The sequence below is a fragment of the Dickeya zeae NCPPB 2538 genome, from assembly GCF_000406165.1.
GTDB lineage: Bacteria > Pseudomonadota > Gammaproteobacteria > Enterobacterales > Enterobacteriaceae > Dickeya > Dickeya zeae.
The window spans coordinates 4,418,845-4,467,233 of record NZ_CM001977.1 but is presented as its reverse complement, the minus strand read 5'-3'; the positions used below and the strand labels follow the sequence as shown (position 1 = coordinate 4,467,233).

The following is a 48,389-nucleotide window of genomic DNA, read 5'->3' as shown; positions in this document are numbered from 1 at the left end:
CAGAGAACCCCCGGTTAGCGCCGGGGGTTTTTTTATGTCTGCAACCCCGGCGGCCGCGTTAATCCTCCAGGTAATCATCTCTGCTACTGCCTCAATTAGTCAGATACCTTTCTTTTGGCGCAGCCAGTCTCTGATAAATACCGCTATCAGCGTTGGCTGGTTCAGATCCAGACAAGGCTTGGGGAGTGTTAACGGTACATCGCTGGCTATTGCCAGTGTGCAGTCATCAATCTCCATCACTTCATTATTTCCAGACTTATGGCGGTAAAGCAGTATTTTTTCGACAGACTCATGCTTGAAGCCTTCCACCAGAATTAAATCCAACTTTGAACTATCCATTCTGCTGGCCAGAAAAAATAAATCGGGTTCTTGTTGTTCTGGTGTCTCGGTCATTAATGCCCAGCGAGTATGACTGGCAACCAGTGTTTGATCGGCACCAGCTTTGCGTAGCTCATAGCTGTCTTTACCTGGTTTATCGATGTCCATATCGTGATGAGTATGTTTGATGATACCCACCCGGATCCCCATGGCGTTAAGCAGGGGGATAAGCTGTTTTAGTAATGTGGTTTTACCCGTACCACTGTGAGCGGCAATAGCCAAAAGCGGAACATCAGTCATGTATATTCCCCTGCCAGTGGGCGAGATCCTCTGGTGTATTGAGATTACGGAATGATAAAGGCTGATCGGCGAAAGAAACGGCTTTTGCCGCTACCTGTTCCAGGAATAGCATTAGTTTTCGGTCGCCGTTCTTCAGATAACGTTCCAGCTTTTCGGTCAGGGATATGTGGATCAACAAAAGTGTTGGGTGCTCGCGTACTCCATCTGTGGCATAGGCGGCACAATGATTGTCACTGGATTGATTGCCACAGGATTGCTGTAAACGTGAGACTAAATCGTAGGGTAATGCCGGTACATCACAGGGGACGAATACCACCCATTCTGTTTCGGCGATACTCAACCCGGTAAATATGCCAGCTAAAGGGCCGGAAAAATCACGATTAATATCGCCGATCACCGGATAACCGCTTTGCTGATAACGAGCCTGATGCCGATTAGCGTTAATGAGCAGGGTATCAACCTGTGGTTTCAGACGAGCCAGAACATGTTGATAGAGCGGCTTACCTTCCAGCTCAATCAATCCTTTATCATTTCCGCCCATGCGGGATGACTGACCCCCAGCCAGAATCACACCTGTTATCATCGTATTGGTATCCATAATGATTTAATGCGTTATTGTCGGAAAACTATGGCGTAAGGCCAAGTCCTTTCCCCATACTAGATAAACAATCATCAATGTTTGAGGTCATGATAATGAAGTGCCATCGTGTAAATGAATTGATTGAGTTGCTGCATCCAGCCTGGCAAAAAGAGCCTGATTTGAATTTGGTGCAATTTTTACAAAAACTTGCACAGGAAGCCGGGTTTGAGGGGGCGCTTAGTGATTTGACTGATGATATCCTTATTTATCATCTAAAGTTACGTGACGCAGATAGCACACAGCCTATTCCCGGCTTGCAGAAGGATTATGAAGAAGATTTCAAAACCGCATTACTGCGTGCCCGCGGCGTTATCAAGGATTAACGGCCAGAACCTGATGCCATGGAGCAGCGCTTACCATGCATGATGCCGTATTCAATTTTCATACACTGTCGCCGGATGTCATCATGGACGCGCTGTGGTCTGTGGGGATCCGCGTTGACTCTGGCCTGACAGCACTTAACAGCTATGAAAATCGGGTTTACCAGTTTAGCGATGAAGATCGCAAGCGTTATGTGGTGAAGTTTTATCGGCCGCAACGGTGGGATGCTGGTCAGATTAATGAAGAGCATCGCTTTGCGGCCGAGTTGTCTGATGATGAAGTGCCGGTGGTCGCCCCGTTGGTCTTACAGGGCAATACGTTGCATGCGCATGATGGTTTCTGGTTTGCCGTGTTCCCAAGCGTTGGTGGGCGTCAGTATGAAATGGACAATGATAACCAGTTGGAGGAAGTCGGGCGCTATCTGGGCCGGATCCATCAGACTGGTAGTCGAAATCTGTTTTCAACGCGCCCTACTATTGGGTTACAGGAATACCTTGATGACCCATTGCTCACATTAACGGATAGTTCTCTAATTGCTGGTGTGCAGAAAGCGCCCTTTCTGGCCGCGACAACCCGGCTTATCGAGGAAGTGAAATTACACTGGCATACCCACTGGCAAGCCAGACGCCTGCATGGTGACTGCCATCCTGGGAATATTCTTTGGCGCGATGGTCCATTGTTTGTTGATCTGGATGATGCGCGTAATGGCCCGGCTGTTCAGGATTTGTGGATGCTGCTGCATGGCGAGCGCCAGGAGCAGCGTATTCAATTGGATATTTTGCTGGATGCCTACAGCGAATTTGCTTCGTTTGATGAGTCAGAATTGGCGCTGATTGAGCCGCTACGTGCCATGCGAATGGTTCATTATCTGGCCTGGGTGACCCGTCGTTGGCATGACCCGGCTTTTCCCCGTAGTTTTCCGTGGATGCAAGACGCTGATTTTTGGGCAAAGCAGACCGCTATTTTTACTGAACAGGTCAGGCTGTTGCAGGAACCACCGTTGCAGCTGGCACCGATGTACTGACAATTATGGAGATAACCTTGATATGAAGAAAATATGGCTTGCGCTGGTTGGTGTGGTGTTGGCGTTCAGTGCGTCAGCTGCTGATTTTTCCGATGGTAAACAGTTCACTACCCTGGATAAACCAGTTCCCCAATCCCCTCAGGTGCTGGAATTCTTCTCGTTCTACTGCCCACACTGCTACCAGTTTGCTCAGGTTTACCACATTCCTGATGCTATCCAGAAAGCATTACCGGCTGACGCTAAGTTGACCAAATATCATGTCGATTTCCTGGGTCCATTGGGTAAAGAGTTGACCCAGGCCTGGGCGGTTGCAATTGCGCTGGGCGTGGAAGATAAAGTCAGTCCGCTGATGTTTGATGCTGTCCAGAAGACTCAGACGGTGAAAACGACAGAAGATATTCGTCAGGTCTTTGTGGCGGCAGGTGTAAAAGCTGAAGACTATGACAGCGCGTTGAATAGCTTCGTGGTGAAATCATTGGTCGCACAACAGGAAAAAAGCGGCTGCCGATTTGCAACTGCGTGGTGTGCCAGCGGTATTCGTGAACGGAAAATACATGGTAAAAAGCGACGGGCTTGATACCAGTTCTATGGACGGCTATGTCAAACAGTATGCTGATGTAGTGAAATTCCTGCTCTCTCAGAAATAATTTTCTGCTTTGTCTATACGCCATATGCCTTAGTGCATATGGCGTTTTTATTTCCTTCTGCTGCTAACGTCTGGACATTTCTGCTTACTGCCCGGCATGGTGATTTCATATCTATCCACATTAATAACAACGTTTTGATATAACTACAATGTCAATGATTTTTTATTAACGCATTGATTGATAATGAAATACATATAACAAACAATTCTGGTGATATCGCTGTTAATTATCTTTCAATTTCTATACACAAAGTTATCCACAGAATTTTTGCGAGACGTTGTGCAAAAAGCGTAATGAACGATCGTTAGTATTCGTCTCTGACTGCCAGCTATGGCATCCTTACCCTCATGGCAGAAAACAACGATCACGAAATATCATGGTTCAAATAGCAGAAAACCCTCTCATTCTGGTTGACGGTTCATCGTACCTTTACCGCGCTTACCACGCCTTCCCTCCCTTGACTAACGCTGCTGGCGAGCCGACCGGGGCGATGTACGGGGTGCTCAATATGCTGCGTAGTTTGTTGCAGCAGTATCATCCCAGCCATGTGGCGGTGGTGTTTGATGCGAAGGGGAAGACATTTCGTGATGACTTGTTTGAACACTACAAATCTCATCGCCCGCCGATGCCGGATGATCTGCGTGCGCAGATTGAACCATTGCACCGTATGGTGAAAGCGATGGGGTTGCCGCTGCTTTCTGTTTCCGGCGTTGAGGCTGACGATGTGATTGGGACACTGGCACAGCAGGCGGAGCGTGCCGGTAAACCTGTGCTGATCAGCACTGGCGATAAAGATATGGCCCAACTGGTGACGCCGCAGATAACCCTGATCAACACCATGAATAACACTATTCTGGGGCCGGATGAGGTGTGTGCCAAATATGGTATTCCTCCCTCTCTGATTATCGATTTTCTGGCGCTGATGGGGGATTCCTCCGACAACATTCCCGGCGTGCCGGGGGTGGGTGAGAAAACTGCGCAAGCACTACTGCAAGGTGTGGGCGGGCTGGATGCGCTCTATGGCAATCTGGATAAGATTGCGACGCTGACCTTCCGTGGTGCTAAAACCATGGCGGCAAAGCTCGAGCAGCATAAAGACGTGGCTTACCTTTCTTATCAGCTGGCGACGATTAAAACCGATGTTGAGCTGGAGCTCGGTTGCGAACAACTGACGGTGAATGAGCTGGATGTAACGGAACTGCGTGAGTTATTCGCCCGTTATGAATTCAAACGCTGGCTGGCAGATGTGGAAGATGGCAAATGGTTGCAGGGCGGCAAAAAGAGTCCAGCTGCGGTACCGTTTGTGAAACCAGACACTGAAGATGCACCTAAAGAGGCGTCCAGCGTATTGTCTCAGGATGGTTATGTGACCATTCTGGATGAGTCTTCCTTGCAGGACTGGATTGCCAGAATTAATGCTGCTGGTCTGTTCTCGTTTGATACCGAAACCGATGGCCTTGATACGCTAACGGCTAATCTGGTGGGGATCTCTCTGGCCATCAAACCCGGTGAAGCCGCTTACCTGCCATTAGGGCATGATTATCTCGATGCGCCGACACAGTTGGATAGAGATACCGTGTTAGCGCGATTAAAGCCACTGCTGGAAAATGAATCCATCGGTAAGATCGGGCAAAACCTGAAGTTCGATAAAGGCGTGATGGCTCGTTACGGTATTGATCTGCGCGGGATTGTGTTTGATACCATGCTGGAATCCTACGTGCTTGATAGTGTGGCGGGTCGGCACGATATGGATAGCCTGTCAGAGCGCTATCTGCAGCATAAGACCATCACCTTTGAAGAGATCGCTGGTAAGGGAAAGAACCAGTTAACCTTCAATCAGATCCCACTGGAGCAGGCGGCGGTTTATGCCGCGGAAGATGCTGACGTGACGTTGCGTTTGCATGAAACGTTATGGGCGAAGCTGGAGCCGCAACAGGATCTGTGCAAGGTATTCAGGAATATCGATATGCCGCTGGTGCCAGTGTTGTCTCGTATGGAACGCACCGGTGTGCTGATTGATACCACGATTCTGGCCGAACACTCGCAGGAGCTGACGCAACGTCTGGCAGAGCTGGAAGTTCAGGCTCATGAGCTAGCGGGTGAGGCTTTCAATTTGGCTTCGCCTAAACAGTTAGGTGCCATTCTGTACGAAAAGCTGCAGTTGCCGGTTATCAAGAAAACGCCGAAAGGCGCGCCTTCTACCAATGAAGAAGTGCTTGCTGAGCTGGCGCTGGATTATCCGCTGCCGAAGTTGATTCTGGAACACCGTGGGCTGGCTAAACTGAAATCGACTTACACGGATAAGTTGCCGCAGATGATTAACCCGTTGACTAAACGGGTGCATACCTCCTATCACCAGGCGGTAACGGCTACGGGGCGTCTGTCCTCCAGTGATCCTAACTTGCAAAACATTCCCGTGCGTAATGAAGAAGGGCGCCGTATTCGTCAGGCGTTCATTGCTCCGCAAGGATATCGAATTCTGGCGGCTGACTACTCGCAGATAGAGTTACGCATCATGGCGCACCTGTCACGGGATGCTGGATTACTGAAGGCGTTTTCGGAAGGTCTGGATATTCACCGTGCTACCGCTGCCGAAGTATTCGGTTTGCCGCTTGATAAAGTGACGACGGAACAGCGTCGCAGTGCTAAAGCCATCAACTTTGGCCTGATTTACGGGATGAGTGCTTTTGGTTTGTCCCGCCAGTTGGGCATTGCGCGTAATGAAGCGCAGAAATACATGAATCTCTATTTTGAGCGCTATCCCGGGGTACAGGAATACATGGATCGCACACGCCAGCAGGCGGCAGATCAAGGGTATGTCTCCACGCTGGATGGTCGCCGCCTCTACCTGCCGGATATTCACTCCCGTAATGCTATGAGCCGTAAAGCCGCAGAGCGTGCTGCTATTAACGCACCGATGCAGGGTACCGCCGCAGACATCATTAAAAAAGCGATGATTGCCATTGATGACTGGTTACAGCAGGAAAAACCATTGGCGACGATGCTGATGCAGGTACACGATGAATTGGTGTTTGAAGTGCATCACTCTGTAATGGATGAGGTCAGTGCGAAGATTCGTAACCTGATGGAAGGCTGCATGCAGTTAGATGTGCCATTACAGGTGGATATCGGTACCGGGAGTAACTGGGACCAGGCCCACTAATGTCTTCGGTGAAAAAATGGGTCTGACGCATTCGTGAGTTATATGGTGTTTGGTTGTAAATGCCGACAGAAATAGCGCTTTTCTTTTTCTGTTGGTTTTTTCAGCCAAAGCATGGGCGTTTTGTAATTAAGCTACATGATTGTGTGACCTGGTTTGGGTTTGTTTAATTCATCGCCATTTTTTATGAAATTAAACAACAAAAAATGCTTTTTTCCAGAAAAGAAATGGGGTAGAGTTAAACACGTAGGGTACAGAGGTAAGATGTTCTATCTTTCAGACCTTTTACTTCACGTAATCGGATTTGGCTGAATGTTAGCCGCCCCGGTCAGGTTTCTGACCGGGGCGTTTTTTATTGTCTGATAATAAATTTCTTGGATAACCAAAACTTATGCTACCGACAAAAAATTTGCCGGTAGGTGCGTGGATAAGGACAGTGTCTCAGAAAGCTCACTTGTCCTTGATGGAGACGTTACTGCTCAGACTCGGGAAGAGAAGACTCATCTGCTGGGGGTAATGTGCTGAACCAGTTATCTAATTTCTGACGTAATTTATCTACACCGGTTTTTTTCAGCGAAGAAAACGTCTCAACCTGAATATCTCCCATTAATGGCAACACGGCTTCCCGCACCATGGTTAGCTGAGATTTCCGGGCTCCCTGAGCCAGTTTGTCTGCTTTGGTCAGTAACACCAGTACCGGCAGCCCGGCATCAACGGCCCATTCCAACATCTGTTGGTCCAGATCTTTGAGCGGGTGACGGATATCCATTAATACCACCAACCCTTTCAGACAGTTACGCTTTTGCAGATACTCGCCAAGCGCCCTCTGCCATTTGCGTTTCATTTCTTCTGGTACTTCGGCATAGCCGTAACCAGGCAAGTCGACCAGACGTACTCCCTCGGCCACTTCAAACAGGTTGATGAGCTGGGTACGCCCCGGCGTTTTACTGATACGGGCCAGGCTCTTTTGGTTGGTCAGCGTGTTGAGGGCGCTGGATTTTCCCGCATTGGAGCGGCCGGCAAAAGCGACTTCAATACCGCTGTCGGCAGGAAGATGACGAATGTCCGGCGCGCTGGTGACGAAATGGGTCACATGATAGTTGTATTGCTGGGTCACGGTGTGCGTCTCTGTCTGGATCACGGTTCTATATAGCTGATTATACCTGTAACCGATGAGAAAGGCGGCGTTTATCTGTTTTGTACGGGGTGTTAGCGCGGTAACAGACTGAAAAAATAAAACCGGCACAGAGCGCCTGGAGCACTTTTTTATTGGTATGCTTTCTGCTAGATTCCGCCGCAATTCTCCCTATATTTGCTCATCCGAACCTGAGATTGACGCTATGAAACAACCATCACAAGGGGCGGGACGCAAAGCTCCTGCTCCAAAGACCAAAAGAAAAAGTCGCGAGCAGTTGGATCTTGAAGCTCGCGATCGCAAACGCCAGAAAAAACACCGTGGTCATGCCGCAGGCAGCCGTGCGCAGCCGTCTGGTGGTCATCAGCACAATGCCTCCTCTGGTCAAGGTAAAGACCCGCGTATTGGCAGTAAAAAGCCGGTAGCGCTGCTGCCGGAAAGCGCCGTTGCGCCAACCAAACCGGTAACTATGCCGAAAGAGAAACCGGTTCGCCTGTCACCACAGGAAGAACTGGAGATGCTGGAAAATGATCCGCGTCTTGATGACCTGCTGGACAGGCTCGAGAAAGGTGAAACGCTGCCGGCTAAAGAACAGTCCTGGCTGGATGAAACGCTGGATCGCATTGATATCCTGATGGAACAGCTGGGGATTAGCCTGGACGATGACGACGAAGATGAACAGCAGGAAGAAGATATGCTGCAACTGCTTCGTCGTGGTAACCCGAAAGACGGTTATTAATGTTAAAAGCGCTGTTTCTGCTCATCACCCTATTAGTTCTGTGTTTTTTGGGTGGCCTGTTGGTTAAACTGTGGTGCCTGTCGAAAAGGAAAGGCAGATTACAGCGTGCCGTATTGTCTGGGCAGCATCGGTTGCCCCGGCGTCGTACGGTGAGGACCGGTTACAGGAAGGAGTGAGCTCTATGTCCGAACAGACTATCGACTGGGATTTATCCCTGATCCAGAAATATAACTATTCGGGGCCGCGTTACACTTCCTACCCTACCGCGCTGGAATTCAGTGACAGCTATGACGACGCGGCGTTTGCCGAGGCGGTGGCCCGTTATCCCCACCGCCCGTTGTCGCTGTATCTGCATATCCCGTTTTGTCACCGCCTGTGCTACTTCTGTGGTTGCAATAAGCTGGTAACCCGGCAACTGCATAAAGCCGATGAATATCTCGATCGGCTGGCGCTGGAAATTCGTCAACGCGCACCGTTATTTGCCAACCGTACGGTCACCCAAATGCATTGGGGCGGCGGCACCCCCACATTTCTGAATAAGGCACAGATTAGTCGGCTGATGTCGCTGCTTCGCCAGCATTTCCATTTTTCTGAGCATGCCGAGATGTCGCTGGAAGTGGATCCGCGGGAAATTGAACTGGATGTGCTCGATCATTTGCGCGCTGAAGGATTCAACCGCCTTAGCATGGGCGTGCAGGATTTCAATAAAGAAGTGCAGCGGCTGGTTAACCGCGAACAGGATGAAGCGTTCATTTTTGCGCTGATTGAGCGGGCCAAGGCGTTAGGGTTTACCTCGACCAATATCGACCTGATTTATGGTTTGCCAAAACAAACGCCGGACAGTTTTGCGTTTACTTTACAACGGGTAGCCGAGTTACGCCCGGATCGCCTGAGCGTATTTAATTATGCCCATTTGCCCAGTTTGTTTGCCGCACAGCGAAAAATTAAAGAAGCGGATCTGCCGGATGCGGAACAAAAACTGGCTATTTTGCAGCAAACCATTCAAAGCCTGACGGCAGCGGGTTATCAGTTCATCGGCATGGATCATTTCGCCCGGCCAGATGATGAGCTGGCGGTAGCGCAGCGCGAAGGAAAATTGCACCGTAATTTCCAAGGGTATACCACACAAGGCGATACCGATTTGCTGGGGTTGGGCGTGTCTGCCATCAGTATGATTGGCGACAGTTATGCGCAGAACCAAAAAGAATTGAAGCTGTATTACGCAGATGTTGAACAACGTGGTCATGCATTGTGGCGCGGTTTGTCCCTGACTCGTGATGATTGTATTCGCCGTGATGTCATTAAAGCGCTGATTTGTCATTTCCAACTGGAGTTTGCGGCGATTGAGCAGGCATATGGTCTGTCATTCGGTGATTACTTCCGTGAGGACCTGGCGTTGCTGGCACCGATGGCACAGGATGGACTGGTGGAGATTCAGGCTGACGGTATTCGGGTGACGGCGAAAGGACGGCTGCTTATTCGTAATATTTGTATGTGTTTTGATGTGTATTTCCGCAACAAAATGCGTGAGCGCCAATTTTCCCGAGTCATTTAATTCCACCGGGTAATTCCTGCGGGAATCGAAAATGTGTTGGCCACCGAATCTGGCATGACCTTGTTATGGTAGATGGGAAGTGGTTAGAGATAAAAGAAAAGAGCCAGTCGTATGACTGGCTCTTTTCTTATTGTGTCAGCGTGTGTTAGCTGAAGAAATTGATCAGTGCTGCGCACAACACGGCTGCAATCGCAGTTTGCGATGATGGACCCATCGCACTACTGATCTCAGCGCCGTGCGTTACGGCAGAAAAAATGGATTCCAGCATGGTTACCCTCTCCAGTCAGCGACATGATCATACTGCTGGCGCGGCGCAAGTAAAGTACAAAATATATCCACGATGACGTAAATTGCAGATGTGTGGGTTTCATAACGCAACCCATCCGTGGGTGCTGTTCCTTGTGATGAACGGTAGTGGGAAAACGGCAGATTGCCGTTATTCCATGCCCAGTTCCTTAAGCTTACGCGTCAGCGTGTTTCGCCCCCAGCCCAGCAGTCTTGCCGCTTCCTGTTTATGCCCTTGCGTATGGCGTAACGCGGTTGTCAGTAGTGTGCGTTCCATTTCCGGTTGCGCTTCGGCCAACAGATTTTGATGACCGGAACGCAGTGCACGGTCGGCCCACTGTGCCAGCAGCGTCGCCCAGCTATCGGGCATAACATGTACGGTGGCATCTGGCGCTGTCGTTTCAAACAGCTCCGGCGGCAGATCCTGAATCAGCACCTCCTGTCCTGCGGCCATCACTGTCAGCCACCGGCAGGTATTTTCAAGCTGGCGTACGTTCCCCGGCCAGGGTAAACGGGTGAGCGCCGCTTCGGTTTCCGGGTGCAGGTTTTTCGGTTCGACACCCAGTTCTTTAGCCGTTGCCTGCAGAAAGTAGCGCGCCAGACGTGGAATATCTTCCCGACGTTCACGCAGCGGCGGTAAATGAACACGAATCACGTTCAAACGATGGAACAAGTCTTCGCGAAATTTGCCTTCCTGAACCCGCAATTCCAGATTCTGATGCGTGGCGGCGATAATGCGCACATCCACTTTCACGGCTGCATAGCCGCCGACACGATAAAACTGACCGTCAGCCAGTACGCGTAACAGGCGGGTTTGCACATCCAGCGGCATGTCGCCGATTTCATCAAGGAACAACGTTCCGCCATCTGCCTGCTCGAAGCGCCCTTGCCTAATCTGATTGGCGCCGGTAAACGCGCCTTTTTCATGGCCGAACAGTTCCGATTCGATCAAATCCTTAGGGATTGCCGCCATATTCAGCGCGATAAAAGGCGCTTTGGCGCGTGGGCTGTGGCGATGCAGTGCATGGGCGACCAGCTCTTTACCGGTACCAGATTCACCGTTGATCAGTACGCTTATTGATGAGCGTGAGAGGCGACCGATAATTCGAAACACATCCTGCATAGCCGGAGCTTCACCGATAATATCGGTGGTCGGCCCGCTGATGGGCTGACTGCGTACCGGTTGCTGCTGTTCCAGGTAATGGCTGATGGCGCGTTCAACCAGCGCTACCGCTTCATCAATGTCGAATGGTTTGGGCAGATAATCGAAAGCCCCCTGCTGGTAGGCGCTGACCGCTGCGTCCAAATCGGAATGCGCGGTCATGATGATAACGGGCAGCATCGGGTGGCGCTGTTTGATTTGTTGCAGCAATGCCAGCCCGTCCATACCGGGCATGCGGATATCAGACAGCAGGACATCCGGTGTTTGCGTGGTCAGCGCGTTTAACGCCTGGGTACCGTTATCAAAGGTTGCGCAGGTTAATCCCGCCCCGGTAAGCGCACGTTCAAGCACCCAACGGATCGAGCTATCGTCATCGACAATCCAGACTATCCCTCGTTGCATCGTGAACCTCACTGGCGAATGGGCAGATACACCGAGAATTCGGTATGACCTGGCCAACTGTTAAATTCAATTTTTCCGGAATGTTGATCGATAAGGTTACGGGCAATCGACAACCCTAGCCCGGTACCGCCTTCACGACCGCTAACCATGGGATAGAACAGCGTATCCTGCAGATGTGCTGGCACGCCGGGGCCATCGTCTTCGATATCGATACGGGCCACCAGACGGTAACGCACGCCATGTAGCGTCAACTGAAACGCGGTACGGGTGCGGATGGTGATGGTGCCGCCTTCCTCTCCCAGCGCCTGCATGGCGTTGCGAGTAATATTCAGCAATACCTGTTCAATCTGATCCGGGTCGTGCATCAATTCCGGCAGGCTGGGGTCGTAGTCGCGCACCAGCGTCACATTGTCTGCTTTTTCCATCGAGACTAACTGGAATACCCGTTCGGCGACCTGATGGATGCTCTGGGTGACATGCAACCCGGGCTGTTGCGGGCCGAGCAAGCGGTCTACCAGATTACGCAGGCGGTCGGCCTGTTCGATAATGACTTTGGTGTATTCCATCAGCGCCGGGTCCGGCAGGGCTTTGGACAGCAACTGTGCCGCGCCACGCAGGCCGCCAAGTGGGTTCTTGATTTCATGCGCCAGACCGCGCACCAGATCGCGTGCCGCCTGTTGCTGGGCATGTTGTAGCTGTTCCTGACTGAGGCGGCGTTGGTTATCCATCGGCGCCATTTCCAACAGGATAAAATCGTGCTGAATGCGCTGAGCCGTCAGCGACATGATATGTGCCCGACCATCCACCACGAGGGTGACTTCGTTATCGGTAAAACCTTGTCCAGAGTCGAGGCTTTCCCGCATCAGGTCGAGATTTAACGAAAAGTAACCGAGCAGCTCCGGCAGGGGCGTTCCAGACAGTTTACGTGAACTTTGAGCCAGAAGTTGTTGCGCCGCTGGGTTGGAGTAGTGAATAGCCAGATCTTTATCCAGCAACAAAATGCTGTTTATTAAAGAATTAAGGATCTGCCCAGCATCGGGCAGCGTGCCTGTTGCCATAACGCAGACTCCCGCACTATTTTAGTGCACACTATTCTCGATTGTAGTTTAAGTCGCAACGGTAATATGTCTTGTGGAGAAAAAAGCCCATCCGAAGATGGGCTGAAAAGTTTCCACGGCAACAAAAATAAACATAAATAAAAAACAGCTATCAGACGGCAGTATGAACATCATTTTCTTCGTCCTGCCGTCAAGAGCGTGGGATGTTACACGCTGTAGTACAGTTCGAACTCAACCGGGTGCGGCGTCATGCGAACGCGGTCGTTTTCAGCAATACGCAGTTCGATGTAAGCATCGATAGCGTCGTCAGTGAATACGCCGCCACGGGTCAGGAACTCGCGGTCTGCGTTCAGCGCGTTCAACGCTTCTTCCAGAGAGCCTGCTACGGTTGGGATCTCTTTCGCTTCTTCCGGCGGCAGATCGTACAGGTTCTTGTCCATGGCATCGCCCGGGTGGATCTTGTTGATGATGCCATCCAGACCAGCCATCAGCAGTGCAGCGAAGCACAGGTACGGGTTAGCAGCCGGGTCCGGGAAGCGTACTTCGATACGACGTGCTTTCGGGCTCGATACCACCGGAATACGGATGGAGGCAGAACGGTTACGGGCAGAGTAAGCCAGCATAACCGGCGCTTCGTAACCCGGGACCAGACGCTTGTAGGAGTTGGTGGTCGGGTTGGACAGCGCGTTGATTGCTTTAGCGTGTTTGATAACACCGCCGATGTAGTACAGCGCGGTTTCAGACAAGCCGCCGTATTTGTCGCCGGAGAACAGGTTAGTACCGTCTTTAGCCAGAGACATGTGGCAGTGCATACCGGAACCGTTATCGCCGAACATCGGTTTCGGCATGAAGGTTGCGGTTTTGCCGAAAGCGTGTGCCACGTTGTGTACGACGTATTTGTAGATCTGGATTTCGTCGGCTTTCTTGGTCATGGTGTTGAAGCGGGTAGCCACTTCGTTCTGACCAGCGGTCGCTACTTCGTGGTGATGCGCTTCAACTACCAGGCCCATCTGCTCCATGGTCAGACACATGGCAGAACGCAGGTCCTGTGCAGAGTCTACCGGCGGAACCGGGAAGTAGCCGCCTTTCACAGCCGGACGGTGGCCTTTGTTGCCTTCTTCGTATTTGGTGCTGGAGTTCCAGGCACCTTCGATGTCGTCGATAGCAACGTGAGAACCGGAGATGCTGCTGCCGAAACGTACGTCGTCAAACAGGAAGAATTCCGGCTCTGGCCCGAACAGTACGGTATCAGCAATACCGGAAGAGCGCAGGAAGTCTTCAGCGCGTTTAGCGATGGAGCGCGGGTCACGGTCATAACCCTGCATGGTGCCCGGTTCCAGAATGTCACAACGGATGATCAGAGTCGGTTCTTCGAAGAACGGATCCATAACCGCAGTAGTCGCGTCCGGCATTAACACCATGTCGGATTCGTTGATGCCTTTCCAGCCGCCAATCGAGGAACCATCAAACATTTTACCGTCTTCGAAGAAGTCAGCATTAACCTGGTGGGCCGGAATAGTGACGTGCTGCTCTTTGCCTTTGGTATCCGTGAAGCGAAGGTCAACAAACTTCACCTCATGCTCATTCAGCATCGTCAAAACGTGTTCTACTGACATACTTGGTTCTCCCGATTGTGTCATTTATCGTCGTGGAACGAATATCGTTGTGGAATGATGTTGTTACCGTACAAAACATATAGCTAAAACTGTGCCAACTTTAAAGAATAGTTCTAACCAGCATTCCTGCTGGTTTTTTGTCTCCGCCTGAACTGCACCAAGATAGTTAACTGCACCAAACTAGTGCACCATTTTGGTGTTATTGCACTTAATTGGTGCTGTGAGTTTGTTAGGTGCTGCTTTATTGCACCGTGAAAGGGATCACAGACCAGTAATTCGCAGGTTGTTTGTGGAAGATGATTGTGATCTTGTTCAGTCGCTCGATTAATACGTGTACAATAGCGCGCTATTTCTAAAATGCCTGAGGCAAAGCTGTGATCGAAAATTTGCGTAACATCGCTATTATTGCGCACGTTGACCATGGAAAAACAACCCTGGTTGATAAGTTGCTGCAACAGTCCGGTACGTTGGGTGAGCGTAATGACGCCACTGAACGTGTTATGGACTCCAATGATTTGGAAAAAGAGCGCGGAATTACCATCCTCGCTAAAAATACCGCCATCAACTGGAATGACTACCGCATCAATATCGTGGATACCCCAGGGCACGCCGACTTTGGCGGCGAGGTAGAACGCGTGATGTCCATGGTGGACTCTGTACTGCTGCTGGTAGACGCGATGGACGGCCCGATGCCGCAGACGCGTTTCGTGACCCAGAAAGCTTTTGCCTATGGCCTGAAGCCTATTGTTGTCATTAATAAGGTTGACCGTCCTGGTGCTCGTCCTGACTGGGTGGTCGATCAGGTGTTCGACCTGTTTGTTAACCTGGGCGCTACCGACGAGCAGTTGGACTTCCCGATTGTCTATGCGTCCGCGCTGAACGGCATCGCTGGTCTGGACCATAACGATATGGCCGAAGACATGACCCCGCTGTTTGAAGCCATCGTGAAACACGTTGAAGCGCCGAATGTCGACCTCGACGGTCCGTTCCAGATGCAGATCTCCCAGCTGGACTACAACAACTATGTTGGCGTTATCGGTATCGGCCGTATTAAACGCGGCGTGGTGAAGCCGAACCAGCAGGTCAGCATCATCGACAGCGCAGGCAAAGTACGCAACGGTAAAGTGAGCCAGGTTCTGGGCCACCTGGGTTTGCAGCGTATTGAAAGTTCACTGGCGGAAGCGGGCGATATCATTGCTATCACCGGTCTGGGTGAACTGAACATTTCCGACACTATCTGCGATACGTCCTGCGTGGAAGCGCTACCGGCGCTGTCAGTAGACGAACCGACCGTGACCATGTATTTCTGCGTTAACACCTCGCCGTTCTGCGGCAAGGAAGGCAAATACGTCACGTCACGTCAGATTCTGGATCGTCTGCGTAAAGAGCTGGTGCACAACGTGGCGCTGCGTGTGGAAGAAACCGAAGATCCGGATGCATTCCGTGTATCTGGCCGTGGTGAACTGCACCTGTCCGTGTTGATCGAAAACATGCGTCGTGAAGGTTTCGAACTGGCGGTATCCCGCCCGAAAGTTATCTTCCGTACCATCGATGGCCGCCGTCAGGAGCCGTTCGAGCAGGTGACCGTGGATATCGAAGAGCAGCATCAGGGTTCAGTAATGGAAGCGCTGGGTCTGCGTAAAGGCGAAATGCGTGACATGATCCCCGATGGTAAAGGTCGCGTACGTCTGGATTACGTGATCCCAAGCCGTGGCTTGATCGGCTTCCGTACCGAGTTCATGACCATGACCTCTGGTACTGGTCTGCTGTACTCCACCTTCAGCCACTATGATGACATCCGTCCGGGTGAAATCGGCCAGCGTCAGAACGGTGTGTTGATCTCTAACGGCCAGGGTAAAGCAGTTGCTTATGCACTGTTTAGCTTGCAGGAGCGCGGTAAGCTGTTCCTGGGTCACGGCGCTGAAGTGTACGAAGGCCAGATCATCGGTATTCATACACGTTCTAACGACCTGACCGTTAACTGTCTGACCGGTAAGAAGCTGACCAACATGCGTGCTTCTGGTACTGACGAAGCGACCGTACTGGTACCGCCGGTGAAAATGTCACTGGAGCAGGCGCTGGAGTTCATTGATGACGATGAACTGGTTGAAGTAACGCCGACCTCGATTCGTCTGCGTAAGCGTCACCTGACGGAAAACGATCGCCGTCGTGCGAACCGTTCTACCAAGGAAGAATAATTCACTACTTTTAGTGATACCTAAGGCGGACGACGGGATTTGACGGCGCTGCCTTACGATAAGGCCCCTCTATGGGGCCTTTGTGTTTTTAAGGCAACCTCTCCTGCGCTTGTATCTGGCCCGCCCCCTTTTTAACCTTATTATGATCCTGCTTATCCTCCCTATTCAGCACGGATTTTTCTCGCTACAGTGAAAACCCTACTGGCCTGTCTGGAGGACACATGCTGTATATCTTTGATTTAGGTAACGTCGTAATCGATATCGACTTCAATCGTGTTCTGGGGGTGTGGAGCAATCTGAGCGGCGCCCCGCTGGCGACCCTGCGTAAGCGTTTTGAGCTGGGACACACTGTTGAGCTGCACGAGCGTGGTGAAATTAGCGATGAGGAGTTTGCGTCGCGGTTGTGCCATGAGTTGGGGATATCACTCAGTTTTGAGCAGTTTTCGACCGGTTGGCAGGCAATTTTCATCGGTGTGCGCAAAGATGTGATCGATATCATGCATCGGTTGCGGCAGGAAGGTCATCGCGTGGTAATACTCTCCAATACGAATCGCCTGCACTGTCAATTCTGGCCGGACGAATACCCCGAAGTACAACAAGCCGCCGACAGGCTTTATTTGTCTCAGGATATCGGTATGCGTAAACCGGAGGCGGCGATTTACCACCATGTGTTGCGCGAAGAGGGATTCGCAGCCGGTGACGCGCTCTTTTTTGATGACAATGCCGCCAATGTAGACGCGGCAAATGCACTGGGTATCCGTTCTATTCTGGTCAGCGATCGGCAGGTGGTGCCGGATTTTTTTGCCAGCCAGGTTTTTAAGCAGGAGTCGTAAGGCCGTTATGATCGCATTAATTCAGCGAGTCTCCGCCGCCAGTGTGGCGGTAGAAGGAGCGATAGTCGGGGAGATAAACCACGGGCTGTTGGTATTACTGGGCGTAGAGCAGGGCGATGATGAACAAAAGGCGGCCCGTTTATGTGAAAAGGTGATCGGCTATCGGATTTTCAGTGATGATAACGGCAAGATGAATGTGAATGTTCAGCAAGCTGGCGGCAGTGTGCTGGTGGTGTCGCAGTTTACGCTGGTGGCGGATACGCAAAAAGGGATGCGCCCCAGTTTTTCCCGTGGTGCCGCGCCGGCAGAGGCCGATCGCCTGTATCAATATTTTGTCGGTCAATGTCGTGAGCATGGGCTGACGACGGAAACCGGTCGTTTTGCCGCAGACATGCAGGTTTCTCTGGTAAACGACGGGCCTGTGACGTTTTGGCTGCAGGTATAGTTTAGCGACAGGTCTAGCCTGGTTGCCGGGTTAAGCAGCAATATTACGCTGTTAGCTGCAATATAAGTATGCGTTGAGAGGGGCGGTTATGTACTACCTGAGAGTACCGGAAAGCGCTGAAGAGCTGGACGCTTATTACCAGTTTCGCTGGGAAATGTTGCGTAAACCGCTACATCAGCCACTTGGCTCCGAACGGGATGCCTACGATGCGCTGGCGCACCATCAAACCATTGTCGATGGGCAAGGTAATTTGGTGGCGGTTGGTCGTCTCTCAATCAATGCTGAAAATGAAGCATCGATACGATTCCTGGCGGTTCATCCGGATGTTCAGCGTAAAGGGCTCGGAACCCTGATGGCGATGGCGCTGGAGTCGGTGGCGCGTCAGGAAGGCGTAAAGCGGGTGGTGTGTAGCGCCCGCGAGGATGCGATGGCGTTTTTTTCCCGCCTTGGCTTTGTGAATCAGGGTGAAATCACCACACCGATGACCACGCCGGTGCGTCATTTTCTGATGATTAAACCAGTGGCGACGCTGGATGACATTCTGCATCGCCCTGACTGGTGTGGTCAGTTACAGCAGGCATGGTACAACCATATCCCGTTGAGTGAAAAAATGGGTGTGCGCATCAGCCAGTACACCGGGCAGAAATTTATTACCACGATGCCGGAAACGGGGAACCAGAATCCGCACCATACGCTGTTTGCCGGTAGCATGTTCTCACTGGCGACCCTGACCGGGTGGGGGCTTATTTGGTTGCTGCTGCGCGAACGGCAACTGGGCGGCACCATTATTCTGGCGGATGCGCATATTCGCTACAGCACACCGGTAACCGGACGTCCCAGCGCGGTGGCGGATTTAGGGTCGCTGAGTGGTGATTTGGACAGGCTGGCTCGTGGTCGTAAAGCGCGGGTTCAGTTACAGGTGGAACTGTTCGGCAATGATAAAAAAGGTGCCGTATTTGATGGTACCTACATTGTGTTGCCGCCAGATCAGAATGAATCGCTAGAGCAAGGCGGTTCCGCCATTCGTTAATGCAACGCCACGATAAGCGATGACGACGAATATGAAACAGCCACCAGGACGGTGGCTGTTTGTGTTTATGCGCTTTGGTGCTTACTGTGCGGCAGGCGCCGTTGGTGTCGATGCCGGTTCAGCAGGTACCGAAGGGGCGGCGGGCGCACTGTCTGCCACTGTGCCTTGATGCATCGTCTGATTGATGGGGTGTCCGGCGCTATCGACGCCTTGCAGCGTACCGTTGAGTGTCGGTTTTAGCGGGCTTGCTGCTTCCAGTCGACCATTCAGATGTAACTGCAGATTGGTATTGCCGGTGGGTGCACTGGCAGGTGTCGGCCAGCCCCAGCGCGTCAGAATATCAAATGCGACGGCTTTGCCGTTCAGGTCCAGCGTAAATGCTCGCGCGGGCTGCTGCGCAATCACCGCTTTGGCCTCCAGTAAGCCGGTTTGGGTAAACGCGCTCAGGTCTGTTAGCGTGATTTGGTTGTCGTTAGCGTTTAACGCCAGCGAGGGACGACGAACATCCGCCTTGTTGAAGGTGGCGTCACTGGCGTTCAGGTTCAACGTGCCTTGCCATACGCCCCACTGATGGTTACGTGCCAGCAGCAGATTATTGCCGAAGCCGTCCAGGGCGGTGAGCTGGAATGGGAACGTGGGGTTGATATCAATCAGCAGGTTGTGGTTAGCGGTGAATTTCCGCAATTCCACTTCCGACAGCCAGTCGGGTAGCGTTTGTTGCCAGCGTTGGCGCCAATCTTCCGGTAGTGTGTATTCCATGCCTGCCACTACCAGCTCATCCAGCGTCAGTCGTTGATTGCTGCGTTGCCAGTTGCCGCTGGTGCGTAGCAAGCCGCCTTCCCAACGGGTGGAGAACTGTTTGATGTTCACACCCTGTTTTGACAAATCCAGACTGACGATTGGGTCAACCAGATGCATGTTGCCATTGACGATATCGGTGGCGTTGAATGACAGCGAGCCGTCGTCACTCTGCCAGCTATTTTGCCGGAATGTCACATTCTGTAGGGTGACGTCCAGATCGGTAAATGCCCAGTTTTGCCCTTCGATGCGGGCATCAATCAGGTCAAAACGATTAACGGTGACAGCGGGCAGACGAGTGACGGGCTGCCAGAAATCCGCCATCGACTGTCGGGTTTGCAACCGGACATTGCTCAGTCGCAGATTATTGACCAGCCAACTGCCGTCCGCCGCTCGGGATGCATTTCCCGTCAGTTCCCCACGCGCCACGTCGGCACCGAAATTCTCCAACGTCAGTTGCTGGTTGGCAAACTGACCTTGTACCAAGACCTTGCTGGCGGGCAGATCATTGAGTAGCAAAGAGTGAGCGCTAAGCTGGAAAGCGGCTTTCTTACCCAAAAGGTAGCCGGGCTCCGGCTGCCACGGGGTTATCCCCCCGGTGACCTGCTCGCCTTTCAGGCGCCAGTCGCCATCTTGCGCATGCAGCGCCATGGTTTTCAGTTGCAGAACATCGGCTTCAATCGGCAGGGTGAAATCGGTCTGTCCCAGATTGAGAGTTCCGCCTTCCAGCACCAGACTGGAAAAATGACGAGGGTCGGTAATCTGGCGTACGCTGAACCCCACCGAAACACGTTGCGCGACCAGTGTTACCGGTTGGTTTTTGTGGCCGAAACTGACATCCAGCAATTGAATACTGCCGGGCGAAGACCACTCATGCGCCATCTTTTTGAATGACACGTGGTATTCGGTACGTTGATTAACCCACTGACTGATATGCCTGGCTCCCCATTCAGTCTGGGCCAGGACATACAGCACCACCACAGCCAGTAGCGCCAGTAACAGCAGTGTGAGAAGAAGTTTCCCGATAAATTTCATTGCTTAAGTCCGCGCCATTCGCAAGGGATGATCGTGTTATGCCGTAATTATCCAGTCATCTCAACAGGTAACTTATTACAGACAATAAATAAGGGCCGATGTTATACCCGTCATACTTCAAGTTACAGGTGCGTTGGCTGCGCTCAGTCACCCGAATCACTTACCTGAGTAAGCTCATCGGGATGAAATGAGAGACATCCTGTCTCTCACCAGAGGCCAGCCTTTGGCTGGTCAAATTCGTTCCCGACGAATTTGTCTCTCCCTTGCCGCGTTACAAGGCTCAATGAGCCTTGCCCTGAAGGGCCAACGCGTTGCGTTGTTCAAAACGCAACACGTTTTGTCCTGAAACTCGAATTATTTAGGGTATACCGCCATCGGCCCTTATTATCACGTAAGAGGAAAAATTTCTGGAAGCGCGCTTTACTCTTTTTCGTGAGGGAACACCAGATTCAATACGATTGCTGTGATACCGCCCGCAGCAATACCTGATGACAGCAGGGTTTTCAACCAGTCTGGCGCGAACTGCAAAATCAGTGGCTGCTGGGAGACACCCAGACCAACGGCCAGCGACAGCGCAATAATCATAATAGCGCGACGATTAAGCGGCTCGCGGGAGACAATGCGCACCCCAGACGCGGCGATGGTACCGAACATGACGATAGTTGCGCCGCCGAGTACCGGCTCTGGAATATGCTGCACAAAACCGCTCACCGCCGGGAACAGACCCAGTACGATCAGCATCAATGCTACAACGAAACCGACATAGCGACTGGCAACCCCGGTCAGCTGAATCACGCCATTGTTCTGCCCAAAGCAGGAGTTGGGGAAGGTATTGAACACGGCAGACAGGCAAGAATTCAGGCCATTAGCCAGTACGCCGCCCTTCAGGCGCTTCATGTAGAGCGGGCCGCTGACTGGTTGCTCGGAGACGTCGGAAGTGGCGGTGATATCACCGATGGTTTCCAGCGAGGTCACCATGAATACCAGCATCAGTGGGATTAACAGATTCCAGTCAAAACCAAGGCCATAGTACAACGGGGTGGGGACGTTAATCAGCGAGTGGCTGGATGTGCCAGTGCTTTCCGGCAGCATACCCATCAGCCAGGCGGCCAGATAACCGACGGCCATTGCGATAACCAGCGATGCCACGCGCAAATAAGGGTTACGCTGGCGGTTCAGGATGATAATCACCACCAGAACGATGGCTGCCAGCAGCAGGTTCTTCGGTGCCCCAAACGTATGGTTACTCATAGCGGCAAAACCACCGCCGATTGATGTCAGGCCAACCTGAATCAGCGACAGTCCGATGATCATCACGACGATACCGGAAACCAGCGGCGTAATAATGCGGCGAGCCAGGTGCAATACGCGTGACAGCAGAATTTCAGTGCAAGAGGCTACCATCAGTGTGCCGAATAGCGCCGCCATCATCGTCGGTACATCTGCGCCACCGTTTTTCAGCGCCATACCGCCCATAATCAGCGGGGTAACAAAGTTGAAGCTGGTCCCCTGAATGGACAACAGGCCGGAGCCGACCGGTCCCCAGGTTTTGATTTGCAAAATGGAAGCCAGACCGGAAGCAAACAGCGACATGCTGATGATGTGCTGCGTATCCTGCGCTGGCAGGCCCAACGCCTGACAAATCAGTAACGCCGGGGTGATGACCGCGACAAACATCGCCAACAGATGCTGGCAAGCGGCGAATAACGTCTGCGGTAAAGGAGGCCGGTCCTCCAGACGGTAAATCAGCTCGCTGTTTGCCGGGGTAACGGCGTCAGTCTGGGGTAGCTCGGTGGTGGAAAGACTCATGATTGCGGGGCGCTCCTGAACGGCAAAAAACGCATTTTAATCATCTGCTGTGTAAAAGCAATCGATTGCGGAATGGGATTTACTTATCACCGGGAATCATCGTCGTAAACAGATAAACCCAACCGGATACAATCCTTTTATTAAGGATAAGGGTAACAACGCCGGGATGAGGGCAAAGCAATAAAAATGCTTTCTACGTCATCAGGCGTTGGTATAACGGGTACGTTCTGGCAACCAGCGCTCGATCAGTGCTCTGGCATGTTCCGGGTAGTGATCATGGATATGGCGCGAGACTCGTTGGACTTGCGGAATCAGTGCCTGATCGCGCAGTAAATCCGCCACTTTGAAAGCGGCGTTACCGGTCTGACGGGTACCGAGCAGTTCGCCGGGCCCGCGAATTTCCAGATCGCGCTGGGCGATGACGAAGCCATCGTTGCTATCGCGCAAAACCTGAAGCCGCATTTGCGCAGTTTTACTCAGTGGTGATTTGTACAGTAACACGCAGTGGGAGGCGATGGCCCCACGGCCGACGCGGCCACGTAATTGATGCAATTGCGCCAGCCCCAGCCGTTCTGGGTTTTCGATGATCATCAGGCTGGCGTTCGGCACATCCACACCAACCTCAATCACGGTCGTCGCGACCAACAAATGCAGTTGATTGGCTTTGAATGCCTCCATGACGGCCTGTTTTTCCTTCGCTTTCATCCGGCCATGCACCAGACCAACCGTGAGGTCGGGTAACGCGGCTTTTAGTTCCTGGCAGGTCGCTTCGGCCGCCTGTGCTTCCAACAGTTCGGACTCTTCAATCAGGGTGCAGACCCAGTATGCCTGCCGCCCCTCTTGCAGACAGGCATGGCGTACCCGCTCAATAATGTCGGCGCGGCGAGTGTCGGGAATGGCGACGGTGGTTACCGGTGTGCGGCCCGGTGGCAGTTCATCAATGACTGAGGTGTCCAGGTCGGCATAGGCGGTCATCGCCAGCGTGCGGGGAATCGGTGTGGCAGTCATGATCAACTGGTGAGGGTGGAAGCCCTGCTCTTCGCCTTTTTCCCACAACGCCAGCCGTTGATGCACACCAAATCGGTGTTGTTCGTCGATAATCACCAACGCCAGACCGCTGAACTGAACCTGTTGCTGAAAAATAGCATGGGTGCCGATCACCATAGAAACCTGTCCACTGGCGATAGCCTCTTGCTGGGCCTGCCGCGCTTTACCCTTTTGCTTGCCCGCGAGCCAGCCCACCTCAATACCCAGTGGTTCGAACCAGCGACGGAAATTAGCGGCATGTTGCTCAGCCAGTAATTCCGTTGGTGCCATCAGCGCCACCTGTTTGCCGTGAGCGATGGCCCGCAACGCCGCCAACGCCGCGACCAGTGTTTTACCGGAGCCCACATCGCCTTGAACCAGACGCATCATCGGAAAGGGTTGATTCATATCCTGTTCGATTTCCGCCACCACCCGTTGTTGCGCACCGGTCGGGCTGAACGGCAGCGCGGCCAGCAGTTGTTGCTTCAGGTCGTCTTTGGTATCCAGCGCCAGCGCCCGGTGGCGTTGTGCACCCGCGCGCACCGCCAGCATACTCAGGTGGTGTGCCAGCAGTTCTTCTATCACCAGACGTTGCTGTGCCGGGTGTTTTCCTTGCTCCAATTCCGCCAGCTTTACATCCGGTGGTGGGCGGTGCAGGGTGCGTAACGCATCTGGCAGGCTGATCAATCCGTGGCGCATTTCCTGGGGCAGAAGTTCGTCAATCGGATGGGTATCCAGCAGTTTCAGCGCCTGGTCGGTCAGCTTACGCAGCGTCGCCTGCCGCACTCCCTCAGTGGTGGGATAAACCGGCGTCAGCGTTTCCTGCAACTCGACCGTCGTGCTTTCGCCCTGCACCCGGTATTCCGGATGGATCATTTCACCGCCCAGCTTGCCGCGTCGTACTTCCCCATAGGCCAGTACGCGTTGGCCCGGCGACAGGCTGTTTTTCATGGCTGCGTTGAAATTAAAGAAGCGTAGCGTGAGCATGCCGCTGCCATCGCTGATTTGGCAGGTCAGCATCCGGCGTTGGCCGAAGGTGATATCGCTGCGCAGCACATCGCCTTCTACCGTAGCGTACATGCCTGGCAACAGATCGTTAATGTGATAAAGATGGGTGCGGTCTTCGTAGCGAAGTGGCAGATGTAGCAGCAGATCCTGCACCGTCTCCAGACCAAGACGGGCCAGTTTTTCCGCCTGGCTGGCCCCGACGCCGGCAAGGGTGCTCAACGGCTGGGTATGCAGCAGGCGGCTATCCATTATTGCTCCGTGGATTGCATCGCCGCCCACCAGGGTGCATCGGCAATCACCTGGCCGGTCTGGTCAATATGTGGGCGCGGCAGCCCTTTGCGTTTGGCGACGCGGGCCAGTACCGGGTAACCCCCTTCAAACAGCAGGCGTTGTTGCTCTTCCTCATCCAAAGGGCTGTCTTCGCGCTGGTACATCCCTGCCAACTGACGCTGGCGTTGCGCTTCATACAGAATCAGGGCGGAAGCGACCGACACGTTCAGCGACTGCACCATACCGATCATCGGAATGATGATGTCCTGATCAGCGAGAGCCAACGCCTCACCAGAAATACCGGTTTTTTCCTGGCCAAGCAGGATGCAGGTCGGGCGGGTGTAATCCACATCGCGGAAGTCGACCGCGTCGGCGGACAGGTTGGTCGCCAGAATTTGCATCCCCTGCGCTTTCAGATGGTGGGCTGCATCCTGAATGGTACGGTGGGTTTTGACTTGAACCCAACTGTTGCTGCCTGCCGCGGTAGACACCAAGGTTTTCATGCGACTGGTGGGCCACACGGCATGCACCTGATGTACGCCAACGGCATCGGCGGTACGGATAACGGCGGATACGTTGTGTGGCTTATGTACCTGCTCCATGCACACAGTCAGGTCAGGCTGACGGTTGTTAAGCATCTCGCGGATACGTGTATAACGTTCTGGGGTCATAACTGGCTAATTTCGGTTACGGTTGACTTTAATCACGTCCGGCATCACGCGGATCTTGCGCATAATATTCGCAAGATGGATACGGTCGCGTGTGGTGAGGCGGATAAAGGCGCTGTACACCCGGCCATCCCGTTCTTCAGTGTTGATACTCTGAATATTGGAGTTCGATGCGCTGATCGCCGCCGTCAGGTTAGCTAATGCACCCTGATGGTTGAACATGTCGACCTTGATTTCGGTCATGAAATCTTGCTCGGTTACCTCATCCCACTCTACCGCCATGAATTTCTCAGGCTCTTTCTGGTAGCCACGGATGTTGCGGCAGGATTCATGATGAATCACCAGCCCTTTGCCGGGGCTGACATGCGCGATAATGGGGTCGCCAGGGATAGGGCGACAGCACTTAGCGAAGGTGATCAAGACGCCGTCGGCACCCTTGATTGGCAGTTTGCGAATGCCGGTTGTGCCGTTTTCAGCACGCTCTTCCAGCAGATTACGGGCTACCACCACGCTCATGGCATTACCCAGACCGATTTCCGCCAGCAGATCATCCAGAGAAGCGAGCTTCATACGCTCCAGCTCTCGCTGAATGTTTTGCTCTGGAATGTCGGACAGTTTACGGCCGCTGCCCAACGCATGATTAATCAGACGGCGCCCCAGGCTGACGGAGTCGTCACGCTTGAGGTTTTTCAGCATCTGGCGAATTTTGGCGCGGGCTTTGGAACTGACGACAAAGTTGAGCCAGGCAGCGTTCGGGCGAGCGCCCGGCGCAGTGATAATTTCGATGGTTTGCCCGCTGGACAACGCCTGAGATAGCGGATAAGGCTGGCGGTCGACGCGTGCACCGACGCAGGCGTGGCCGATGTCGGTGTGTACTGCGTAAGCGAAGTCCACCGGTGTCGCGCCAGCAGGCAGCTCGACAATGCGGCCTTCTGGTGTGAACACGTAAATTTCGTCTGGGAACAGATCAGATTTAACGCTTTCTATGAATTCGAAAGAGCTTCCGGCGCTTTGCTGCAGTTCCAGCAGGCTTTGCATCCAGCGTTGAGCGCGCACCTGTGCCGTGGTGCTGCTGCTTTCGCCTTCTTTGTAAGCCCAATGTGCGGCAACCCCCATTTCCGCCATCTGGTCCATGTCCTCGGTACGGATCTGGACTTCTACCGGTACGCCATGTGGCCCGATAAGGGAGGTATGGAGCGACTGATAGCCGTTAGCTTTAGGGATGGCGATATAGTCTTTCACCCGACCCGGGCGCGGTTTATATAAGCTGTGTACCTGCCCCAGTACGCGATAGCAGGTATCGACTTCCCGCACGATCACCCGAAAGGCATAGATATCCATAATGGAATGAAAGCGTTGCTCTTTCAGGTGCATCTTGCAATAAATGGAGTACAGATGCTTTTCGCGGCCGCTGACGCGACAACTGATACCCGCTTCTTTCAAACGCCCTTCAATTTCGGAGAGGATCTTTTGAATCATCTCCTTACGGTTGCCGCGGGCGGCTTTCACCACCTCTTTAATAACCCGATAACGGTTGGGGTAGAGCGCTTCAAAGCCCAGCTCTTCGAGTTCGGTTTTCAGATGATGAATACCGAGACGGTGTGCGAGCGGACTATAAATTTCCAGCGTTTCCCGGGCGATGCGTCGGCGTTTGTCCGGACGCAACGATCCCAGTGTTCGCATGTTATGGGTGCGGTCGGCCAGTTTGATCAGAATGACGCGGATATCCTGCACCATCGCCATGATCATTTTGCGGAAGTTTTCCGCCTGCGCCTCTTTCTTATCGCGGAATTTCAGCTTATCCAGCTTGGAAACGCCTTCCACCAGTTCAGCTACGCTTTTGCCGAACAGCTGTTCCATATCCTGGTAGGTGGCGGGCGTATCTTCGATGACATCATGCAGCAAGGCGGCCATCAGCGTTTCATAGTCGAGACGCATTTCAGCCAAAATACAGGCTACCGCCACCGGATGCGTGATGTAAGGCTCACCGCTGGAGCGTGTCTGGCCCTCGTGAGCGTCACGTGCAACGAGATAAGCCTGCTTGAGACGTTTTATCTGGTCTTCCGGCAGATAACGCTGAATCAGCAGATTGAGGCTTTCAAACAGATACAAGGGCGACTCACGACCGAATGCGAATTAACGACGACCTTCAGCAATAGCGGTAACCGCTTGAATTTCCGCTGCTTCCTGTTCCTGTTGTTCCTGACGCTCGCGGGTGTCCAGAATCTGACCGTTGATCAGGCCTTCTTCAATTTCGCGCAGCGCAATCACGGTGTACTTATCGTTTTCTTCCGGAACCAGTGGATCTTTGCCACCCACCTGGATCTGACGGGCGCGACGAGCTGCGACCAGCACCAGGTCAAAACGGTTACCAATTTTTTCTACAGCGTCCTGAACAGTTACGCGTGCCATAGTGTGTACTCCAGTGGGGAAATAAAATGACTGGGCATCATACTGAAAGTGCCGTCAGTCTGCCAATAGTTTGGTGATTAAAGCGTCATGTCGAACTTTCTGGCGGCTCAGGCGCAGACGCTCAGCACGAATAATGGTTTTCAGATCCAGTAATGCCAGATCGAAGTCGTCATTCACAATAAGATAATCGTATTCAGCGTAATGGCTCATTTCTGCCACCGCCTGTTTCATCCGGCGGGCAATGACCTCTTCGCTGTCCTGACCGCGCCCGCGCAGGCGACGTTCCAGTTCGTCTTGCGAAGGCGGCAGAATGAAAATACTGCGGGCTTGCGGCATGCGCTCGCGAATCTGGCGTGCACCCTGCCAGTCAATGTCCAGAAAGACGTCAACGCCGGTGGAGAGCACCTGCTCGATAGCGGCGCGGGACGTACCGTAATAATTGCCGAAAACCTCAGCGTATTCCAGAAAGTCATCCGCTGCGATCATCTGCTTGAATTCATCGGTCGGGACGAAGAAGTAGTGTTCACCGTGAACTTCACCCGGGCGCATGGCGCGTGTGGTGTGCGAAATGGAAACCTGGGTGTCATAGAGTGGCTGCGTTTTCAACAGCGCCTGAATTAAACTCGATTTCCCTGCACCACTGGGGGCGGAAACAATATACAACGTGCCTTGAGCCATAATGAATTCTGCGTCTGATAAAGATGGAAGAAGAGATGCAACCAGTTGCGCGTTTTTCCGCATTATACACGCCGCTGTGTAGGCCGTCGCGTGGTGAAACACAGCCTGATACTCCACCCGTTATCTGTCACCCCACCTTTGTTTACTTTGCGGGCCGCTTTCCCGTTTTTCTTCTGCTTGCTGCAAAGCACTCAATACTGTGCGGCTTAGTTCGCATCACCTGATTTTTACGCTCGTATTTTCTGACTGTCTGCGGATTAATGCCTGGGTTTTCGCTCAGGGAGGAAAAGCGATGCGATATCGATATGCGCTGGCGGTCATGTTATGGCTTGCGACCAGCGGATGGGTCAAGGCGGAGCCTTGTCCGGCATGGTCCCCTGCACGGGCTGAACAGGAGATAGCCCGGCTGGGGCAACAACTGACACAGTGGGACAATGCTTATTATGACCGTGGCCAGAGCCCGGTTGACGATCAGGTCTATGATCAACTGCGCCAAACGCTGGCGACCTGGCAGGTGTGTTTTCAGGCGGACGCCGACGGTTTTGCGGTTAGCCTGCCATCAAGTGGTAAGCAACCACACCCGGTGGCGCATACCGGTCTGAAAAAACTGACTGAACCAGCGGAGTTGAAACAGTGGATAGCTCAGCATCGTGACCTGTGGATACAACCTAAAATCGACGGTGTCGCGGTGACGCTGGTGTATGAACAAGGAAAATTGGTCAGTGCCATCAGTCGCGGCAATGGTCGCCAGGGAGAAGACTGGACAGATAAAGTACGTCAGATGAATGCCGTGCCGCAGCAACTTTCCGGTATATCGGGTCGTCTGGTATTGCAGGGGGAGCTGTATTTGTCAGTGACAGCGCATCGGCAGCAGCTGACTGGCGGCATCAATGCGCGGGCTCAGGTCGCGGGTGAAATGCGACGAAAACAGCCGTCACCGTTGCTGTCTCGCATTGGCGTGTTCATCTGGGCCTGGCCTGACGGCCCGGCAGACATGCCGGCGCGGCTTGCAGCATTACGGGAACTGGGATTTGGGCTAACAGCAGACTACACCCAGCCCATTGCTTCCTTTGAAGAGGCGGCGCGATGGCGTGAACGCTGGTATCAAGCGCCGCTGCCGTTTGTAACCGATGGCGTGGTATTGCATCAGTCGCAGGAACCCGCCGGGCGTTATTGGCAGGATACGCCAACTGAGTGGGCCATAGCCTGGAAATACCCGTTAGTGAATCGGGTAACGGAAGTCACCGGTGTTGATGTCGAGATTGGGCGTACCGGCAGAATGACGGTCGTGTTGCAGGTACAACCGATGATGCTGGATGACAAGAACGTGAGCCGGGTTAATCTCGGTTCGGTTTCCCGCTGGCGGCAGTGGGATGTGTTACCGGGTGATCGGGTCAGCATCAGTCTGGCAGGATTGGGGATTCCCCGGCTGGACGCTGTGGTGTGGCGCGGTGCGGTACGTGAGGCGATTAGCGTTCCGGCGGCGTCATCTTTTGATGTGTTCAGTTGCTTGCAATGGAGCAAAGCGTGCCAGCCACAGTTTCTGGCCCGACTGGTGTGGATGAGCGGACGTAATGGGTTGTCGCTCAGCGGTATCAGTGAGGGCACCTGGCGACGGCTGATACAGCAGGGCAAGGTCGTCGATGTCGTTTCCTGGCTGGCGCTTGAGCCTGCGCAACTGGCAGCAGGCGGTGATGTTGATAAACAACACGTAGAGCGGATTTATCACCAGTTCCAGCGGGCGCGTCGCCAGCCGTTGCGGCAGTGGTTGCTGGCGTTAGGGTTGCCGTTGCCATCCAGTGCCAGACAGGCGCTGGATGGCGTTTCGCTCGAACAATTACAGCAACGTACGGTCGCACAATGGCAGCAATTTTCGGGCATCGGGGTGCGGCGAGCGCAACGTATTCGGGATTTTCTGCACCACCCTGAGATAGTCCGACAACTGACGTGGCTTAATGAGCAAGGCGTGAAATCATGACGGAAATAAGCGTATTTGGCAGGTAATACGGCGTTTGGCTGCCGGGTCGGACACTTTGTCATCAACCTGTCTGCTTTTATAAAAAAGCCTATGAAAAAGGATTGACGCTATAGTAGGGGAGCAGTAATATGCGCCCCGCATTCGGTGAGTGGCGCAGCCTGGTAGCGCACTTCGTTCGGGACGAAGGGGTCGGAGGTTCGAATCCTCTCTCACCGACCATTTTTAAAACGATAAAACCCGGTTATCGTTGACATGAAACTCGCATCTTACCGATAGCGAGTTTTTTTGTTTTTATTGTCTGGTGTGATGTTTTTTTCGCCGGCTCCTTCGCTTTTCAGGCTTCACCATCCTAAATCTCACTGTAGATGCCATTTCTCTGTTGCTTTTATGTGAAATGCGCTGTTTTTACCATAGATATCTTCCTTGGTTTTTTCCATAATTTTTTGTTTTTATTCTAGTTATCGTTAATGGTGATACCTTTTTGTTGGCTTTCGCCTTTATTTACATTAAGACGGCCAGCGACCCCATTTCCTCACGAAAATGTTAGCTGTTTTAATCTGGATGTATCAATAAAAGGTGAAAAAAACGACACGGGAGAATGCCCGTCGGTTCGGCAATGGCCGATGTGGCACGAAACCACCGTGTAGGTTGAGCTCGAAGGAAGTCGCCGTTGTTTATCTTAACTGCGCCAGCGCCTTTTCGGCTTCTGCGCGACGGCCCTGGTCGGCAATTTCACGCCCCGGACGTGGCGCGGTAGTTAGCGCCGTGTTCAGGTATTGTCTGGCTTCGCTTTTGCGCCCGGCTTTCAGCAGGAAGTCACCGTAAAAGAAGTTAGCGTCAATGCTGGTGGGGTTCATTTTCAAGGCGGTTTTGAGGTATCGCTCCGCTTTTTTATCGTCACCAAACCCTAGCGGCCAGCCCGGCACCTGATAGTAAAGTACCCCGAGGATGGTGTAAGCCGCACCATTGAGCGCCTGTGGGTCAATAACAATCGCTTGTTCCAGCAGGCTTTTGGCTTGCCCGGCCAGATTGAGCGCTTCCATACCGTCTTTGACTCCCGCCCAGCTACTCTCCACCATTGCCGACGAGATAAGGTAATCCGCGCGGTTGGGGTAATTTTCCGCCAGCTCCTGCGCCTGTCGGCTAAGTGTGGCGAAACAGGCTTCTTTCATGCTCGCTGGCGTTCTGTACTGGCAGACTGACCATTGCCGATGGATATCCATCGACATATCGGCGGCATAGGTCATGCCGGTTGTCAGTAATCCACCGAACAGTAGCACCATCGAACGCAGAGTCATGTACGATTTCCCTATTTCTTTTGTGATGTTATATAACGCTGGATCACGGCCAACTGGCGCCGGATGGCTTTATCCACCACCGTGGGCAATAGTGCATTTAGCGCCACAAACACTTTTTCTGGCCACCCCAGCCATTGGCGTAACGTTTCCCGCTCCAGCGCGTTAACCACGCGATCCGCTACCCAGCCAGGACGGTCGCTGCGATAGCCCAATTCCTGCATCAGCTTGCTGGCAGTGGATGAATTGCCTTTGGCATCGACGGCTCTGGGAGCAAGGTGCAATACTTTAACGCCTTTTGATGACAGTTCGCGGTGCAGTGCCTCACTAAATCCACGTAAAGCGAATTTGCTGGCGCAATAGACGCTGTATCCAGGGTAGCCGATCCCATCCAGCGTGGAGCCAATATTCATGATAATGCCGGGCGTGTTGATACAGCCGAGCAATGCATGGGTGAGCAGGATTGGCGCCTCGGTATTTAGCATAAGCTGCTGGCGAATCGTGTCGTGGCTTTGATCGTGAAACGAGCTAAACGTCGAGGTGTCGGTGTTGTTAATCAGCACGTCCAGCCTGGCGTTTTCCGGAAAACACTCTGCCAGCGCATCGAGATCCTGTTCGTTACAGAGGTCGGCCAGCAAAATATTGTGATGGTCGGCATCAGGTAGCCTGCGCTGTAACGCCAGCAACGCCTGTTCGTTACGGCCTACCAGGTATAACCTGGCGCCTTTGGCGGCCAGTGCCATCGCCAGTTCCTGACCCAGGTTGCTGCTGGCACCAGTCAATAGAATGCGTTTATTGTCGAGTTTCATAGCTTAGTGCTCCGTGAGGCTGCGCAGCATATCGCCGTACAGCCGATAAACCACGTGAGCGGCGTGGATGATGGCGGCCTGATCGGCTGAGTCGTTAATGTTATCCATCAGTGTGGCGAAGCAAGGAAGCGGCGTCTGATTCGTCGGAGCTCGTGATGGCGATTGACCTGTGGTGCTGGTCGTAATGTTGAGATTGAGACCTTCCAGTACGTGCATCAGGCCGAAGATGCTCATGGGGTTGCCGCGCTGGATCTGATCGTAAAAGTAAGCGGCCATCAACTCGATCCACTCAGCGACCGCACGCTGACGCCAGGTATCCATTTCAATACCACAGGCACGAATTTTGCGGCGAAGCGACGCCTTGTAGCCATACTCGGCGTCGAGGTACGCCGTTAGTGCCTGACGCGCCCATTCCTGATGCTGGGGAACACGCCCGCTCGCGGCCATTAACAGTGGCACGGTATAGCTGACGTGGTGATAAATCTGCGTCAGAAAAGCAACGTACATTTCCCCGGTAATAGTCCCCTGGCGGCAGGCGTGGATAACCGGCGCGGACATCATGAGTTGCTGCGAGGCTGAGGTGGCGGATTGTAGTTGTTGGTAAAAGCTCATGTCTTACTCCTGAATGGCGCGTTGACAATCGTAAGAGCGGCCGCTAAGGATGCGATGGTGTCATGCTAGCGGGGGAGCATTAAGAGAGACTTAAGACGATTAAAAAATCGTTTTACTCCCGGATTTGACGTCAAAATCTGCAGGCGATGCAGATATCCCAAAGAGCAGGCTGACATCCGCTATACTGAGCGCCCGATACGCAATGACAGCAATGACACAACGGAGAAAAAGCATGTCGACATCGCGCCGCGCGCATCAACTGGCGATTCTGGTGGTGATGACCAGCGCCTCGTTGGTGGGGCTGGTTCAGGGGTATTCCATCCCGCTGGTGACGTTGAAACTCACGGCGCTGGGATACGGTTCTGCACTGACCGGCATGATGTCCGCACTACCGGCGATAGGCGTGTTTGTCTCTTCGTGGGTGGCTGCCCCGGTAGCGATGCGCCTGCCGGTTGGCCTGTTGCTGGCGTTGTCGACATGGGGAATGGGGATAAGCCTGACGTTGTCGTTTTATCTCGATAATGTCGCGCTGCTGGCGGTTCCCCGTTTTATGATGGGGTTTTGCTGCGGCCTGATTATCGTCATTGGTGAATCCTGGGTCAGTGGCCATACCGCCGAGCATCGCCGTGGGGTGCTGGTCGGGTTGTACGCCACCGCGTTTACCGGCCTGCAACTGTTGGGACCGTTGCTGATTTCCTTCACCGGCCTGAATGATCCTACCGGGTTGTTGCTGATTCTGGCACTGCATGGCCTGTGTCTGTTGATGGTGCCCGGTGCGTCATTTTCCCGGCTGGCGCTGAGCGCGCATCGGCAACATAACCTGTTTTCTTTGTTACTGGCTGCGCCTGCGCTGGCGATGGCGGTGTTTGCCTTCGCTTTTTTTGACGGCGCAGTCCTGTCGATGTTGCCACTGTACGGCATGGCGCACGGTTACGAGGAGTCGCTGGCGGTGCTGCTGGTCACCGTGCTGTTTATCGGCGATGCCTTATTGCAGGTGCCACTGGGCTGGATATCCGACAAGCTGGGTACGGTACGGGTACACCTGGCCTGTGGTGGGATGTTCGTGCTGATGCTGGCGGGTTTGCCATTTAGCTACGGCACTGGCTGGGTGTGGGCGAATGTTTTTGTGCTGGGTGCGGTAGCGGGCAGTATTTATACCTTGTCGCTGGTACGGGCCGGTAAGTTGTTCAGCGGCGTCGATTTGGTGGCGATCAACGCGCTGTTCGGTGTGTTGTGGGGCGTTGGCAGTTTTAGCGGGCCGTTGGTGAGCGGTTCGCTGATGCAGTGGTACGGCCGTGATGGGCTTATCGCGATTCTGGTGTTACTGGGATTGCTGTTTCTGGCGGCTAACGTCTTGCCGACGATGACGGCACGCTATGCCGACGGAACAGCGAATCAGGAAGTGGCGGAGTAGTGCTGGGGTAGTGAATGACCGGAGGAGAAAATGGATCGTCTGGTAACGCTGGAAACCTTTGTCTGTGTGTACGAGTGCGGGTCTTTTTCTGCGGCGGCGAGCCGTCTGGGCATTGGTCAACCGGCCATCTCCAAAGCTATTATGCAGCTTGAGCAGCAACTGGCCGTCAAATTGTTGCTGCGCTCCACCCGTGGCCTGACACCCACGGAAGCCGGACAGCAGTTTTATCGTCAGGTCGCTCCGGCACTGCGGCAATTGCAGGAGGCGCAGGATGCGGTGCGCGGCGGTAACGGTGAACTGAGCGGCTATTTGCGGGTGTCGGCACCGGTGACTTTTGCACGCTTGCATGTCCTGCCTCATCTGCATACGTTTTTGTCGCAACATCCCAACCTGAAGGCCGACATCATTCTGGATGATCGTCCGGTGGATTTGATAGCCGAAGGTATTGACGTAGCGTTGCGAGTTGGTGACCTGAAAGACTCCGGATTGACCGCCCGAAAGATAGGATCGGCACCGATGCGGTTGCTGGCTACACCGGCGTATTTCGCGGCTCACGGTACACCAACGTCGCCCGACGCGCTGGAACACCATGATGCGGTTATCTACCTGCAAGCTGAAGCGCCGGGTAGTGTTTGCTTCCAGAAGGGTGACCGACAACACCGGGTGATGCTGTCCGGGCGTATCCGTACCACGGCGGCGGAAGGCGTGCGGGAAGCGGTGCTGGCGGGCAATGGGCTGACGGTGGCCTCGGCGTGGATGTTTGCGCCAGAGCTGGCGAACGGTACGGTGGTCACTGCGCTGACCGACTGGCATATCGGTGTGAGGGATGTGTGGGCGGTTTACCCCGGCGGCCGGTTAACCTCAGCCCGTGCTCAGGCATTTACCGGGTTTGTGGCCCGCCATTTATCCACGCCTGCCTGAGTCTTCCTTCATCCATTCCATTCTGGAATAACTATTATGGCAGATAGCTATCTTCTGCGGTGAAGTCGCTTTCCCTATCCTGAGCCTGTCCCTTCTGTCGTACCGCGTGATGGTGCTTGCGGCCAGAAGGGAACATGACCGTCAGACAGGCAACCACGGAGATAACCATGAGCACATTATCGTACAGCGATGACACCGTAAGAACGGGTAAGCCGCTGATTTTTGCGATGGCCACCGCCAGTGGCGCAGCAGTCGCCAATATTTATTACAACCAACCGATGCTTGGCCTTATCACCGCCAGTTTTCCTGCTAGCAGTGCGACATCCATGATCCCCACCGCCACTCAGCTGGGTTACGCGTTGGGATTGCTGATGCTGGTACCACTGGGGGATAAATTTGAGCGTCGGCGGCTGATCGTCTGGCAATTTCTCCTGCTGGCATTGGCCTCGGTGCTGGCGGCGTTGGCACCATCGGCACCGGTGTTGCTGGCCGCGTCGGTATTGATTGGTGTGGGTGCGACGGTCGCTCAGCAGATTGTGCCGGTTGCCGCGACGATAGCGGGCGAAGGCCAGCGTGGGGCTGTGGTCGGTACGGTGATGAGCGGATTATTGAGCGGTATTTTGCTCAGCCGGACGCTGGCCGGGTTAGTGGCGGATGCCGCTGGCTGGCGCGCCATGTTCTGGCTGAGCGTGCCGCTGGCGTTGGCCGGTGCGGTGCTGATGTGGCGCATGTTACCCGTGTTGTCGTCATCATCCGTGTTGTCCTGGCGTTCGTTGATGCGTTCGCTGCTGACGCTGTGGCGCGCGGAGCCGATGTTGCGCCGTGCGACCTGGATTCAGGGCGCGCTGTTCGCATCGTTTAGTGCGTTCTGGAGTATTCTGGCGCTCTATCTTGCCAGCGGCAGCCATCCGCTCGGTGCGGCGGCGGCAGGTCTGTTTGGCGTCATCGGTGTGGCGGGGATTACGGCGGCACCCGTGGCAGGACGGCTGGCGGACCGTATCGGCAGTCGGCCGGTGATTCTGCTGGGGGCGTTGCTGACGTTGCTGGCATGGGGCGTTATCGCTTTATGGGGAACGGTGGCGGGCTTGATTGTCGGTGTGGTGCTGCTGGACCTTGGGGTACAGAGCGCGTTGATTGCTCATCAACATGTGATTTATGGGCTTCAGCCTGCGGCGCGCGGTCGTATCAATACCTTGTTTATGGGCGGTATGTTCCTTGGTGGGGCGTTGGGGTCCAGCGGGGCGATGGCAGCCTGGCAGGCCGGCGGGTGGTTACCGGTGACGGTATTTGCTGGCGGGGTGGCGTTGCTGGCGCTGGTCGCCGCCAGCCGTCGTTAATCACGGGCGGGTCCCGCCCGTGACGGCCATACAGTACGACATTTATCAGTATGACAACTCGATACCGGTACGGCAACTTGACGTGTGGCGGACTATTACGGCGTATAGTGCACTGGCAGCAGCGCGGTACGGTCCACCGCGTCGTTAAGGCGCTTCATCACCGCGTCATACGGGCACAGGGTACCGATATCGGTTTTCTGACAGTCAGGCATCGAGAACTCGCTGCGTAACGGCGGGTGGCTGTCATCCAGCGCCGCGAGCCCACGAATCTGATCCAGCGATTGTGCCTGGAAATAGATACGCACAACACGCTGACCAGACTGCTGATTGCGCCAGCGTTCGAAGATAAGGCTACCTGCGGGCGGGATATTGCCGCGCGGATAGTCGCCCATCTGCCAGGTAAAGCCCAGCATCGTACGCAGTTTGGCGATGTTGGTGTCATGCGCCACATACAGCAGCCATTTGGCATCTGGTGGGGCATCAGCCTGATGCTCGGTGTTGAGTGCCAGCGCTATCTGGTTCATCAGTACCGACGCACCGCGGCGTGCCACGTAGGGCAGATCGTTGGTGAAATCGTAATTGGCGGTCAGAAGTGGCATCAGCGCAGCCACCTCTGCGGCGGTTTTAGCATGACCGAAGGCCACCTCGCTGAGCGGATTATTGTTGCTGTAGGACAGCCGGATAGTCTCCGCGATGTTGGCCAGCACCTCAGGGCCGTGCAGTGAAATATTCCCTTTTTTACTCTCTTTCACTTCCCAGGGCGTGCTGAACGCCGGGCAGGGTTTATCCGGCAGGCAGACTGCCTGTTTCAGACGATCGATAGCGGGTTGCCATTGCGCCTGAATTTGCGCGGCGCTTTTGTCCTGCATCGCGTTTTGCAGGTCGGCTTTCACCTGCTGCTGATCGAGCGTCACACCTGCCGTCTCGGCATGAAACAGCGGGTCGTTGTCTTCATCCTCAGGGCCTTGAATCGCCACACCACAACCGGGGAACACGCCATCCATCAGCGCCATTGCGGTTTCCCGCGTGCGTTGTAGCGGACTGGCCCAGACGAACACATCGCCGGGAGCCGGACAAGCCTGACTCAGTAACCCATGCTGGCGCAGGTACTGCCCCTCGTAGTGCCCTTTTAACACCGCTGCCGCGTAGCCGTGACCGGTCAGCTCGCCGTACTGCGTCAACCAGGTCGGCCACTGGCGATCGGTGCCTTCCTGAATGGTTTTAACATTGCCTTTCGTCGGCGGGCGGACACCGTGGCGACTGACTTCCACCACTTTTTCCAGCGTCCAGCCTGACGACGGGGTGTCTGCCTGTGCCCCTATCCAGGGAAGTGCCGAGAGCAGCAGCCCGGCGATGATCTTGCGTGTGAATACCATAATGAGTCCTCAGGTACCTGTCTTTTAGTCGCCACCAGAGTGACATGACGGCGGCAGTGGGAAACCTATTTTTCTATCTAATAAACAAGGATTTTCTTTCAATCTGTAAACAAAATTATTGCAGGAAAAATATCGCTGCCACTTTCGGGTAGGTCACGGAGCTGAAAGAAAAAAAGAAAACGCCGAGAAAACGCCGAGATGTATCGAAAACCATGGCATCACAGCGTCAGGCGCATCGTGGTCAATGCCAGTCCCTGATTGCCAAATGGGGTGGTGGCGGTGGCGTGAAAGCCGAGTGACTGATAACAGCGCAGCGCACTGTGATTATGGCTAAACACCGATAGCGACACCGTGTGGGCCTGATAGTGCTGTGCGGCGTGGTGGATAGCTGCCCGCAACATCTCTTGTGCCAGCCCACGGCCGCGGCAGGCCGGGTCGATAAATACCCGGCACAGGCGGCTGTGACCCGGCTCCACCTGATTGAGCTCGACGAACCCCACCATATCGCCCTGATGTTCGAACAGGTATGGCGCAAACTGGGGATGCGCCAGATGATCGGCAATCTGTGTAGCGGTAAGCGGAAACGAGTAGCTGGGGCCACCCCACAGCAGATTCAGCTCGGCACTGTCTATCCAGCGAATCAGCCGTGGATAATCCGCCGGTGTAAAATCGATAAGAGGCATGAGCGGTGTGTCCTTTGTGCTTATTTACGGCGTTGTCGACTAGCGACAGGCGGCACCCGCTTGCAGGTAGTGCGCCATTTCGTCTTCCGGCACCATGCCGCCGCCGGTGGCCCAGATAACATGCGTGCCTTGCTGACAACGCGGTGGTGTGAGCGGGGCACGCTGGCGGTAGCCCTGATTTTCCTGCAACAGACGCAGAAAGCCCGGCGCGCCCGCCAGTGCCGATGGCTCCAGCAGAATCTGTTGCGTGTCGTGCATGGTATGCAGCAATGCCAGCATCTCGTCATCCGTCAGCGTGTAGTAACCATCGATGAGTCGTTGCATGGCCTTGCCGACAAAACCAGAAGGACGACCGACTGCCAGCCCGTCGGCGGCGGTACGGTTACTGATGCCGAAATCCTGCACCGCCAGCTTATCGTGCAGGCCGGTGTAAACGCCCATGAGCATGCAGGGTGATTCGGTGGGTTCGGCAAAAATACAGTGTACGTGATCGCCAAACGCCAGTTTTAACCCAAAGCTGATGCCGCCGGGTGCACCGCCGACGCCGCACGGCAGGTAAACGAAGAGCGGATGATCGATGTCCACCACCCGGCCTTGTGCGGCAAACTGTGCTTTTAGTCGCTCACCGGCTACGGCGTAGCCAAGAAACAGCGAGGTGGAGTTTTCATCGTCGATAAAGTGGCACAGTGGGTCGGACTGGGCTTCCCGGCGACCTTGCGCCACCGCCTGACCGTAATCGCCGTCGTATTCCACTACTCGCACACCGTGTGCCCGCAGCCGGTCTTTTTTCCACTGCCGGGCGTCGGCGGACATATGCACGGTGGTATCAAAACCCAGCCGCGCACTGGCGATACCGATGGACATACCGAGATTGCCGGTAGAGCCGACAGCAACTTTATGGCGGTGGAAACATCGTTGGCAGTCGTCGTCCAGTAAGCGGCGATAGTCATCGCTTTCGCGCAACAAACCGTGGCGCAACGCCAGTTGTTCCGCATGGAACAGCACCTCGTAAATACCGCCGCGGGCTTTAACGGACCCTGCGACCGGTAAGTGACTGTCCAATTTCAGCAATACCGCTGGTGGTGTATCCAAACCAGCCTGTTGGGCAATCGCCGCCGCGAATGTCGGCACCGCCACCAGCTCAGACTCGATGATGCCACCACTGGCTTGCAGTTCCGGAAAGGCGTGTTGCAGAAAGGGGGCGAATCGCTGTAAACGTTGACTGGCATCGGTCACATCGGCGTGGGTGAGCGGTACATCACGCAAGGCTTCATGTACGGATGTGGCGGCCGGGTTAAACCAGCATACCGGCTGGCGGCTCACCAGCGGCGCGAGTAGGGGAAAGTCATGGAACCATTGCTGCAACGTTTTACCGTGCAAGGCATCACCTGTCATCGTGGTCTCCTGTCTGCATCGTTTTTCCTGTCCTGTTATTTATCATGCCTGTATTGACGGGGTTTTGCCCGCCAGCGTGGCGGCTGAGATACTGTTTTTATGATTTTCCTTTTTAATCATATAGATAGGTGTTTTGGCTCTCTATACGGAATTTTTATACCCACACAAACGGCTTTTACGACAAATTTACCGTCTGGCTCGTAATCTGATGACGTGTCCCCGGGCGGGGCGGCGTCAACCAAAGGCGGGCTGAACGTCGTATCGGGGGCGAAATCATGGGCTTTGATACAGCTCAGATGCGCTGTGCGGCAGGTTCATTTCAGGGGGGAGTGAGCCTGCCATAGCGTGTCTCCCAACACAGAGGACGTCACCATGAACGTCAACAGACTGGTGGCAGGTGGAATACTCATGCTGCTGCCATTATACGGGCTGGCTATCGCACCTTATCCGGCTGATGGCAGCCATGCATTCACCGAGGCGCAGCGGGCTGAGATTCGTCGAATTGTGATGGAGTCTCTACTGGCGCACCCGGCCAATGGGACGACAAACACGTCGGAGACGATGAGCGGCGGCTGTGTGCCGTCACATCCGATAGCGGATAACGGCAAGCGCAGTCCGTGTGTCGACATGCGGTGGGTATGCCCGCCGCAGTAAGTCTGGCGGAAGATATGGCGATCAGATAACGCCGAATTAGATTCAAAAAAATTGACAGTTATGCGCAAATAAACCCGATTTTAACGCTGCGATAACAGGCCTATTATCACTTCCATCGAAAGTGAAGACGCTTTCAACGAGAAAGTTAACCGAATTCAACGTGAAGGATATAGACCATGAACGCTATCAAAAATATTGTTGCAGTTATCACCCTGGCTACCGTTTCTTTCGGCACCTTTGCCGCGACAGAAGTGCAGCACTCTGCCAGCCAGTCCATCGGTACCGTCAGCGCCAGCGCCAATACACTGGACGGCCTGCAGGCTAACCTGTCTGAAAAAGCGAGTGCCGCGGGTGCCAAATCGTTCCGCATCATCTCTGCGACTGGCAATGACAGCCAACTGCGCGGTGTCGCTGAACTCTATAACTGATAACCGATTTATCGTTATCATGCGCAACAATGGCCGCCTTCGGGCGGCTTTGTTGTTTTCAGCACTGGGTAAGTGCCAGCGCCGCAGCGCCGAAAGCGGCGCTGTTTTGTGTGGGTAATGTGAGCGGTGTGTCATTGTCCGATAGCGGATAGCGCAGTCCGTGTGTCGATGTGCGGTGGGTGTGCCCGCCGCAGTAAGTCTGGCGGAAGATATGGCGATCAGATAACGCCGAATTAGATTCAAAAAAATTGACAGTTATGCGCAAATAAACCCGATTTTAACGCTGCGATAACAGGTCTATTATCACTTCCATCGAAAGCGAAGACGCTTTCAACGAGAAAGTTAACCGAATTCAACGTGAAGGATATAGACCATGAACGCTATCAAAAATATTGTTGCAGTTATCACCCTGGCTACCGTTTCTTTCGGCACCTTTGCCGCGACAGAAGTGCAGCACGCTGCCAGCCAGTCCATCGGTACCGTCAGCGCCAGCGCCAATACACTGGACGGCCTGCAGGCTAACCTGTCTGAAAAAGCGGGTGCCGCGGGTGCCAAATCGTTCCGCATCATCTCCGCGACTGGCAGTGATAACCAACTGCGCGGTGTGGCTGAACTCTATAACTGATAGCCGGTTTATCGTTATCATGCGCAACAATGGCCGCCTTCGGGCGGCTTTGTTGTTTTCAGTACTGGCTCAATGCCAGTGCAGCAGCACCGAAAGCGGCGCTATTTTGTGTGGGTAACGTGGAGAGACGCACCGGCGGCAGCATGAGCGGTGCGTCATCGTCCGGCGCAGGTGCCTGCGCCATGACGGCGGCTTGCAAACCCGCCATGAACGGGGTGGGCAAGGTCCCGCCCAGATAAAGGCTGGGTGGGTCGAGCAGCGCGGTAACGGCATAGAGTAGCTGGTACAGCTCGCCCGCCGCGCGTTGAACCCAGCGCATTCCAGCGGGTGAGGCTGCCAGTGCCAGCCAGTTGACGTCCGCAGTTATGGCGGGCAGCGGTTCGCCTGCCGCTAACAGGTAATCCTGTAGATCGTCAAACGACGGGCGTGATTGCGCGCGGGTGCGCAGCGCACCAATCTCACCGGCGTTACCCAGTCGGCCGCGGTGGAGCTCACCGTTGAAGATCAGAGCGCCGCCAATCCCTTTACCGATATACAGGTAAAAAAAACTGTCATCAGGAGCAGCGGAGCCAAAATGCAGTTCGCCGATGGCAGCACAGTTGGCGTCGTTTTCCACCAACACCGGGCAGCCCAACCGTTCACTCAATTGTCGGGCGATATCGACCCCGCGCCAGGCCGCCAGACCGGGGGCAATCCACACCGGCATGGCACCGCCGTCAAAGCGGGCGGGCAGCGCCAGGCTGACAGCCAGCAGCCGTTCGCGTGCCTGTGGTAGCACATCAAGCTGGGTATTAATCGCATTGGCCAGCGTATCCGCGACTGACGCCACCATCCGAAAATCACCACGCAGGGTAGTGTGTGCCACGGCTTGCCCGGCGTAATCCATCAGGATCAGGCAAATCAGGTCGTATTCCGCGTACACCCCCAACACATAGCCCGCCTGAGCCGCCGGTCGCAGGTTGATTTGCGGCGGGCCGCGCCGCCCTTGCGCCCGGTCGCTTTCTTCCAGCAGGCCAAGGTTGAGCATGTCTCTGGTCATCATACTGACGGCGGCGGTCGTCAGGCCGCTGGCGGCGGCCAGGGCGCTGCGTGACAGGCTGCCAGAGCGGCGCAGCAACCCCAGCAGCTTGCGGTGGGTGGTGGTGAGTTCTCGCTTTTCCATGGGTATCCGTTGTCCCGGTTCTGTCCGGTTTCCTTCATACGTCTGCAATATAATTAAGCTACTTAATTAATTCGTCAACCCCAATAACAGGATGGTACCCGTGCGTAAACTTGTCTCGTTATCCCTGACAGCGTTACTGGTGAGCGGGCTAATGGCCCACACGGCGCTAGCGGATGTTATCAAACTCAAGCTCTGGACCCTGAATGACAGAAACGCGCCGATGCGCACCGTCAATATCGAAGAGGCGGCGGCGGTGCTCAACCAGCAATTCGCCGATGCGGGTGTGGATCGCAAAATCGTTATCGATACCCATGCCAGCGCGGTACAAGGCTGGGACGATCTGGCGCTGGATACGCTGAAAGCCTTCGGTGTGAATCAGGGGCCGGACATCGTGCTGCTGCCGCACGAGTGGATTGGCGAGTTCGCCCGCAATGGTTATGCCATGCCGATGGAGGCGCAAATCAAAGCGAACCCGTGGGTGTACGCCGATATTCTGCCGGTATTGTGGGAAGCGATGAAGTATCAGGGCAAGGTGTACGGCATACCGCAGGATGCGGAAATCCGCATGTTTTTCTATAACAAGGACATGCTGCGCAAGATTGGCAAAGACGAAACGTTTATCGATAGCCTGCCCGCCCGTGTCGACAGCGGTGAATTCACGCTGGATGACCTGACGGCGCTGGCCAAAGAGGTGGTCGACCGTCAGGTAGCGCTAATCGGCATGTTGCACCGCCCGAATGTCGGTATCGACTACCTGATGGTGTTTGCCGCGTGCGGTGCCAGATTTATGGATGAGAAGACTGGCAAACTGTTATTTGCGAAAAAAGAAACCCAGGCAGCCCTCAGCTGGTATGCCCGCAATGTCGCAGCAGGTGTCACGCCGACTGATAACACCGCCATGAGCTGGGACGCTATCCAGACGGCGTTCAAGCAGGAAAAAGCCTTCCTGTTCCATCAGGGGATTTGGGCGATGGCCTGGCAGGTGAACGATAGCTTTGGCCCGGCGTGGCCTGCCGATAAAGCGGGATACACCCACAAGATTGGCTGGATAGCCGCCCCGGCGTTGGTAAAAGGGGGTAAACCCGCCAACCTGTCGCACCCTATCGCTTACGTGGTCAGCAACAAGAGCCAGTATAAGGATCTGGCGGCACAGTTGGTGGCTATCGCCAGCCTGCCTTACTACAACAATCGCCACGACATCAGCTCCTATCACACCGCTATCAGCCACGCTCAGGCCGCCATGCCGCAGTACACCGATAACTGGGCGCTGAGTGAAGCCGGCAAGATGATGAAAAACATTACCTTTGTGCCGAATCATGCCCGTTTTGGCGACTATAACCGTGTGCTGTTTAAAGGCTTGCAGGCGGTGGAAACCAAACGGATGACGCCAGCGCAGGCGGTGGACTTTATTGCCGACGAACTGGAAACCCAGTTGGGCAAGGATGTGGAAATCGTCGATAGCCTGCATTGATGGCAGGTGTCGTGGGCGCGGGTGTTATCCGCGTTGATGAACGAGGTGGCGTATGTCTGTAACGTTGTCGAACCGCACGGCTGGGGTACATCCGGCGCGCTGGCTGGCCCCGGCTATCTCGGTGCTGGCGGTGTTTTTTGTCGCGCCGATGCTGCTCAATGTGGTGATTGCGTTTAGTGATATGGGCAGCAACGTGCAGATAAGCGCCTTTGGTACCGACAACCTGATGCGGTTGCTGGTGTCGGACAAGCGCCTGCCCGCTATCTTGCTGACCACGCTGGTGTATGTGGTCAGTACGCTGCTGTTGTTCAACCTGGGGCTGGGGATTGTGCTGGCGATTGCCACCACGGCGGTACCGCCTGCGCTGGGGGCCTTGTTTCGCGGTATCTGGTTTTTGCCGCGTATTTCCCCCTCGGTGTTGTACGCGCTGTTGTGGATCTGGGCGGCAGACCCGTCGCCCCACAGCCTGATTAATCAGGTGGTGGTGGGGGTGTTCGGGTTGCCGCCGCTCAACCTGCGTAATGACCACCCGATGGTGTTGATTGTGGTGGCGAACGGTCTGGTGGGGGCGTCTTTTGCCATGGTGATCCTCGCTTCCACCATTCGCGCTATTCCGGCTCACCTGTGGCATGCCGCACGTGTTGATGGTGCTGGCGAGTGGTCGGTGATTCGTCATGTGGTGCTGCCAGCGTTAAAAAGCCCGGTGTGCTTTATTGCGCTGTATCAGGCGCTGTCGCTGATGGTGACCTACGAGTACATCCTATTGATTACCGGCGGTGGCCCGGTGTACGACACCACTACCTATGCACTTTATATCTACCGGCGGGCGTTCGAGTCCGGCGCTTATGGCTATGGCGCCATGCTGGCGCTGGGGTTGATGGTCTTCGGCGGGCTGCTGACGCTGTTGCAGTGGCGGATGATGAACATGCGTGCGCAGTTTTCTCCGCCACGTATTGAGGTGATGCGATGACGACGATGAACGCGGTTGACTGGGCGCGTCAGGCGGCGCGTTCGCGCTGGAATCGGGTGGGGTTTCTGGCGAGCGTGGTGCTGTTTCTGACGCTGGTATCGATACCGATTGTGACGCCGTATCTGTGGTTGTTGGCTATCTCGTTTACCCATCGGGATGGGGGTAGCGAGTATCAGGTGCTGTGGCGATTACTGACGATTGCCGCGCTGGCATACGCCTTGCTGCTGGCGATCGCCTGGCGGGCGCGTACCGAACAGCATGCCCGCCGTCTGCGCTGGCTGGTTGGTCTGGCGGCATTACTGGTGTGCGGCTTGTGGGTTGCCCCCGAACTGACATTCCACAACTATCGTTTTTTATGGAACCCGGATGTGCAGGCCACCGGCGTACAGAGTGGTACGTTGCCGTCAGTCTGGACGGCGTTGGGCAATTCGCTGCTGTTTGCGACCGGCCATACGGTGTTGGTGACTTTACTGGCGGTACCCGCCGCCTATGCCTTATCCCGGCTTGGCTTTCGACAGCGCGAAGGGGTGCTGAAGGCCTTGTTATTGCTGCACGCTTTTCCGGTGATGGCGCTGACGGTGGCGATTTTTATTCAGCTTTACTGGATGGGGCTGCTCAACAGCCTGTGGGGGGTGATGCTGGTGATGTGCGCCCTTGAGCTGCCGTTCGCTATTTTCGTGATGAAGAATTTTTTCGACGGCGTGTCGTGGGATATCGAAATGAGCGCCATTACCGACGGTGCCAGTCGTTTTCAGGCATTCCGGCTGGTGGTGTTGCCACAGGTGACCGGCGGCATCATCGCTATCGCCACCTTTGCCTTTTTGCGCGGCTGGGAGGAGTACATTTTTGTGCGCACCCTGCTGATAGACAGCAGCAGGATGACCATGAGCCTGTACCTGTTCTGGGCATCGCAAGACAGTATGGGCGCAGATTCCGGGCTGATTGCTGCCGTTGGCGTCGTCTATATCCTGCCGGTACTGGCGTTGTACCTGTTAACCCAACAATACCTGACGCAGATGAGCGTCGGCGGAATTAAAGGCTGAATGATGGCAGAGATTGTGCTTGATGGTGTAACCAAAGCCTGGGGCGATACGCCGGTGTTGCACCCGGTTAATCTGACGCTGGCTGACGGCGAGTTTGTGGCGATCCTCGGGCCGTCGGGGTGTGGTAAATCCACCACCTTATTCTTGCTGGCCGGGCTGTATGCGCCGACACAGGGGCAGATTCTGTTCGACGGTCAACGGGTGAATGGCGTCGATGCGCGCGATCGTAACGTTGGCGTGGTGTTCCAGTCTTACGCGCTCTACCCCCATCTGAATGTGTACGACAACATTGCGTTCCCGCTGCGTTTTAAACCCGACGAGCGTGCCGGGCGTGACCAGCGGGTGCGGGAAGCGGCCGCGCTGGTGCAGGTATCGGAACTGCTGGATCGCAAACCGTCAGCACTGTCCGGTGGTCAGCAACAGCGGGTGGCGCTGGCACGGGCGTTGGTAAAACGGCCGTCGCTGCTATTACTGGATGAACCGCTATCCAACCTTGATGCCACCTTGCGTATGACGATGCGTACCGAGTTGAAAGCGATTCACGCTCGCTCGCGCGCCACCACATTGATGGTCACCCATGACCAACTGGAGGCGATGACACTCGCCAGCCGCATTATCTGTATGAATCAGGGGCGGGTGGAGCAAATCGGCACCCCACAACAGCTCTATCGCCAGCCGGCCAATACCTTTGTCGCCGGCTTTATCGGCTCGCCGCCGATTTGTCTGCTGCCGGGGTACGCCAGTGGACATCAGTTGACGGTGGGTGAGGTTGGCTGGGGGCTGTCATCGGCCTGTCAGGGGGCTTTGATGCTCGGCATCCGGCCGGAAGACGTCACGCTGACGGCAGCAGTACCCGGTCTGTTGGCCGGGGATATCGAACACGTTGAGCCGATGGGGCGGGAAATCCTCTACCGCCTGCGCACGCCGCTTGGTCCCTTGCAGGCGTTGGTAGCCGGTTCGATAGCGCAGTATGACGTGGGAATGCGCGTCGGGGTATCGCTGTCGGCAGATACGCTGCTGCTGTTTGGTGCCGACGGCAATCGGCTTTGTGATGTCGGCGTGGTGCTGCCTGCCGATGACTTTCCCGCCTGCCGCACGGCAGGTTAATCTTCCTCTCTTACCAACAGGTTGCCTCATGCTCATTGTCAGCTACAACATTCAATACGGTCTTGGCCGCGATGGCCGTTACGATCTGGCTCGCATTGCCGACGAAGTGCGCGGTGCGGATATCATCTGTATGCAGGAAGTGGAACGCTTCTGGCAGCGCTCCGGTATGACGGACCAACCGGCGGAGCTGGCTGCGTTGCTGGGCGAGTATCACTGGGTGTATGGCGCTAATCTGGATATGGACGCGAGTACGGTGGCCGCGGACGGCCGGGTTCTCAACCGCCGCCGCCAGTTTGGTACCCTGACGTTGTCGCGCCGACCGATCCTTTCCAGCCGCAACTTCCCACTGCCGAAATTCGGCACGCTCACCCAGCATTCGATTCAGCAAGGTGTGCTGGAAACGGTGGTCGACACCGATGGCGGGGCGATTCGCGTTTATAACACCCATCTCAGTCATCTGTGCGCCGAGACCCGATTACCGCAAGTAGACGCGATGTTAGGGATTTTTGCCCGCGCCCCGGAGGAAGGGGGGGCCTG

General features: G+C 54.6%; 44 protein-coding genes, 1 tRNA gene and 1 pseudogene (1 of these 46 running past the window's edge). 24 read left to right on the top strand and 22 right to left on the bottom strand.

Going from position 1 to position 48,389, the window contains the following annotated elements; genetic code table 11:
• Nucleotides 1–99: 99 nt before the first annotated feature.
• Together mobB and mobA are read right to left on the bottom strand one after the other, a co-directional pair.
• On the bottom strand, nt 100–618 hold the full coding sequence (gene mobB, locus DZE2538_RS19595) for a molybdopterin-guanine dinucleotide biosynthesis protein MobB (RefSeq protein ID WP_038917046.1): 519 nt from the start codon (nt 616–618) through the stop codon (nt 100–102).
• Complete coding sequence (gene mobA / locus DZE2538_RS19590; RefSeq protein ID WP_038917045.1) at nt 611–1,201, bottom strand: molybdenum cofactor guanylyltransferase MobA; 591 nt, start codon at nt 1,199–1,201, stop codon at nt 611–613. The genes mobB and mobA overlap by 8 nt, the downstream gene beginning before the upstream one ends.
• Nucleotides 1,202–1,311: 110 nt before the next feature.
• On the opposite strand from mobA, the gene DZE2538_RS19585 reads away from it, so the two are divergent.
• The 5 genes and pseudogenes from DZE2538_RS19585 to spfP all read left to right on the top strand — a co-directional run bounded on the left by DZE2538_RS19585 (nt 1,312) and on the right by spfP (nt 6,722).
• Complete coding sequence (locus DZE2538_RS19585; protein ID WP_012886730.1) at nt 1,312–1,581, top strand: YihD family protein; 270 nt, start codon at nt 1,312–1,314, stop codon at nt 1,579–1,581.
• A 35-nt stretch (nt 1,582–1,616) separates the two neighbouring features.
• The gene (locus DZE2538_RS19580; RefSeq protein WP_019846536.1) at nt 1,617–2,603 is read left to right on the top strand and encodes a serine/threonine protein kinase; all 987 of its coding nucleotides are present in this window, start codon (nt 1,617–1,619) and stop codon (nt 2,601–2,603) included.
• A 22-nt stretch (nt 2,604–2,625) separates the two neighbouring features.
• Nucleotides 2,626–3,250 (top strand): annotated as a pseudogene (gene dsbA / locus DZE2538_RS19575) (thiol:disulfide interchange protein DsbA).
• A gap of 376 nt (nt 3,251–3,626) precedes the next feature.
• Nucleotides 3,627–6,413 (top strand): DNA polymerase I, encoded by a 2,787-nt coding sequence (gene polA / locus DZE2538_RS19570; RefSeq protein WP_038917044.1) that lies wholly within the window; start codon nt 3,627–3,629, stop codon nt 6,411–6,413.
• A gap of 261 nt (nt 6,414–6,674) precedes the next feature.
• Nucleotides 6,675–6,722 carry a small protein SpfP gene (gene spfP, locus DZE2538_RS21515; RefSeq protein WP_071892919.1) on the top strand — a complete coding sequence of 16 codons (48 nt, stop codon included), beginning with the start codon at nt 6,675–6,677 and terminating at the stop codon, nt 6,720–6,722.
• 160 nt (nt 6,723–6,882) lie between these two features.
• On the opposite strand, the gene yihA is transcribed toward spfP, so the two are convergent.
• The gene (gene yihA, locus DZE2538_RS19565; RefSeq protein ID WP_038915204.1) at nt 6,883–7,527 is read right to left on the bottom strand and encodes a ribosome biogenesis GTP-binding protein YihA/YsxC; all 645 of its coding nucleotides are present in this window, start codon (nt 7,525–7,527) and stop codon (nt 6,883–6,885) included.
• A 223-nt stretch (nt 7,528–7,750) separates the two neighbouring features.
• Between yihA and yihI the strand changes: the two genes are divergently transcribed.
• Both yihI and hemN read left to right on the top strand, forming a co-directional pair.
• On the top strand, nt 7,751–8,284 hold the full coding sequence (gene yihI / locus DZE2538_RS19560) for a Der GTPase-activating protein YihI (protein ID WP_019846533.1): 534 nt from the start codon (nt 7,751–7,753) through the stop codon (nt 8,282–8,284).
• A 181-nt stretch (nt 8,285–8,465) separates the two neighbouring features.
• Complete coding sequence (gene hemN, locus DZE2538_RS19555) at nt 8,466–9,839, top strand: oxygen-independent coproporphyrinogen III oxidase (RefSeq protein ID WP_023641107.1); 1,374 nt, start codon at nt 8,466–8,468, stop codon at nt 9,837–9,839.
• A 145-nt stretch (nt 9,840–9,984) separates the two neighbouring features.
• Here hemN and DZE2538_RS21000 read toward each other — a convergent pair whose 3' ends face one another.
• The 4 genes from DZE2538_RS21000 to glnA form a co-directional block, all read right to left on the bottom strand.
• A complete protein-coding gene (locus DZE2538_RS21000; protein ID WP_012886722.1) occupies nt 9,985–10,107 on the bottom strand; it encodes a YshB family small membrane protein in 123 nt (40 codons plus the stop codon).
• Nucleotides 10,108–10,275: 168 nt separating this feature from the next.
• Nucleotides 10,276–11,688, bottom strand: coding sequence for a nitrogen regulation protein NR(I) (gene glnG, locus DZE2538_RS19550; RefSeq protein WP_012886721.1), 1,413 nt, complete (start codon nt 11,686–11,688; stop codon nt 10,276–10,278).
• 8 nt (nt 11,689–11,696) lie between these two features.
• Nucleotides 11,697–12,746 carry a nitrogen regulation protein NR(II) gene (glnL, locus tag DZE2538_RS19545; protein WP_013315734.1) on the bottom strand — a complete coding sequence of 350 codons (1,050 nt, stop codon included), beginning with the start codon at nt 12,744–12,746 and terminating at the stop codon, nt 11,697–11,699.
• Between the two features lie 206 nt (nt 12,747–12,952).
• Complete coding sequence (gene glnA / locus DZE2538_RS19540; protein WP_012886718.1) at nt 12,953–14,362, bottom strand: glutamate--ammonia ligase; 1,410 nt, start codon at nt 14,360–14,362, stop codon at nt 12,953–12,955.
• Between the two features lie 374 nt (nt 14,363–14,736).
• On the opposite strand from glnA, the gene typA reads away from it, so the two are divergent.
• From typA to fabY, 4 genes are all read left to right on the top strand, one after another.
• Nucleotides 14,737–16,560: a ribosome-dependent GTPase TypA gene (gene typA, locus DZE2538_RS19535; protein ID WP_012886717.1), complete on the top strand. Its 1,824-nt coding sequence runs from the start codon at nt 14,737–14,739 to the stop codon at nt 16,558–16,560.
• A 221-nt stretch (nt 16,561–16,781) separates the two neighbouring features.
• On the top strand, nt 16,782–17,393 hold the full coding sequence (gene yihX / locus DZE2538_RS19530) for a glucose-1-phosphatase (protein ID WP_023641106.1): 612 nt from the start codon (nt 16,782–16,784) through the stop codon (nt 17,391–17,393).
• 7 nt (nt 17,394–17,400) lie between these two features.
• Nucleotides 17,401–17,838 (top strand): D-aminoacyl-tRNA deacylase, encoded by a 438-nt coding sequence (dtd, locus tag DZE2538_RS19525; protein ID WP_023641105.1) that lies wholly within the window; start codon nt 17,401–17,403, stop codon nt 17,836–17,838.
• Between the two features lie 88 nt (nt 17,839–17,926).
• On the top strand, nt 17,927–18,868 hold the full coding sequence (gene fabY / locus DZE2538_RS19520) for a fatty acid biosynthesis protein FabY (RefSeq protein WP_012886714.1): 942 nt from the start codon (nt 17,927–17,929) through the stop codon (nt 18,866–18,868).
• Between the two features lie 81 nt (nt 18,869–18,949).
• Here the strand turns inward: fabY and DZE2538_RS19515 are convergent, their stop codons facing one another.
• The 7 genes from DZE2538_RS19515 to gmk form a co-directional block, all read right to left on the bottom strand.
• Nucleotides 18,950–20,701, bottom strand: a complete 1,752-nt coding sequence (locus DZE2538_RS19515) for an AsmA family protein (RefSeq protein ID WP_038917043.1) — start codon at nt 20,699–20,701, stop codon at nt 18,950–18,952.
• 420 nt (nt 20,702–21,121) lie between these two features.
• Nucleotides 21,122–22,510 (bottom strand): nucleobase:cation symporter-2 family protein, encoded by a 1,389-nt coding sequence (locus tag DZE2538_RS19510; protein WP_012886712.1) that lies wholly within the window; start codon nt 22,508–22,510, stop codon nt 21,122–21,124.
• A 201-nt stretch (nt 22,511–22,711) separates the two neighbouring features.
• On the bottom strand, nt 22,712–24,793 hold the full coding sequence (recG, locus tag DZE2538_RS19505) for an ATP-dependent DNA helicase RecG (RefSeq protein WP_038917042.1): 2,082 nt from the start codon (nt 24,791–24,793) through the stop codon (nt 22,712–22,714).
• Nucleotides 24,793–25,485, bottom strand: a complete 693-nt coding sequence (gene trmH, locus DZE2538_RS19500; RefSeq protein ID WP_019846527.1) for a tRNA (guanosine(18)-2'-O)-methyltransferase TrmH — start codon at nt 25,483–25,485, stop codon at nt 24,793–24,795. Before trmH ends, recG begins: the two co-directional genes overlap by 1 nt.
• Before the next feature lie 6 nt (nt 25,486–25,491).
• Nucleotides 25,492–27,594, bottom strand: a complete 2,103-nt coding sequence (spoT, locus tag DZE2538_RS19495) for a bifunctional GTP diphosphokinase/guanosine-3',5'-bis pyrophosphate 3'-pyrophosphohydrolase (protein WP_016942718.1) — start codon at nt 27,592–27,594, stop codon at nt 25,492–25,494.
• Between the two features lie 24 nt (nt 27,595–27,618).
• Complete coding sequence (rpoZ, locus tag DZE2538_RS19490) at nt 27,619–27,894, bottom strand: DNA-directed RNA polymerase subunit omega (protein ID WP_012886708.1); 276 nt, start codon at nt 27,892–27,894, stop codon at nt 27,619–27,621.
• Nucleotides 27,895–27,948: 54 nt separating this feature from the next.
• On the bottom strand, nt 27,949–28,572 hold the full coding sequence (gmk, locus tag DZE2538_RS19485; RefSeq protein ID WP_012886707.1) for a guanylate kinase: 624 nt from the start codon (nt 28,570–28,572) through the stop codon (nt 27,949–27,951).
• Between the two features lie 292 nt (nt 28,573–28,864).
• Between gmk and ligB the strand changes: the two genes are divergently transcribed.
• A complete protein-coding gene (gene ligB / locus DZE2538_RS19480) occupies nt 28,865–30,550 on the top strand; it encodes an NAD-dependent DNA ligase LigB (protein WP_038917041.1) in 1,686 nt (561 codons plus the stop codon).
• Between the two features lie 142 nt (nt 30,551–30,692).
• Nucleotides 30,693–30,769, top strand: a tRNA-Pro gene (locus DZE2538_RS19475).
• A gap of 455 nt (nt 30,770–31,224) precedes the next feature.
• On the opposite strand, the gene DZE2538_RS19470 is transcribed toward DZE2538_RS19475, so the two are convergent.
• The 3 genes from DZE2538_RS19470 to DZE2538_RS19460 are packed head-to-tail and all read right to left on the bottom strand — an operon-like array spanning nt 31,225 to nt 33,266.
• On the bottom strand, nt 31,225–31,848 hold the full coding sequence (locus DZE2538_RS19470) for a tetratricopeptide repeat protein (RefSeq protein ID WP_038917040.1): 624 nt from the start codon (nt 31,846–31,848) through the stop codon (nt 31,225–31,227).
• Nucleotides 31,849–31,859: 11 nt separating this feature from the next.
• On the bottom strand, nt 31,860–32,654 hold the full coding sequence (locus tag DZE2538_RS19465; RefSeq protein ID WP_038917039.1) for an SDR family oxidoreductase: 795 nt from the start codon (nt 32,652–32,654) through the stop codon (nt 31,860–31,862).
• Between the two features lie 3 nt (nt 32,655–32,657).
• Entirely contained in the window at nt 32,658–33,266 is a 609-nt protein-coding gene (locus tag DZE2538_RS19460; protein WP_019846523.1) for an iron-containing redox enzyme family protein, read from the bottom strand.
• Nucleotides 33,267–33,498: 232 nt separating this feature from the next.
• Between DZE2538_RS19460 and DZE2538_RS19455 the strand changes: the two genes are divergently transcribed.
• Together DZE2538_RS19455 and DZE2538_RS19450 are read left to right on the top strand one after the other, a co-directional pair.
• The gene (locus tag DZE2538_RS19455; RefSeq protein ID WP_038917038.1) at nt 33,499–34,680 is read left to right on the top strand and encodes an MFS transporter; all 1,182 of its coding nucleotides are present in this window, start codon (nt 33,499–33,501) and stop codon (nt 34,678–34,680) included.
• A 30-nt stretch (nt 34,681–34,710) separates the two neighbouring features.
• Complete coding sequence (locus tag DZE2538_RS19450) at nt 34,711–35,601, top strand: LysR family transcriptional regulator (protein ID WP_038914897.1); 891 nt, start codon at nt 34,711–34,713, stop codon at nt 35,599–35,601.
• Between the two features lie 34 nt (nt 35,602–35,635).
• Here the strand turns inward: DZE2538_RS19450 and DZE2538_RS21385 are convergent, their stop codons facing one another.
• A complete protein-coding gene (locus tag DZE2538_RS21385) occupies nt 35,636–35,770 on the bottom strand; it encodes a hypothetical protein (RefSeq protein WP_269077908.1) in 135 nt (44 codons plus the stop codon).
• Here DZE2538_RS21385 and DZE2538_RS19445 point away from each other — a divergent pair.
• Nucleotides 35,769–36,938, top strand: coding sequence for an MFS transporter (locus DZE2538_RS19445; protein WP_038917037.1), 1,170 nt, complete (start codon nt 35,769–35,771; stop codon nt 36,936–36,938). The genes DZE2538_RS21385 and DZE2538_RS19445 overlap by 2 nt on opposite strands.
• Nucleotides 36,939–37,033: 95 nt before the next feature.
• Here the strand turns inward: DZE2538_RS19445 and DZE2538_RS19440 are convergent, their stop codons facing one another.
• The 3 genes from DZE2538_RS19440 to DZE2538_RS19430 all read right to left on the bottom strand — a co-directional run bounded on the left by DZE2538_RS19440 (nt 37,034) and on the right by DZE2538_RS19430 (nt 40,392).
• Nucleotides 37,034–38,314 carry a histidine-type phosphatase gene (locus DZE2538_RS19440; RefSeq protein ID WP_038917036.1) on the bottom strand — a complete coding sequence of 427 codons (1,281 nt, stop codon included), beginning with the start codon at nt 38,312–38,314 and terminating at the stop codon, nt 37,034–37,036.
• A 218-nt stretch (nt 38,315–38,532) separates the two neighbouring features.
• Entirely contained in the window at nt 38,533–38,997 is a 465-nt protein-coding gene (locus tag DZE2538_RS19435) for a GNAT family N-acetyltransferase (RefSeq protein WP_038917035.1), read from the bottom strand.
• A 39-nt stretch (nt 38,998–39,036) separates the two neighbouring features.
• Entirely contained in the window at nt 39,037–40,392 is a 1,356-nt protein-coding gene (locus DZE2538_RS19430) for a D-serine ammonia-lyase (RefSeq protein ID WP_038917034.1), read from the bottom strand.
• Nucleotides 40,393–40,764: 372 nt separating this feature from the next.
• Between DZE2538_RS19430 and DZE2538_RS19425 the strand changes: the two genes are divergently transcribed.
• The 3 genes from DZE2538_RS19425 (at nt 40,765) to DZE2538_RS19415 (ending at nt 42,099) form a co-directional block, all read left to right on the top strand.
• Nucleotides 40,765–41,046, top strand: coding sequence for a hypothetical protein (locus DZE2538_RS19425; RefSeq protein WP_038917033.1), 282 nt, complete (start codon nt 40,765–40,767; stop codon nt 41,044–41,046).
• Between the two features lie 176 nt (nt 41,047–41,222).
• Complete coding sequence (locus tag DZE2538_RS19420; protein WP_038917032.1) at nt 41,223–41,474, top strand: YdgH/BhsA/McbA family protein; 252 nt, start codon at nt 41,223–41,225, stop codon at nt 41,472–41,474.
• A 373-nt stretch (nt 41,475–41,847) separates the two neighbouring features.
• Nucleotides 41,848–42,099 (top strand): YdgH/BhsA/McbA family protein, encoded by a 252-nt coding sequence (locus DZE2538_RS19415; RefSeq protein ID WP_038917031.1) that lies wholly within the window; start codon nt 41,848–41,850, stop codon nt 42,097–42,099.
• 58 nt (nt 42,100–42,157) lie between these two features.
• On the opposite strand, the gene DZE2538_RS19410 is transcribed toward DZE2538_RS19415, so the two are convergent.
• Entirely contained in the window at nt 42,158–43,261 is a 1,104-nt protein-coding gene (locus tag DZE2538_RS19410) for an ROK family transcriptional regulator (RefSeq protein ID WP_038917030.1), read from the bottom strand.
• Between the two features lie 100 nt (nt 43,262–43,361).
• Here DZE2538_RS19410 and DZE2538_RS19405 point away from each other — a divergent pair, with 100 nt between their 5' ends.
• The 5 genes in view from DZE2538_RS19405 to DZE2538_RS19385 are tightly spaced (at most 52 nt apart) and all read left to right on the top strand, a layout consistent with a single transcriptional unit that may run on beyond the window.
• A complete protein-coding gene (locus tag DZE2538_RS19405) occupies nt 43,362–44,732 on the top strand; it encodes an ABC transporter substrate-binding protein (RefSeq protein WP_038917029.1) in 1,371 nt (456 codons plus the stop codon).
• Between the two features lie 52 nt (nt 44,733–44,784).
• On the top strand, nt 44,785–45,702 hold the full coding sequence (locus DZE2538_RS19400; RefSeq protein ID WP_038906062.1) for a carbohydrate ABC transporter permease: 918 nt from the start codon (nt 44,785–44,787) through the stop codon (nt 45,700–45,702).
• Complete coding sequence (locus DZE2538_RS19395) at nt 45,699–46,745, top strand: carbohydrate ABC transporter permease (RefSeq protein ID WP_038917028.1); 1,047 nt, start codon at nt 45,699–45,701, stop codon at nt 46,743–46,745. Before DZE2538_RS19400 ends, DZE2538_RS19395 begins: the two co-directional genes overlap by 4 nt.
• Before the next feature lie 3 nt (nt 46,746–46,748).
• Complete coding sequence (locus tag DZE2538_RS19390) at nt 46,749–47,852, top strand: ABC transporter ATP-binding protein (protein ID WP_038917233.1); 1,104 nt, start codon at nt 46,749–46,751, stop codon at nt 47,850–47,852.
• Nucleotides 47,853–47,880: 28 nt separating this feature from the next.
• Nucleotides 47,881–48,389: the 5' portion of an endonuclease/exonuclease/phosphatase family protein gene (locus DZE2538_RS19385; protein ID WP_038917027.1), read on the top strand. It continues 355 nt past the right edge of the window; only the first 509 of its 864 coding nucleotides appear in the window; the start codon lies at nt 47,881–47,883; its stop codon lies beyond the right edge, outside the window.

Coding starts and splice junctions, on each gene's coding strand:
- mobB (WP_038917046.1), bottom strand. CDS start 618: ATGACTGATGTTCCGCTTTTGGCTATTGCCGCTCACAGTGGTACGGGT.
- mobA (WP_038917045.1), bottom strand. CDS start 1,201: ATGATAACAGGTGTGATTCTGGCTGGGGGTCAGTCATCCCGCATGGGC.
- DZE2538_RS19585 (WP_012886730.1), top strand. CDS start 1,312: ATGAAGTGCCATCGTGTAAATGAATTGATTGAGTTGCTGCATCCAGCC.
- DZE2538_RS19580 (WP_019846536.1), top strand. CDS start 1,617: ATGCATGATGCCGTATTCAATTTTCATACACTGTCGCCGGATGTCATC.
- polA (WP_038917044.1), top strand. CDS start 3,627: ATGGTTCAAATAGCAGAAAACCCTCTCATTCTGGTTGACGGTTCATCG.
- yihI (WP_019846533.1), top strand. CDS start 7,751: ATGAAACAACCATCACAAGGGGCGGGACGCAAAGCTCCTGCTCCAAAG.
- hemN (WP_023641107.1), top strand. CDS start 8,466: ATGTCCGAACAGACTATCGACTGGGATTTATCCCTGATCCAGAAATAT.
- DZE2538_RS21000 (WP_012886722.1), bottom strand. CDS start 10,107: ATGCTGGAATCCATTTTTTCTGCCGTAACGCACGGCGCTGAGATCAGT.
- glnG (WP_012886721.1), bottom strand. CDS start 11,688: ATGCAACGAGGGATAGTCTGGATTGTCGATGACGATAGCTCGATCCGT.
- glnL (WP_013315734.1), bottom strand. CDS start 12,746: ATGGCAACAGGCACGCTGCCCGATGCTGGGCAGATCCTTAATTCTTTA.
- glnA (WP_012886718.1), bottom strand. CDS start 14,362: ATGTCAGTAGAACACGTTTTGACGATGCTGAATGAGCATGAGGTGAAG.
- yihX (WP_023641106.1), top strand. CDS start 16,782: ATGCTGTATATCTTTGATTTAGGTAACGTCGTAATCGATATCGACTTC.
- dtd (WP_023641105.1), top strand. CDS start 17,401: ATGATCGCATTAATTCAGCGAGTCTCCGCCGCCAGTGTGGCGGTAGAA.
- fabY (WP_012886714.1), top strand. CDS start 17,927: ATGTACTACCTGAGAGTACCGGAAAGCGCTGAAGAGCTGGACGCTTAT.
- DZE2538_RS19515 (WP_038917043.1), bottom strand. CDS start 20,701: ATGAAATTTATCGGGAAACTTCTTCTCACACTGCTGTTACTGGCGCTA.
- DZE2538_RS19510 (WP_012886712.1), bottom strand. CDS start 22,510: ATGAGTCTTTCCACCACCGAGCTACCCCAGACTGACGCCGTTACCCCG.
- recG (WP_038917042.1), bottom strand. CDS start 24,793: ATGGATAGCCGCCTGCTGCATACCCAGCCGTTGAGCACCCTTGCCGGC.
- trmH (WP_019846527.1), bottom strand. CDS start 25,485: ATGACCCCAGAACGTTATACACGTATCCGCGAGATGCTTAACAACCGT.
- rpoZ (WP_012886708.1), bottom strand. CDS start 27,894: ATGGCACGCGTAACTGTTCAGGACGCTGTAGAAAAAATTGGTAACCGT.
- gmk (WP_012886707.1), bottom strand. CDS start 28,572: ATGGCTCAAGGCACGTTGTATATTGTTTCCGCCCCCAGTGGTGCAGGG.
- ligB (WP_038917041.1), top strand. CDS start 28,865: ATGCGATATCGATATGCGCTGGCGGTCATGTTATGGCTTGCGACCAGC.
- DZE2538_RS19470 (WP_038917040.1), bottom strand. CDS start 31,848: ATGACTCTGCGTTCGATGGTGCTACTGTTCGGTGGATTACTGACAACC.
- DZE2538_RS19465 (WP_038917039.1), bottom strand. CDS start 32,654: ATGAAACTCGACAATAAACGCATTCTATTGACTGGTGCCAGCAGCAAC.
- DZE2538_RS19460 (WP_019846523.1), bottom strand. CDS start 33,266: ATGAGCTTTTACCAACAACTACAATCCGCCACCTCAGCCTCGCAGCAA.
- DZE2538_RS19455 (WP_038917038.1), top strand. CDS start 33,499: ATGTCGACATCGCGCCGCGCGCATCAACTGGCGATTCTGGTGGTGATG.
- DZE2538_RS19450 (WP_038914897.1), top strand. CDS start 34,711: ATGGATCGTCTGGTAACGCTGGAAACCTTTGTCTGTGTGTACGAGTGC.
- DZE2538_RS19445 (WP_038917037.1), top strand. CDS start 35,769: ATGAGCACATTATCGTACAGCGATGACACCGTAAGAACGGGTAAGCCG.
- DZE2538_RS21385 (WP_269077908.1), bottom strand. CDS start 35,770: ATGGTTATCTCCGTGGTTGCCTGTCTGACGGTCATGTTCCCTTCTGGC.
- DZE2538_RS19440 (WP_038917036.1), bottom strand. CDS start 38,314: ATGGTATTCACACGCAAGATCATCGCCGGGCTGCTGCTCTCGGCACTT.
- DZE2538_RS19435 (WP_038917035.1), bottom strand. CDS start 38,997: ATGCCTCTTATCGATTTTACACCGGCGGATTATCCACGGCTGATTCGC.
- DZE2538_RS19430 (WP_038917034.1), bottom strand. CDS start 40,392: ATGACAGGTGATGCCTTGCACGGTAAAACGTTGCAGCAATGGTTCCAT.
- DZE2538_RS19425 (WP_038917033.1), top strand. CDS start 40,765: ATGAACGTCAACAGACTGGTGGCAGGTGGAATACTCATGCTGCTGCCA.
- DZE2538_RS19420 (WP_038917032.1), top strand. CDS start 41,223: ATGAACGCTATCAAAAATATTGTTGCAGTTATCACCCTGGCTACCGTT.
- DZE2538_RS19415 (WP_038917031.1), top strand. CDS start 41,848: ATGAACGCTATCAAAAATATTGTTGCAGTTATCACCCTGGCTACCGTT.
- DZE2538_RS19410 (WP_038917030.1), bottom strand. CDS start 43,261: ATGGAAAAGCGAGAACTCACCACCACCCACCGCAAGCTGCTGGGGTTG.
- DZE2538_RS19400 (WP_038906062.1), top strand. CDS start 44,785: ATGTCTGTAACGTTGTCGAACCGCACGGCTGGGGTACATCCGGCGCGC.
- DZE2538_RS19395 (WP_038917028.1), top strand. CDS start 45,699: ATGACGACGATGAACGCGGTTGACTGGGCGCGTCAGGCGGCGCGTTCG.
- DZE2538_RS19390 (WP_038917233.1), top strand. CDS start 46,749: ATGGCAGAGATTGTGCTTGATGGTGTAACCAAAGCCTGGGGCGATACG.